We start from the raw sequence: 56,338 nt of genomic DNA on the forward strand, positions 1-56,338 counted from the left end.
GTTGAGGTGGTTATGCCGTCGACGAGACACAGATTACTCCAGACAGAGGACCAAAGACTCCACTACTACTGACTGTGAGTCACGGCCTGCCCCGGGTAATAAATCCCGGAAAACTCTCGGCGTTGCGGGCCTCAAGCGGAAGGAATCCGACCTGATGGCCTCTTACGGTGCTGCCACGGACACCGGTGGGGAGTCCGTCATGCGATCCCACGGAGGCTGAGATGTCGATCACCGAGACCATCGGGAATGGCACCGATCGGGAAACGACCGAGCTGCTGGAGACCCTGGCCGAGCGCCGGCAGTTCTTCCGGCACACGGTGCAGAACCTCTCGCACGAGCAGGTCACGGCACGCCACACCGTCAGCGCCCTCACCCTGGCCGGGCTCGTGAAGCACGTCAGCGCGATGGAGGAGCAGTGGGTGGGCTTCATCGTCGAAGGGCCGTCCCGGATGGCGCTGCCCGAGAACTGGCAGGACGATCCCGGCTTCTGGGAGAACGGCTGGAAGCTGCTCGAAGGGGAGACCCTGGAGAGCGCGCTGGCCCACTACGAGAAGGTCGCCGCCCACACCGAAGAGGTGGTGCGCGGCCTGCCCGACCTCGACCTCTCCCACCCTCTGCCCGAGGCCCCGTGGTTCGCGCCCGGCGCCTCCTGGTCGGCCCGGAGGGTGCTGCTGCACCTGATCGCTGAGACGGCCCAGCACGCCGGACACGCCGACATCATCCGAGAGACCATCGACGGCCAGAGGACCATGGGGTAAAACCCCAGGTCAGACGGGTCCTAGTACCTCTGTCGCATAGCCACTGGAACTCGTCCTCCCCGTCAATGGGTACCAGCGGAAAGAATGGCCACCCAGGAGGACGACATGAAGAAGATGCTGATCATCAGTGGCGCTGCGGCAGCGGCGATCATCCCGGCCGCGCTCGGGCTCGCCGCCAACCCCTCGCTGAGCGCCCAGCGCCCGGTGGACTCCAGCAACGTGCAACTGGTGGAGAGCTCGACACCGCGCACGACCGCCACCTCCAGCCCCTCGGCGTCGGCGGACGACCACGGCCGGCGCCATGGTGGTCGTGGTGCCGACGACAACCGGCGGGCGGTCGGCGCCACCACCACTGCCACCACCACCACTGCCACCACCAGCGCCTCCACCAGCGCCTCCACCAAGAGTTCCAGCAAGGCGAGGAGCACGAGCCGGGCCACGTCCACCCACGACGCCGGCGACGACCACGGCAAGCACAGCACCCACAAGCGTCACAGTGGGGACGACGACGGCAGCCACCAGCACCGCGGCCGGGGCAGTGACGACAAGGGCAGTGACGACAAGGGCAGTGACGACAAGGGTGGACGTCACGGCGGTCACGGCAGCGACGACTAGTGCGGTGGTCGTCCCCTCCTGTTCGTGATCAAGCAGACCTTCCCCGGGCCGGTGGAGGCACCTCCGACCGCAGACCGGGACACCGCATGATCACGAAAGTGAAGACGCCCGACTCCCGGGGTCGCCGCACCAGGCCACCTCGGCGATGAAGGACGCACAGGGCACCCGGGCGGCCGGATCGCCGGTGTGGGGCAAGGGGCCTGCCGGTGGCGGGCCGGATCGTGTGCATCCATGGCGGTCAGGGCGCAAAGAAGGCACACGATCTCACCGAGTGAGCATGTTGAGCCAGGAGTGACGATGCGGGCATGACCGATGCCGGGCCGGGCCGGGGCACCGAGCCGGCCGGTGAGGGTTCAGCTTCTGAGGACCTGGTGAGTTCGGGGCCGCCGACCGGGGGTTCTTCGCCGGAACCCGGCCCCTGGGTGAGCGTCACCGAGGCCGGCGCGGGTCACCCCTCCGAGTCGCCGCTCCACTGGGGCCGGCTGGTCGGAGGGGTGGTCGTGCTGGCCCTGCTGGTGTTCGTCGGGGTCGCGGCGGCCAGCGCGATCACGGCCCGTCGCGCGGCCGAGCGGGAGGCGGTGAACGACGCGCTGGCCATCACCGATGTGCTGGGCGAGTCGGTGATGCAGCCCGCGATCAGCGCCGACCTGTTCGACGCCGACACCGCGACCCGGCAGGCGGCGCTCGCCCAGCTGGACACCACGGTGCGCGAGCGGCTGCTCAGCGACACCATCGTGCGCGTCAAGCTCTGGAAGCCCGACGGCACAATCGTCTACGCCGACGAGCCCCAGCTGATCGGCATGCGGTTCGCGCTCGACGACGAGGAGACGCAGGCGCTGGACGACCAGGTCACCAAGGCCGAGATCAGCGACCTGAGTGCACCGGAGAACCAGTTCGAGCGCGCCAACAACCGCAAGCTGCTCGAGGTCTACCGGCCGGTCTGGGCCGCCGACGGCCAGACCCTGCTGTTCGAGACCTACTCCGCCTACGACGCCGTGACCGCCCGGACCGGTGACCTGACCCGTGGCTTCGGCGGCATCACCCTCACCAGCCTGCTGCTCATGCTGGTTGCCCAGGCCCCGCTGACCTGGGCCCTGGTGGCCCGGGTGCGGCGTTCACAGCGCGACCGGGAGGCCTACCTGGCCCGGGCCGTGCAGGCCTCGGACGACGAGCGCCGCCGGATCGCCGCCACCTTGCACGACGGCGCGGTGCAGGAACTGGTGGGCAGTGCGTTCCTGGTGGCGGGAGCGGCCGACCGGGCCCGGGCCGCGCACGACGACACGACGGCGGGGCAGCTGGATCTGGCGGCGGGATCGGTACGTTCGAGCATCGGTGGGCTCCGCTCGCTGCTGGTCGACATCTACCCGCCGAGCCTGCGCAACGCCGGGCTCCGGTCGGCGCTCACCGATCTCACCGCACCGTTGCGGGCCCAGGGCGTGGCCGTGGAGGTCGAGGTGCCGGACGAGCTGCAACTACCTCCCGAGAAGGAGGAGCTGGTGTTCCGAGTGGCCCAGGAATGCCTGCGCAACACCATGAAACATGCGGACGCGGAGAGTGTGCGGGTCACGCTGGACGATCTCGAGGGAAGAACGGTGCTGGACATGATGGACGACGGGGTCGGGTTCGATCTCGACACGGTGATGAAGCGACCGCAGGAGGGTCACTTCGGGGTCCGGCTGATCGCCGACCAGGCCGCCGCCGGCGGGGCCGAGCTCCTGGTGAGCACCGCTCCGGGGGCCGGAACCCAATGGCGACTGGAGATCTCGCGGTGACCGATGACGTCCTCAAGGTGCGGGTTCTGCTCGTCGACGACCACGCCCTGGTGCGGGCCGGGCTGAGCGCACTGCTCGACGCCCACCCCCAGATCACCGTGGTGGGTGAGGCCTCGGACGGTGAGCAGGCCGTCGAGCTCGCCCAGAACGCCGACCCCGACGTGGTGCTCATGGACCTGTCGATGCCGGGTATGGACGGAGTGACGGCTACCCGCAAACTCCTGGCGCTGCGCCCGGAGATCCAGGTGCTCGTGCTGACCTCGTTCTCCGACCGCAACCGGGTGCGGGACGCGCTCGCCGCCGGCGCGATCGGTTACCTGCTCAAGGATTCCGATCCGCAGGACGTGGTGTCGGGGGTGCTGGCCGCCGCGAAGCAGGGCTCCCCGATCGACCCCCGGGTGGCCCGCACCCTGCTGACCGAGGGCGCGGTCGGCCCGCCGCCACCGCTGTCACCGCGGGAGACCGACGTGCTGCTCCTGGTGGCCAAGGGCATGGCCAACAAACAGATCGGCCGTGCCCTCGGCATCAGTGAGCGCACGGTCAAGGTGCACCTGGGCAACGTGTTCCGCCGCATCGGGGTGCAGGACCGGACCAGCGCCGCGCTCTGGGCGAAGGAGAACCTACAGACCTGAGCGGTCGACGCCCAGGTGCTCGCAGGCCCAGTCCACGGCGGTGCGCACGAACGTCACCCGGTTCTTCGTGTCGAGCAGGTCGTGCCCCTCCCCCGAGAACTTCAGGAACCGGTGCGGCACGCCCTGTTCGGTCAGGGCCGCGACCACCTGCCCGGCCTCCTCCACCGGCACGTTGGTGTCGTCCGCGCCGTGCACCACCAGCAGGGGAGCGGTGAGCCGGCCGATCCGGTGGATCGGCGAGAACTCCCGCAGCACGGCGCTGTCCGTGACCGGGTGGCCGTACTTCGAGACCGCGGCCGTGGCGATCCACGGTTCGGTGTGCTCGTAGAACGTCTCCAGGTCGGCCATGCCGCAGACGTCGATACCGACGCTGAACAGGTCGGGGAACCAGGTCAGGCCGGCCAGCGTGAGGTACCCGCCGTACGACCGGCCCATCAGCCCGATCCGCCCCGGTGCGCAGACGCCCGAGGTGACCAGGTGTTCCACGGCGGCCGCGACGTCTTCGATCGACCCGAGCCGCCGCCCGACGTCGTCGGCCGTCTCGAACGTCCGCCCGTATCCCGACGATCCCCGCACGTTCGGCGCGAAGACCGCGATGCCCTCGGAGACCAGCGACTGGAAGAGCGAGTTGTAGACCGGGCGCTCCTGCGACTCCGGGCCACCGTGCAGGTGCACCATCGTCGGCCAGGGCCCCGGCGAGTCCGGGGCATCGGGCCGGTAGAGCCAGCCGCTGAGTCCGAGCCCGTCCCGGCCCGGGAAGCGGCGCAGGACCGGCCGGGACAGATCGGCGGTGTCCACCGTGGCGTAGCTGGAACCCCGGGAACCGCGCAGCTCACCGTCGGCCCGGCTGGTCAGGGGCAGCGTGGCCCCGGTGGTCAGGTCGATGGTCCAGGCGCCGCGCGGGTCGGACCAGTCCTCGGCCGTGAGCATCAGTGACTTACCGCCCGCGAAGAGCTGGCAGTCGTCCACCACATCGCGGGGAAGCGGCCCGATCTCGTCCTCGTGCAGGGAGACCAGATCGAGCAGGCTCACCGCGTTGGTGCCGCCGAACTCGTTCCACAGCAGCACGGCCGTGGTGCCGTCGGGTGAGAGCGTGACCCGTTGCAGCTCGGCATCTTCGCGTCGGGCCAGGAGCTCGGCCGCACCAGCCGTACCAGTCGCATCACTGAGTAGATCCAGATCCACCCGCACCAGCGCCGCCAGGTCGTGGTCGGCCTCGCTGCGGGCGTACAGGTACCGGCCGTCGGGCGAGAGACAGCCCTGATCGGCGAATCCGCCGCGCTCACCGGTGACCGAGGTGTCCACCGGACGCTCGTGGGAGCCGTCCAGGTCGCACACGGCCAGCGTGCGGTAGCTGCGGGGCCCGCGGCGCAGCAGTGCCCGGCCCGCGGCCACGTCGAGCAGCGAGATCAGTGGTCCGGAAGCGATCACGGTGCGCTCGCCGGCCAGGGGCGAGACGAGAACGGCGGAGGCGACCGCACCGACCGACTCGGTGACCATGAGACGTCCGTCGGGCGTCCACCCGTGCCGTGACCCCGCACCCAGCCACGCCGTCGCGCCCGGTCCGCCCGAGATCATCCGCAGGCCCGAGCCGTCGGGCCGCACCACCCAGATCTCGTCCCGGGAGCTGCCGGCCCCGGCCACCAGACAGGCCAGCCAGACCGCGTCGGGCGACCAGCTGATCGAGAGCACCCGGTCCAGGCTGATGCCCGGATTGACCGCCTGCCCGGTCTGTGAGTCCTTGATCCAGATCGCCGGCGCGCCACCCCGGTCGGAGATGAACGCGATCCGCGTCCCGTCCGGGTCGGGGGTGGGCGACCAGCTGCCGTAGACGTCCTCGGGGACCAGCTCGGACGACTGGTCGCCGGGCTGGACGTTCACAGACCGATCCGCTGCAGCCAGAGCTCGAGCAGGCCGAGCTGCCAGACCACGTTGGCGCCGATCGTGGTACGTGCCGTGTTGGGGTCGGCGAGCAGAGTGTTCACGACTTCCGGACGGTACAGGGCCCGGTCGGTCGCTGTCCTGGACAGCAGCGCGTCGCGCACCCGGTCGAGGATCTGGCCGTCCAGGTGCCGCACCCCGGGGACCGGGAAATAGCCCTTCGTACGGTCGATCACGGCATCCGGGACAACTCCTCGGGCGGCTTCTTTCAAGACCCCCTTGCCGCCGTGGGCGAGTTTCAGTTCCGGCGGGCAGAGGGCGGCGAGTTCGACCAGCTCGTGGTCGAGGAACGGCACGCGGGCCTCGAGGCCCCAGGCCATGGTCATGTTGTCGACGCGTTTCACCGGGTCGTCGACCAGCATCACCCGGCTGTCGATGCGCAGCGCGGCGTCCAGCGTAGTCTGCGCCCCCGGCGCGGCGAAGTGGTCGCGCACGTACGACAGGCTGGGGTCACCGGACACGTGCCACTGCGGGTTCAGCAGGCCGGCCACGAGGTGGCCGGGGCGGTCGAAGAACACATCGGCATAGGCCTGGGCGGCTTTCGAACGGGGGACGCCCGCCAGCGGCGGGTACCAGTCGTACCCGGCGAACACCTCGTCCGCCCCCTGGCCCGACTGCACCACCGTGATGCTCTTGGACACCTCTTCGGAGAGCAGGTAGAAGGCCACGCAGTCGTGACTGACCATCGGCTCGCTCATCGCCCCGATCGCCCCGTCCAGCCCGCTGGCCAGCCGGTCGTCCGGGATCATGATCTTGTGGTGGTCGGTGCCGAACTCCTTGGCCATCAGGTCGGAGTACTCGAACTCGTCACCGCTCTCACCGGCCACCGAGTTGAAACCGATGCTGAACGTGGCCAGCCCGCTCTGCCCGGCCTTCGCCAGCAGCGACACGATGAGGCTGGAGTCCAGCCCGCCCGACAGCAGGACGCCCACCGGCACGTCGGAGACCATGCGCCGGCGCACGGCCGCCTCCAGAGCGGCCAGGGTTCGCTCTCGCCATTCGCCGGGGGACAACGAGAGTTCCCGGGTGGCGGGGGGATTCCAGTAGACCGACTCGGTCGCCGAGCCGTCCGGCTCGATCACGCGCACGGTGGCGGGCGGCAATTTGCGGACGCCGGTCAGCATCGTCCGCGGGGCGGGCACCACGGAGTGCCACGAGAGGTAGTGGTGCAGGGCCACCGCGTCGATGCTCGTGTCCACATCGCCGGCCGCCAGCAGTGCGGGAAGGGTCGACGCGAACCGGATGCGCTGCGGGGTCTCGCTCAGGTAGAGCGGCTTGATACCCAGCCGGTCGCGGGCCATCACCAGGCGGCCGCTGTCGAGCTCGTGGATGACGAACGCGAACATGCCCAGGAAACGGTCCACACAGGCCGTGCCCCAGTGGTGGTAAGCCGCCAGGATCACCTCGGTGTCGGAGGTGGAACGGAACCGGTAGCCGTGCCCCTGGAGCTCGCGCCGCAGCTCGTGATGGTTGTAGATGCAGCCGTTGAACACCAGGGCCAGCCGCAGCTCCTCGTCGACCATCGGCTGCGACCCGGCCTCGGACAGGTCGATGATCTTCAGCCGATGGTGCAGGAACGCGACCGGCCCGTGTGACCAGGTGCCCTTCGAGTCCGGACCCCGGCGCTCCAGACACGGCGACATCCTCGCCACCGCGTCCCGGTCTCCTCGGGCGCCGTCCAGCCGGAACTCGCCACCCAAGCCACACATGCACGAACCTCCCGGACCACGTCACCGAATGCCGTTCTGAGTTGACACGGGCGACGGGGTGGTCCGCAACCCGGGAAGGTCAGGTCAGCAGCCAGGTGTCCTTCGACCCACCACCGCGTGAGCTGTTCACCACCATGCTGCCCGCCGGTGCCACCCGGCTCAGCGCGGTCGGCGCCACCAGCAGCTCCGGGGCGCCCGAGTTCAGCACGAAGGCCCGCAGATCGACGTGATGAGCCGTGAAACCGTCATCGGTGAAGCAGGGCATGCTCGACAGCTGCACCATCTCCTGGGCGATCCACCGGTGCGGCGCGGTGAGCAGCTGCTTGCGGTGTGCCTCGATCTCCTGCTCGCTCGCCATCGGGCCGATCAGCACCCCCTCGCCGCCGTATCCGTCCACCGGCTTGAGCACCAGTTCGCCGAGCCGGTTCAGCACCTGCTCGGCCTGGTCGGGGATGCCGCACAGATAGGTCGGCACACTGTTCAGCAGCGGCTTCTCGGAGAGGTAGTACTCGATCATCTGCGGCACGAACGTGTAGATGGCCTTGTCGTCGCCCACCCCGTTGCCGGGAGCGTTGGCCAGCACCACGCGGGCAGCACCGACGGCCGAGAGCAGGGACGGGCCGAGCGGACGGCCGTCGGCACCCGCCGAGTGCAGCAGGGCCTCCTCGTCCACCCGCAGGTAAAGCACGTCCACCCGCTTACGACCGCCCTCCCGCAGCAGGTAGACGGTGTCGTTCTCGATCAGCAGGTCGCCGATCACGGCCACCGGCACGCCCATCTCGTTGGCCAGCATGCGGTGCTCGAACCAGGCCGAACCCTCCGGGCCCTCGCTCAGCAGCACCACCTGCGGGCTGTCGGGGGCGCTCGGCAGGGCCGCGGCCTCCAGCGTCTCGCGCAGCAGGGCCGGTACCCGGTTCGGGTCGAGCATGCCCGCGGGCCGAGGCAGATCACCCATCACCGCGTCGGTCAGGCGCCGGTTCTGCACCGAGTAGCCCAGGCCGGAGGGCACCCGCAGATTGTCTTCCAGCAAGAACCACTCACCGGTGTGCGAGTCCTTCACCAGGTCCATACCGCTGATGTGGGCACGCACCTTCTGCCGGTGCACCAGCGCCCCGGTGCCCCGCAGCCCGGGCGCCGAGTCGATCACCCAGCTCGGCACCACGCCGTCCTTGACAATGGCGCGATCGCCGTAGACGTCGTGCAGGAAGGCGTCGAGTGCCGTCGCCCGCTGCCGCAGCCCGAGACCGAGGGCGGCCCATTCGTCGGCCTGCACCACGCGGGGCACCAGGTCGACCGGGAACAGCCGGGCACTGGCCCGGCCCGGCACGCCGAACGTCACGCCGTGGGAGCGCTGCTCCTCGTCGCGCCGCCGCTCGCGCTGCCGCATCCCGGCCGGGCCGAGATCTTCCAGCACGGCGAACAGGTCGGCGTAGGGGGCCGTCGGGCCGTCCTGACCGAGCGCCTCGTCGCCTTCGAGCTGATACAGGGGCAGGGCCGCCGGATGCCCGGCCTCGCCCGGCACGGTCGGTGCGGCCTGGTCCGGGTCGGTGCGGCGTACCAGCATGTCGACCACGTCGGCGAAGCGCTCGCGGCGTTCGTAGATCGCGCGCTGCTCGGCCGCCGAGCTGCCACGCACCAGGGCCCGTTCGGTCAGCTCGCTGACCAGCTCCCAGTCACCGGCCTCCTCCAGCTGCGGGCGCAGGTCTTCCAGCAGCGCCTGCACCGCCTGAGCGGCCGGCACCGGCCGTGACGAGCGCGGCAGGTCGAGCAGATCGCCCTCCAGACCGGACCGGGCGGCCCGCCAGATGGCGCTGCGCAGCAGGGGGGAGAGCCAGCGCCGGCTCGGCTCGCCCGCGGTGATCGCGGCGTGCTCCTGGCGCACCATCGCCCGGAACAGCCCGGCCAGCAGCACCACGGTGTCGAGGTCGGGGCAGGCGTCGGTGAGGCGCAGTTCGAGGGTGGGGAGGTGCGACGAGGGCCGCACGTCGAAGTAGATCATCCCGGCGTCGCTGATCGTGCCGGACTCGACCAGGTCGGCGATCAGCTGGTCGTGCTCCACCGCCGTCGCGACCTCACCGCTCAGCCCGGCGGTGGGCCAGCGCGACCACAGCAGAGACCGGTTGCTGGCGTAGCCGGAGTCTTCACCCATCCAGAACGGGGACGACGCCGACAGCGCGAGCAGCACCGGCAGCCGGGGCGTGACCCGTTGCGCGATCTGGACGGCCAGGTCGCGGTCGGTGACCTGCACGTGCACCTGGGCACCGCAGATCAGCTGCTCGCGCACCAGCGTCTGGTACTCGTCGAGCATGCGCTCGTAGCGCTGGTTCGGTGTCACCGACAGCTGCAGCGGGTCGACCAGCGGCACCGTGCCCGCGGCCACCACGCCCAGCCCCATCGGGGTGGCCACCTCGACCAGCTTGCGTCGCGTGTCGATCAGAGCCTGGCGCAGGTCGGCCAGGGTGTTGCAGACCGGGGTGTTGCTCTCCACGACACTGCGCTGCAACTCGTCGGAGTAGGTCTCGGCGGGTAGATGCTCCAGCAGCTTCGGGGCCTGAGCCACCAGCTCACGGGAGAGCAGATCCACTACGTGGAACTCTTCCTCGACACCGAGACTGGTCAATTCACCGGGACCGGTCACGTCTGGTCGCCACCTCGCCTGCCGTTCGAACCCGCCGTGACGGACGACGCGGCGGTGGGGCGGCTGAACGCCTCACGCGTCCGTCTCACCGTCATTGGAGGTTAGGCGAGAAGCATGACCTGCACATTTCGAGCGGGTTGCGCGGTCTACGACATCAGGGTCTTCAGGACCCCGGCCTCCTTCTCCGGATCGAGCCCGGGCTGCGGCCGGTCCGGACGCTGCGGAGCCTGGCCCCCGATGGACTGCAACCAGGCCCAGGTGTCACCGACCGTCTCGGCCACGGGACGGTTGTACAGCCCGGTGGCCAGGGCCTTTGCCGGATTGCCGAGGTGCAGGGCGGCGTGCTCCGGGCCCGGCGGGATCCACACCGGCAGCTCGGTCCAGGGTTCGATGCCCGCCTGATCGATCAGCTCCGGCGGGGCCCAGCGCAGCTCGGCGTCCGAGCCCGTGACCTCGACACAGGTGCGCAGGAATTCACCCATGGAGGTGTGCCCGGGCGGGCTGATCATGTCGAACGCCCCGGACAGTCCCTGCTCCGCCGCCCCGACCGTCCAGATCGCCAGGTCACGCGCGTCCACGTACTGCAGCGGCAGGTCGTCCGGCCCGGGCGCGAGCACGTCCCCTCCGCGTGCCACCCGCCCCAGCCACCAGGGCAGCCGGCCGATGTTCTCCCACGGCCCGAGGATCAGCCCGGCCCGCACGTGCACGTACCGATCGCCGAAACCTCGCTCCACCGCGATCTCCGAGCCCCGTTTCGCCTCGCCGTACGGCACCTCGGCACCGTCCCGCCCGGCCTCGGGGTCACCCGCCAGCAGCGGCGCGGACTCGTCCGCGCCGACCGGTGCCGGGAACTCGTACACCGAGCGGGTGGAAACGAAAAGATACCGTCCGACGCGGTTTTTCAGCGCCTCGACGCTGTCGCTGACCACGTAGGAGTCCGAGCTCCAGGTGTCGATCACGACGTCCCACTCGCCGGTCAGGGCATCGAGCCCGCCGGGCTGCCGTCGATCGCCGTGCCGGGCGGTCACCTGCGGTTGCTCCGGGGTCTTGGTGCCCCGGTTCAGCGTGGTCACCTCATGTCCGCGCCCGACCGCCTCGTCCACGAGGGCCCGCCCCACGAACTCCGTCCCACCCAGCACGAGAATCCTCATGCGCCCACCCTGCCGGTCCGAACCGGTGTGATCCAAGCGTTTCTGCGGTGAAGAGAATCAAATGGAGGACGAGGTCGGTGGGGGTTCGGGGAACGTTTGCATGATCACGAACGAAGTGAGGGGGGCCTTGCCGTGATCATGCAAACGTTCCCCGACGATCTTGAAACTCAGCTCGCCGAGCGCTCGCGATCCCCGGTCGGGCGTCCTTCGTCGTCCAATCCTCGACCCGCAGCCATCAGGGCTTCGGGGGTGAGGGTCTCGCCCTGGGCCAGGCGGGGCAGGGGTGGGACGGGGTCTTCGTGGTCGAGGTGGTCGATGGTGCGCAGCTGGTCCAGGGCCGCGCGGGCGGTGTCGCTGTGCCGCTGCTCCACGGCGCGGTCGGGCCGCACCACCAGCGTCGACTCCCGCATGACCTCCGGCGGCCGGTCGTCGCCGGGCAGACGCAGCCCGAGGTATGACGCCTTGCGCTGGTCGTAGCCATCAGCCAGGGCGAAACCCTGGTACTGCCAGTCCAGTTCGTCGGCGATCGCGGCGACCAGGCCGGCCTCCAGCACCGAGCGGTCGCGCAGGCGGGGCAGGTAGGGCAGCGAGGTGTAGAGCTCCCACAGCTCGCCCACACTCACGTGGCCGGTGCGCCAGCGGGAGGTGAGTGGCCCGTTCAGATCGCTGCGGATGGCGTGGTCGTCGCGGGAGGTGACGAGCTCGCCCTCGGCGCGCAGGGTGAGCGCGGCCCGTTCGGCCAGGGTGCCGCCCGCGCCCTCGGCGGTCAGGACCCGTAGCGTCAGCGGCTCGTCCTCCGACTGCTGGCCCGGAATCAGCAGCCAGAAGTAGGTCTCCGGCAGCAGGTGATCGATATCGTTCTCGGCTGCGTCCTTCCAGATCAGGGCCTCCCGGCCGGCCTCTTCGGGCAGGCCCAGGGCATGGGCCATGGCGGCCACGTGCGACCAGGCGAGGAACTCGCGGACGCCGGCCTCCAGCATCGGGTAGTGGTGGGCGTCGGCAGCCAGCGCGATCACCGCGTTGCGGTGCCGGCGGGGCTGGGCGCCTCGCGTGGAGGTGAGCCGGAGCGTCTGCTCGGCGGCCGCCGAGGTGAGCACCGGGTCGGCCAGCGATCCGTGCACTTCGGCGGGATCGTGCAGGTGGCGCGGATGGAGGATCGCGAGTTGCACCTCGGCCTCGTCCGGGAGCCCATTGGTCGTGTCGACCACGTGCACCGCCTCGAATCCGGTGTCGTCGGCCCCGGTCGTGCAGTGCTGCTCCAGACGGCGCACGATCTCCGCCTGCAGCCGTTCGATGCTCAGGCTGTCCGCGAACTCATGGGCCACGCGGTCGATCTCAGCCGTCGGGTCGTACCCGGACCTTCGCGTGAGGTGGGGCAACGGGCTCATCGTGTGCTCCTTTCCTGCCGCCGTGCCCGACCCATCGACGCGTTGCTCCCCGAGCTTGAGCCACCGCCGGGGTTACCGTGGAACACTGACCGTGCGTCATCGGGGAGGCCGGGTAGCCGGAAAGGGTGGATGTCGATGAGGGCCATCAGGATCACGCTGTCGACGTTCTTGCTGGGTCCGCTGCTGGTCGCCTGCGGGGGCGGAGGGGCCCAGGTGGGTTCGATCGGCTCGACCGAGAATCCGCCCGCCGAACAGGCCGCGGCCACCCGGCAGAGCGAGCGTGACCTCGCCGACCAGCGTGAGCGGGATCGTGAAGACGATCCCCGCACCGCGCAGGAGCAGCGTCGCGAGGAGGCCCGCGACGTGGCGAACAAGGTCAAGGAGGTCGCCGACGACGTCAAGAAGGGCATCACGCAGTCGCACTTCACCATGCCGCAGCTGGTGGGTCGCAACCTCCAGAACGCGCAGGACCTGCTGCAGAAACGGGGCAGCTACCTGCTCGATCAGGTCGATGCCACCAGTCAGCACCGCTTCCAGCTGCTCGACTCCGACTGGAAGGTCTGCCATCAGTCACCGCGGGCCGGATCGAGGGTGCTGAAGACCAAACTGGTGCGACTGGAGGCCGTGCGCCTCGACGAGAACTGCCCCTAGCGCTCCTGAACGGGCGAGGCCGTCCCACCTCGCGGAACGATGGCCGGGGAAAGTTTCTTGCCGTGATCGTGCAGAGTGTCCCCTGGAACGCTGGGGACACTCTGCACGATCACGAAAGGGATGGTGGGGTGGTGGACAGGCGGCCCCGGCCTTCGCGGTCGACCGTCACCGTGACCTCGTCCGGGCCGAAGCGCAGGCCGCTCACCCGCAGGGCCCCGAACGGGGAGTTCTCGGGAGGTAGGCACTCCAGCGTGCCGTTGTCGGCCGAGAGCCCGGCCAGGACCTGCACGAGCGGGCCGATCGCCGCCGCGGACCAGGCCTGGGGGCGGCAGGCGGCGGGATAGGGCACGAGGCTCCTTCCCTCGCCGCTGTGCAGTTCCGGGAGCCGGTAACCGAACTCCGCCGCTGTCCTCAGCAGCCCCTCGACCAGGCCGAACGCCGAAGCGCCGAGCCCACTGCGGTGCAACCCGTGAATCGCGATCGCCGTGTCGTGGGCCCAGACCGAGCCGCAGTGATAACTCAGCGGCCAGTACCCGCCCTCGGTGGAGGCCATGGTCCGCAGTCCGTAGCCACTGGACAGGGCTGGGCCGCTCAACAGCGCCGCGACCTGCTCGGATTCGGCCGCAGAGAGCAGGCCGGTGCCCAGGAGATGCCCGATGTTGCTGGTCAGCGAGTCGACGGGGCGCCCGGAGCCGTCCAGGGCGAGGGCCGGGAAACGCTCGCCGTCGGCGCCGGTCACCCAGAACGATTCGCGGAACCGCGCCGCCAGTCGTTGCGCCCGGTCTCTCCAGAACACGCCACCGGGCCGGCCGAAGTGGTCGAGCAGCTCGGCACCGTGCACGGCCGCCTCGTGCGCGTAACCCTGCACCTCGCACAGCGCCACCGGTCCGTCGGCGATCGTGCCGTCGGCGAAACGGACCGCGTCGGCAGAGTCCTTCCAGCCCTGGTTGGCCAGACCTGTGCCGGAGCCGGTGTACCGGACGAACTCGTCCCCGTGGTCGCCGAGCCACCCCAGGGCTCCCTCCAGTGCCGGAAGCAGCGACCGGACGGTGTCTTCGGGCATTCCCCAGCGCCAGGAGTCGTGCAGCAGGCAGATCCACAGAAGGGTGGCGTCGACCGTGCCGTAGTACAGCGGCGGCAGGCTCATCCCGCCCCCGACGCCGCCCTGGGCGTGCTGCGTGGCCGTCGCGCGCAGTTCGTGCAGGATCTTGCCCGGCTCCTCGCCGGTCGCCGCATCGGTCTTCGTGCCCTGCCGGGCCGCCAGCGCCCGGAGGGTGCCCTCGGCCAGGTCGGTGCCGAAGGGCAGTAGCAGGCGCGCGGCCCACAGGCTGTCCCGGCCGAAAAGAGTGAAGTACCAGGGAGATCCCGCCCCCAGAAACACAGCACCCGGATCGTCGGCCGGTGCCATGCGCAGGGCCTGCAGATCGCTCCAGGAGGTGCCGATCAGGGCCGGGAGGCGCCGGTCGTCGGCCCGGGCCTGCGGTTCTCGGTGCAGAGCAGGGACGTTTCGGTCACCGAGGCCGGTCACCGGCGCCGTGGGGGCCTCGAGGCTCAGCCGCCAGGTCAGGCCCACCGTGCCGCCGACGGGAACCTCGACCGTCCAGTGCAGCCGCACCGCCCGGCCGTCGTCGTCGATACGAGCCCCGGGAGCATCGAGATCGGCCACCACCTCGTCCGCTCCCCAGTGCACGTGCGACCCGTCCACCGACCGTTCCGGCGTGGACGGCGGTTGCGAGCCGGGCGACCGGATGGTCTCGACCCGCTGCCGGGCCGGTGTCACCACGAGCGTCACCGTCGCCGGGACCGGCCGCGGGCGGTGGGAGCTCAGCTCGACCCGTTCCTCGAGCCGACCCGCTCCGACCGTCCGCGTCCGGTCGACCCGCACCGCCGCGTCCGGACCGCCACCCCCGAGCCCCCGGGGTACCGCGACGAACCGGGCCACCCCGGCGCAGACCGGGCCCCCACCGATCGGGGTGGGTTCCTCCCCGTCGATGAGCAGCACGGCCGACGAGAGCACCTGGACGTCGCAGTGCAGCACGCCCTGCACCCCGCTCTCGCGGATCTGCCCGGAGGCCTCGCTCAGCACCGTGGTCGGAGCGCTCAGGGAGGTGACGAGGTCGTGCAGCCACGGGTGCTGGGACACGGGGTCAGGACTGGTCTCGGGCATCGGGACTCCCCTCGGGCACTACGGACGAGGTCCATCGTGCCCCAGGGCGGTGGCCACCGCCCTGGACCTGGACCGTCAGCGGGTCACTGCTCTCGACGTGCGGGCGCCGGTGGTGCTGCTTCCGGCGTAGACGGCGCGCCACTGGTGCTTGCCGAGCTTCTTCGAGACCTTGAAGGTGCCGTTCGCCGTGGTCTTCGTGGTGGTGGCGGTGACCCACCGGCCGCTCGCGGCCCGGTACTGGATCTTCACCGGCCGGCCGGCGAGGGCGGCCCAGGTCGGCTCGACCCGGTGGTCGTAGCGACCGCCCCCGAGGGACCAGCCGAACCTGATGGCCTTGAGCGACCCGGTGAACTTCCGCCCGCCCGAGATCTTCTGGGCCGACAGGGAGATGCGCGAGCCCCGCAGCACCGAGAACGTCGCCCGGCAGTTGGCGGCCCGGTAGGGGTCGGCCTCCCAGAGTCTCACCAGGGTCTCGACGTCACCGGCGATCCAGTTCGGCAGCTCGGAGGCATCCATCTCGCCCTGGGTCATGTCGCTGATGGCAAAGGCACCGGCGTCGAGGATCCGCAGACTCCAGTCGGGGAACGATCTCTCGACGTCGAAGATCACCGACTTCGGCTGCTCGTAGAGGGTCACGGACGACGGGATGATCTTGCACTCGGTCGCGGAGGACTCGGGTGCGGCCGTGGGTACGGCGGCTGCGGTGGCAGCTGACGCGGACGTTCCCGGGGCGAGCAGGGCCAGGGGAGCGAGCAGGGTGGCGGCCGCGAGGCCGACCGCAGATCTACGAAAAATTCTCATGGTCAGTCAATTCCACATCTGCGAGATCAGCCGGTGACGGTCTTCGAGGTGCGGGCGCCGGAGGTCGGCGTGCCTGCGTACACGGCCCGCCAGGTTCGCTTCCCAGACCTGACGGTGGTCTTGAAAGTGCCGTCCTTGCCGGTTTTCACGATCTTGTCGATGATCCACCGGGTACCTGACCGGTGCTCCAGCCGCACCGTCTGCCCGGAGTGGTTCACCCACGGTGGCGAGAGCCAGTACGGCTGGTCGGTCTCGTCGAAATCGACCTGGGTGAGACGGCCGCGGAGTTGACGTCCACCGGTGACCTTCTTGGCGGTCAGGGATATCTTCGAACCTCGGAGCAGCCTGAACGGGGCCCGGCAGACCTCGATCTCACGGAGATCGGCGCTCTGGAGGGAGACCTCCGCCAGGGTCAGCCCCGCGTCGCTGTTCGCGAGTTTCCCGGGATGGAACTCCATCAAAGGAGACCTGGTATCGGGAGCGATCTGGGCCGCGCCGGAAGAGGCATAGTCGATGCCGATGGCCCAGTAGGGGTATTCGGTCTCGACGTCGAACTCGACCACCTTGCTCCGGTCGTAGACGGTGATCGAGCCCGGGGTGATGGAGCACGTCGGGCCGGACGCCTCCGGGGCGGCGCTCGCGGCTGCGGCGGGCCCCAGGAGAGCCATCGTGGCAATGACGAAAGTGGTGGCCAGGCAAGCGAAAGCCCGGCGGGGAATCCTCATGTCGAGAAGGTAAACGCCACTGAACCGGCGGATGTCCAATATGACCGAACTGTAACCTTGGTCTCATCGGACCGATCCGGATGTTGCGGACCAGAAGATCGGCATGTCACTCAACACTGAAAAGTTTTACCGAACAGGCAAAAGCCCGGCGAGGCATGGCAAGGGGCCCCGCCGGGCCATCGGGCTCTACCGTCGTGTCAGCGGGTGACGGCCGCCGAGGTGCGGGCTCCGGTCGTGCTGCTGCCGCCGTAAACCGCACGCCACTGATGTTTCCCGATCTTCTTCGTCACCCGGTACGTGCCGTCGGACGCGGTCCTCGTCGTGGTGGCGGTGACCCAGGTGTTCTTCGTGGTCCGGTACTGGATCTTCACCAGCTGATCCCCCAGTGCCGACCAGGTGGGTTTGCTGGTTTGCCCGAGGTACGAAGGGTCATGGTGCCAGCCGAACGTGATGGCCTTGAGCGATCCGGTGAACTGCCGCCTGCCGGTGACGGTCTTCGCCGCCAGGGAGATCCGGGACCCGCGCAGAATCGTGAAGGTGGTCTTGCAGTTGGCCTTGTCGTACCCATCCGCCGAGGACAGCAGGGCGAAGGCGTCGACCTTTCCGGCGATCCAGCTGAACTGGGTGGAGGAGTCCAGTTCCCTGACCGGGTCGTCACTGGTCGGCGAGATTTCCGCATCGGGAACGTCCAGCATCCAGAACGGAAGGCGGCTATTGACCCTGAACTTCACTTTCTTGGGCTTGTCGTACAGGGTCACGGACGAGGGGGTGACCGTGCACGTGGTGCCAGCGGCCGCCGCGGGGGAGGCCGGGGCCAGCAGTGTGAGAGGGGTGAGGAGGGCAGCCGCGATCAGACCGGCGGCAGCCCGGCGGGGCAACTTCATCCTGGGGAGATCCATCATCTGTGAGGTCAGCCGGTGACGGTCGTGGAGGTGCGGGCGGCGGTGGTGGCACTACCCGCGAACACCGCCCGCCACTGCCGTTTCCCGAGCTTCGTGGTGAACTTGAAGGTGCCGTTCTTCCGGGTCTTCACCGTTGAGGCAGTGATCCACGTACTTCCGGACCGGTACTGGATGCTGACCTTCTGGCCGGCGAAGCTCGCCCAGGGGGCCTTGATCCAGGGGGCCTGGCTGTTCTCGTCGAAGTTGATCCTCTTCAGGGTGCCGGTGAGCCGGCGGCCGCCACTGACCGGAGCGGCGGACAGGGAGATCTTCGAGCCGCGCAGGAGGCGGAACGGTGCCGTGCAGGTCCTCGTCTCGCCGTCGCGGATCTGGTGGAGCTTGACCTTGAACTGCTTCAGGCCGGCGTCCGAGTTCTCGAAGTGGCGGGGATTGAAGATGGTGTTGCGGAAGTCGCTGTACGACGTGACGGCGGCCATCAGGTTGTTCTTCGGGTAGTCGAAGTCGATCCACCAGTAGCGGTAGGTGCTGTCGACGTCGAATTCCACCACCTGGGTCCGGTCACCGAGGGTGAGTGAGCTCGGGACGATGGAGCACGACACCGTGGCGGCGGCGTTCGCCGGGGTGGCCGGTCCCAGGAGTGCCATCGTGGCAACGGTGAAAGCAGTAGCCAGGCAGGCAAAAGCCCGGCGGGGCGTCTTCATGATCATGAAGTTAGCGTCCGCCGGGCCGGCCGGTGCGGGAAACTTCCCAAACGTTATCTTCGGGTCATCGGGTCATCGGGTCATCGGGTCACCGTGGACGAGGTGCGCGCCCCGGTGGTGCCGGTGCCTGCGTAGGTGGCTCGCCAGCGGTGCTTGCTCAGCTTCACCGTGGCCGAGAAAGTGCCTGTCTTGGAGGTTTTCACGGTCTTCGCGGTGACCCAGACGTCGTTGCCGTTGAGGTACTGCACGCGCACCTTCTGACCTGACAGCTTCTGCCACTTCGTTGCCCCGGTGCCGAAGTTCACCCGCTTCAGGGTGCCCGTGACCTTCCGGGACGACGACACCGTCTTCACCGATATCGCGAGATCGGTGCCGCGTTTCAGGCGGAAGGAGGCCGAGCAGCTGTCGATGGCCGTGCCGTTCTGGCGCTGCACCTTGACCGCGTACGCCCCGGCGTCGGCATTGGCGAACCGCGACGGGCTGAAGGTCGCGATCCGGTCGGCCTTGCCGTCCACCTTGTACACGGACAGGTTGATGTCGGCGATCGAGAGGGTCCAGTACTGCGCGGAGGGAACGTTGAACGTGACGTTCTTCGACCGCTGGTAGAGCGTCGTGCTACTGGGGGTGATCGTGCACGAGGCCGCGCTGGCGGGCTGGGCGGACAGCAGGATCACGAGGGGTACCGCGCACGCGGCCAGGCCCGCGACGGTCCGGCGCAGAAGGGTCGTCATACTGCATATGACGGGTGGTGGGCACCGCAGGGTTCACGAACGCCACCACCGACCGACCCACCGGGGCATGCGCCGTCGTGAGGCGCGTCCTCCATCCCGATGCTTAGCAGCTCAGCCGGTGACTTCGGACGAGTAGTCGGATCCGGAGATGTTGGTGCCCTGGAAGTAGGCGCGCCACGTGCGTTCACCGATCTGCTTCGTGAACGTGAACGTGCCGTTCTTCACCGGTACCCGGCCGCCGTACTGCCACTGGCCCCGGGCGTTCACGAACTGGATGTCGACCTCCTGGTTGGAGTAGGTCGTCCAGCGGGTCTTCGGGTTCTTGCCCCAGTTCACCCGCTCCAGGGTGCCGGTGACCTTGCGCCCGTACCTGATCTTCTGCACCTTGGTGATCTCGATCCGGGTGCCGCGCTTCAGGCGCCAGGTGCCGGTGCACGTGTCCGTGGTGCCGTCGCTGCGTTCCCGCTCCACGGTGCCCATGTGCCAGCGGGCGTCGGCGTTATCGAGCTTCTTCGGGTCGACCCGGGCCACGCTGGCGTCGCCGTCCACCGAGGTGTCGTAGATGTACAGGCCGATCTCGGGGAGATCGAAGGTGAAGTGCCGCGCCGAAGGAACATCGAAGTCGATGGTCTTGGGCCGGGTGAGGAAGGTGGTGCCCCGGGGTCGTACGTCGCACGACGGAACCGTCTGGGCGGACGCCGGGGTGGCGACGAGCGCGAGCGGGCCGACGAGAGCAGCGGCGGCCACGATGCCGGCCGCGGACTTCCGCAAGGTGAACATGAAAGCTGAGCCTATGAGCCGCGCACCGGTTCCGGATGTCCCCCGAACATGGGATTCGCGGCCGTCCCGGGGGTTTTCCGGGACGGCCGCGAAGTCTTGCGGATCGGCCGATCAGGCCGAGGGGATGCCCACCCGAACGTCGGGTGCGCCCAGACGCGCGGAGTCGGCGGTCTGGTCGTCGGGCTGCTTCTGCGACTCGATCTCCGCCGCGACCCGCTTGGTGTAGTGCTCGATCTCGCGGGCGGTCTGGCCGGCGTCCCATCCGAGGATCGGGGCCACCAGCGCGGCGACCTCCTGGGCGGCCTCGACCCCGCGGTCCCGCACCTCGATCGAGAGGCGGGTACGACGGGCGAGGATGTCGTCCAGGTGCTGAGCGCCCTCGTGCGAGGCCGCGTAGACGACCTCGGCCTTGAGGTACTCGTCGCCACCGGTCAGCGGTTCACCCAGCTCGGGCCGCTCCTCGATCAGGTCGAGCACCTGCGTGTAGAGGCTGCCGTACCGGTTGAGCAGGTGCTCCAGCACGTGCACCCGCAGGCCGGCCCGCTTGGCGATCGCCTGCCGGTTGTTCCAGGCCGCGAAGTAGCCGTCGGCCCCGATCAGCGGGATGCGCTCGGTGCAGGACGGTGCGACGACCCGGTCCAGACCGTGCACCGCGTTGTCGACGGCGTCCTTGGCCATCACCCGGTAGGTGGTGTACTTCCCACCGGCGATGACGGTCAGGCCCCGCACCGGACTGGCCACCGCGTGCTCCCGGGAGAGCGTGCTGGTGGACTCGCTCTCCCCGGCCAGCAGCGGCCGCAGCCCGGCGTAGACGCCCACCACGTCGTCCCGGGTCAGCGGGTCGGCCAGTAGGGCGTTCGCGTGGTCCAGCAGGTAGTCGATATCGGTCTGGCTGGCGGCGGGATGGGCCTTGTCGAGTTCCCAGTCCGTGTCCGTCGTGCCGATCACCCAGTGACTGCCCCGCGGGATGATGAAGAGCAGGCTCTTCTCGGTGCGGTGGATGATCCCGGTGGCGCTGTTGATCCGGTTGCGCGGGATCACCACGTGCACGCCCTTGGAGGCCCGGACGCGGAACGAGCCGCGTCCGCCGACCATCTCCTGGATCTCGTCGGTCCACACGCCGGCAGCGTTGATCACCTGCTGCGCGCGGATCTCGAACTCCTTGCCCGACTCCAGGTCACGGGCGACGACGCCGACGACCCGGTCGTCCTCACGCAGGAACCGCATCACCCGGGTGCTGTTCGCGATCGCCGCACCGTAATGGGCCGCCGTCCGGGCGATCATCATGGTGTGACGGGCATCGTCGACCTGGCCCTCGTAGAACGAGATGGCACCGGAGATCTCCGAGGCCTTGCCGGAGGGGAACGACTCCTTCGCCTTGGCCCGGCGCATGTACCGCATGTGGTGCGGCACACCCCGGCCCGAGCCCATGACGTCGTACACACCCATGCCCAGTGACACGTAGGCGTGATCGAACGCCTTGGTCAGCGGGTAGATGAATTCCACCGGGTGCACGAGGTGCGGCGCCAGGGTCTCCAGGTTCAGCGACCGCTCCTTCAGCGCCTCGAAGACGAGGGCGAAGTTGAACTGCTCCAGGTAGCGCAGGCCACCGTGGAACAGCTTGGTCGATCGGCTGGAGGTGCCCGCGGCGTAGTCCCGCATCTCGACCAGGCCGGTGCTCAGGCCGCGGGTCACGGCGTCCAGAGCCGCACCGGCCCCGACCACCCCGCCCCCGATCACCAGGACGTCGAGTTCCTCTGATGCCAGTCGGGCCAGTGCTGCCTCACGGCCGGCCGGGCTGAACGGTTCCTGCGTGGTACTCAATCTACGTCCACCCATCCCATCGTTCGGTCCACGGCCTTCTTCCAGCCCGTGTAACCGCTACTGCGCTGCTCGTCGGACCAGTCCGGCGTCCAGCGCTTCGACTCGTTCCAGTTCGCCCGCAGCTCGTCAGTGTTCTGCCAGAACCCGACGGCCAGGCCGGCCGCGTAAGCCGCACCCAGGGCGGTGGTCTCGGCGACCACGGGCCGGCTGACCGGCACGTTGAGGATGTTCGCCTGGAGCTGCATGCACAGCTCGTTGGCAGTCACCCCGCCATCGACCTTCAGCACCTCGACGTGCACCCCGGAGTCGGCCTCCATCGCCTCGGAGACATCCCGGCTCTGATAGCAGATCGATTCCAGGGTGGCACGGGCCAGGTGCGCGTTCGTGTTGTATCGCGACATGCCGACGATCGCCCCTCGGGCGTCACTGCGCCAGTACGGTGCGAAGAGCCCGGAGAAGGCCGGCACGAAGTACATGCCACCGGTGTCCTCCACCGTTCGGGCCAGCGTCTCGATCTCCGAGGCGCCGGAGATGATGCCGAGCTGGTCACGCAGCCACTGAACGGCCGAGCCGGTGACCGCGATCGACCCTTCGAGGGCGTAGACCGGGGCGTCGTCACCGAACTGGTAGCAGACCGTGCTCAGCAGGCCGTTCTTCGAACGGACCAGCTCGGTACCGGTGTTCAGCAGCAGGAAGTTGCCGGTGCCGTAGGTGTTCTTGGCCTCGCCCGGGGCGAAGCAGACCTGGCCGACCATGGCGGCCTGCTGGTCGCCGAGGATGCCCGAGATCGGGATGCCGTGGAAGCCGGAGGGGTCCACGACCTCGCCGTACCAGGACGGCTCGGAGGACGGGCGGATCTGCGGCAGCATCTGACGCGGGATGTTGAAGAACGACAGCAGCTCGTCGTCCCAGTCCAGCGTCTCGAGGTTCATCAGCATGGTGCGGCTGGCATTGGTCACGTCGGTGACGTGCTTGCCGCCGTTGATGCCACCGGTCAGGTTCCAGACCAGCCAGCTGTCGGTGTTGCCGAAGATCGCGTCGCCCTTCTCCGCGTCTTCACGCGCACCGGGGACGTTCTCGAGGATCCACTGGATCTTGCCGGCGGAGAAGTAGGTGGCCGGCGGGATGCCCGCCTTCTGCCGGATCACGTCGCCCTTGCCCTCGCGCTCCAGGGCGGAGGCGATGCGGTCGGTGCGGGTGTCCTGCCAGACGATCGCGTTGTAATAGGGCCGCCCGGTCTTCTTGTTCCAGACCACCGTGGTCTCGCGCTGGTTCGTGATGCCCAGCGCGGCCAGGTCGGAGGGCTGAAGCCCCAGGCCGTTGAGCGTGTTGGTCATGACCGACCGCGTGCGCTCCCAGATCTCCACCGGGCTGTGTTCCACCCAGCCGGCCTGCGGCATGATCTGGCTGTGCTCGAGCTGGTGTTTGCCGCGCTCGTTGCCCTCGTGGTCGAAGAGCATGAAGCGGGTACTGGTCGTGCCCTGGTCGATTGCACCGACGAGATCTGCCATGACTTAGAGCTCCTTTGCGCCAGCGCTGGCGGTTTCCGGGGTTTCGGCCTTGGGGAGGAAGATCTGGAGGCCGTACTTGTAGAGGGCTCCACCGATCAGGGCGCCGATGATCGGGCCGATGATCGGGATCCAGAAGAACAAGTCGCCGTTCTGATCCCGCATCGCTCCGCCGTAACCGGTGAAGAACGAGGCCAGACGCGGCCCGAAGTCACGGGCCGGGTTGATGGCGTAGCCGTCGAGCGTGCCCCAGGCCATACCGATGGCGACGATCAGCAGACCGACGACGACGGGGGCCAGGTTGCCCAGCGGGGCCGAGTTCCGGGCGTCGCCGATGGCGAACAACATGAAGACCAGGATCGCGGTACCGATGATCTGGTCACGCAGTGCGCCACCCTGGCCGATCGGCAGGGTGCCGTTACCCGGCAGCGTACTGAAGATGCCCTGGGTCTTGATCGTGTGCCCGGGGTCGACCATCGCGATCAGGTCGGTGTAGTTCCAGCGCACGATCAGCGCGGCGACGAAGGCGCCGGCGGTCTGGGCCAGGGAGTAAGGCAGAACCTTCTTCCAGGGGAAGCCCTGGTAGGCGGCGAGGGCGATGGTCACTGCGGGGTTGAGGTGGGCCCCGCTGATCCGGCCGGCCGCGTAAACACCCAGCATGACGCCGAAGCCCCAGGCCCAGGTGATGCTGTCGTGGTCACCGATGCCGCCGGCGACCACCTGGGCCACCACGCCGACACCGAAGAGAATCAGGATGGCGGTGCCGAAGAATTCGGCGGCCAGTTCACCGGTCAGGCCCGGGATGCGCCGGGTGGCGGAGGGCAGTTGCCCCTGGGGTGGTTCGGATGCGGTCGTCTGACCGTTTGCGCTTGCCGTCGTTGGCATGGCGTCACCCTCGATCTGATGATTGTTGCCCCGATGTTTCGGGGTCCTTCGACGCTATGAAAACGCTGGCCACAGCGACACGCCTTTCTGTCGACATTGTCGAACATCCGCCGACCGGTCTACGTTGGCCGCATGCCGGGCTCGATTCAGTCCATCGAGCGTGCCGCCGCGATCCTGCGTCTGCTCGCCGCGGCGCCGGGTCCCCTGCGCCTGACGGAGATCAGTTCATCCGTTCAGCTCTCGCGCGGAACGGCCCACGGCATTCTGCGCACGCTGACCGAGGTGGGGTTCGTCGACCAGGACCGGGTGACGGGCAAGTACCTGCTGGGTGCCGGGCTGGTGGCCCTCGGCGGTGGTCTGGTGGATCCGAACGAGCTGCGGGCGCGCAGCATGAACTGGGCCGACCCGCTGGCCGCGCGGACCGGTGAGGCGGTGCGGGTGGTGACGCCCGAGACCGGGGACGCCCGCGTGGTCCACTACGTGTTCCGCCCCGACCACTCAGCCCAGAAGGCCGACGTCGGGGCCGTGCTGCCCGGTCACGCCACCGCTCTGGGCAAGGTGCTGCTGGCCTTTCACCCCGTGGCGGTCCCGGACGTGCTCACCTTCTACACGGCACGCACCCTCATCACCCGCACCACCCTGACCGCCGAGCTGACCCGGATCCGGCGCCAGGGGTGGGCCGTCGAGCGGGGTGAGCACCAGATGGACATGGCCGGCATCGCCGCCCCGCTGACCGGGCTCGGGGGCCTGGTGGTGGGGGCCATCGGTATCCACGGCGCGGTAGATCGCCTTCTCGACCCGGCCGGTGTGCCCCGCCCCCGGCTGCTCGCCCTGGTGCAGGAATGTGCCCGTGCGGTCGGCCGCGAACTGACGACCTTGAGGACGCAGGTGTGAAGCCACGTTTCGTGATGGCCATCGACCAGGGCACGACGAGCACCCGCTCGATCCTGTTCGACCACAGCGGTCAGCTGGTCGCCGTGGCCCAGCTGGAGCATCACCAGTACTTCCCCCGGCCCGGCTGGCTGGAGCACGATGCGGAAGAGATCTGGCGCAACGTGGACAAGGTCGTCAACCGCGTTCTGGGCGACGTCGGCGCCACCGCCACGGATATCGCCGCCGTCGGCATCGCGAACCAGCGCGAGACCATCGTGATCTGGGAGCGGAAGACTGGAAAGCCCGTGCGCCGGGCCATCGTCTGGCAGGACACCCGCACCGACGCGATGGTGGAGGAGATGCTGCGCGCGCCGGGCGCGGAGCAGATCCCGCAACTGTCCGGCCTGCCGCTCTCCTCCTACTTCAGTGCGCCGAAGCTGCGCTGGATGCTGGACGAGACGCCGGGGCTGCGGGAGCGGGCACAGCGGGGCGAGGTGCTGTTCGGCACCATGGAGTCCTGGCTGATCTGGAACCTCACCGGAGGGGTGCACGTCACCGACGTGACCAATGCCAGTCGCACCATGCTGATGAACATCCGTACCCTGGAATGGGATTCACATCTGCTCGACTTCTTCGGCATCCCGGCCGCGATTCTGCCGGAGATCCGGGGTTCGCTGGAGACCTACGGCACCGGGCACGGCCCGTTGCAGGGTGTGCCGATCGCGGCGGCGCTGGGCGACCAGCAGGCGGCGTTGTTCGGGCAGACCTGTTTCTCTGCCGGTGAAGCGAAATGCACCTACGGCACAGGTAGTTTCCTGCTGCTCAACACCGGCACCGAACTGGTCGCCTCGACCCACGGCCTGCTCACCACGGTGGCTTACCAGATCGCGGGGGAGCCGGCCCACTATGCGCTGGAGGGCTCGATCGCGATCACCGGCTCGCTGGTGCAGTGGTTCCGCGACGGGCTGGGCCTGATCGGCAGTGCCGCCGAGATCGAGACCCTGGCCCGCACGGTCGACGACAACGGGGGCTGCTACATCGTCCCCGCGTTCTACGGTCTGTTCGCGCCGCACTGGAGACCCGAGGCCCGTGGGGTCATCGCCGGCCTGACCAGCTACATCACCAAGGGGCACCTGGCCCGGGCGGTGCTGGAGTCGACCGGCTGGCAGACCCGTGAGGTGCTCGACGCGATGAACGCCGACTCCTCGCTGCGGCTGAAAGCGCTGAAGGTCGACGGCGGTATGACCTCTGACAACCTGCTCATGCAGTTCGTCGCCGATGTGCTCGACGTGCCGGTGGTGCGTCCGATGGTGGCCGAGACCGTTTCCCTGGGAGCCGGTTACGCGGCCGGTCTGGCCGTGGGCTACTGGTCCGACCTGGAAGGTCTTCGCCGGAACTGGCACCTGGCCGCGGAATGGCTGCCGGAAATGGATCAAGAGCGCCGGGAGTCGGAATTCCGGAACTGGACATATGCCGTTCAACTCACCCTGGACTGGACCAGCAAAGTGGGCAATGCCACTACTCGTGTGAAGTCCCGATAAAGAGGATATTACGAGCTGCTGTGCGCCTGGTTTCAGGAAACATCAGGGACGGTCAGGGGTGATCTCAGGGTGATGCCTGAGGCGTTTCCGGCCTGCTGAATTGATACTGTTCCGGCGTTCTTGAGCAAGAAAATGCCTGCTGCCTCCGGGTTTCTCCAGGGGTTGGGCAGTAAGGTTAGGTCAGCCTGACTCCGATACTTCGAGTCGGCTGTATGCACCCTGAGCCAAGCAGTCAGCCAGACGTTCGCGGGAGCCGTCCGACCGGATTCCCGTGCGGCGAATATGGAGGCACGACCGGCTATGAGGCAATCATGACCATCATTACTTCGCGGTTCGAGCGGCGTGCGGGCAAGGGCGATACCGCCGATTCTGCCGCTTCCGCCGACTCTGTCGACCGGGAGAGCACACTCGGCGTCACCCGGCGTCTGAGTACCCGGCGCAGTGACCGGCACCGGGGCGAGCCCTGGCGCGACTGGGCCGCCATCGGCCTTCTCAACCACGCGCAGATGCTCGTCATCGCCCTGATCTCCCCGAGTTGGCCCTGGCTCCTGCTGGCTGCGCTGCCTCTCAGCCTGACCTTCGCCACCGGCACCCTGACCATCCTGCACGACGCCGGTCACCGCCGGTTCTCCCGCAAGACCTGGCCCAACGTCTTCGCCACCCAGACGGCCATCCCGCTGGGCTTCTTCGTACAGCACTGGACCCTGAAACACCGTGTGCACCACCGGTCGTCACAGGTGTATCCACTGGACGAGGCCACCCGTAACACCACGGTCCGGATGCATCCGGGCATCGAGCGCAAGCCGATCCACCGCTACCAGCACTTCTATGCGTGGTTCCTCTACGCGTTCGCCTGGGTGGGCGAGCTGGACAGCCAGATCACCTACGTGCGGAAGGGCAACATCATCGGCCTGGAGGTGCCGCCCTTCCGGGTGCGGCTGGGCCAGTGGCTGTTCGAGAAGGCCTTCTGGGCACTGGTGATCGCCCCGTACGTGATCCTGCTGGGGCCGGGCAAGTTCGCGCTGTACTTCATGGTGGCCATGAGCCTGGGTGCGGTCCAGGCCGCGATCGTGCTGGTGGTCGGGCACATCAACGAGGGGCTCTACGCGCCGAGTGAGCAGCCGGCGCCGAAGGACTGGTCCAAGCATCTGGTCGCCACCACGGCCTCGTTCAACACCGGCAGCCTGCCGATGCGCTGGCTGACCGGCGGTATGACCCATCACCTGGCCCATCACCTCAAGCCGGTGGCCCCGCGGCACCAGCTGCCGCAGTTGCACACCACCGTGGTGGCGAAGGTGGTGCAGGCTTCGGGTCTGCCGCACGTGGAGTACCCGACCCTGACCTCCGCCACGATCAGCCACTACCGCAGGCTGAAGGAACTGGGTCACAGCGACGGCGGTCCGCCCGTGGTCACCGGGCCCACCGCCACCTGAGAGAAAGCACGAGAGTCAACGGTGAACGCGCCAGCCATCCTGGTCGCCTTTCTTGATGCGATCGCCTTCGGTGCGTCGACCGCACTGATGCACCACAGCGCCTCCCGTGCCCCGGAAGGGCCGGGAGGCCTGCGGGGGCTGGCGCACCTGCTCCGGCATCTCGCCACCCAGCCGACATGGCTCGCCGGTATCGCGGCCAGCCTCGGCGGTCTGGGGCTGCACGCCGTCGCCCTCAAGCTCGGGTCTCTCGCGGTGGTGCAGCCGATCGTCGTCACCGGGTTGGTCTTCGCGTTCGTCTTCCGCGCGGTGCTCGACCGCCGGTGGCCGCAGCCCCGCATCATGATCTGGGTGGTCGTGGTGGCGGCCGGGATCGCGGTGTTCCTGGTCGGTGCGCGCAGCAGTGAGAGCTCATCCGACGTCAGCACGAGGTCGGCGCTGATCTTCGTCGCCGTGGCCGGTTTCGCCGCGGCCTTCACCTGGTGGCTGGCCACGAGAGTGCCCACCGCCCGGGCCGGGCTGCTCATGGGTATCGCCGGCGGCCTGATCTTCGGCCTGATCGCCTCGATGATCAAGATGGTCACGTCGTCGGCCGGCGTCTGGGAGGCTCTCACGACCTGGCCGATCTACGTGCTCGCGGGGCTCGGCGCCTCCGGGTTCCTCAGTAACCAGTACGCCTACAACCGGGCGCCCCTGTCGCACTCGCTACCGGTGCTCAACGTGGTGAACCCGGTCATCGCCGTCACCTTCGGCATTCTCGTCTTCAGCGAGTCACCCAGTTCCGACCCGGCCCTGCTGAGCCTCGAGGTGGCCGGGCTGATCATGGTGCTGACCGGCGTGGCGTTCCTGGCCCGCGAGGGCGACGAGCACCCCACGTCGTTACCGGACCTGCCCCGGGAAGCCCTCAGAACCCGTTCGTGATCACGAGGGTTTTTGGTCCAGCCGGCCGGCCGCCTCGTGGAGTTCGTCCAGCGCGTCCCGGGCGAGAACGGCCAGATCGGTGGCGTACCCCGGTGAGCGCCACCGCACGAAGGCCTCACGCAGCGCTCGCGCGCCGAGGTCGGCGGCCAGGCCCGCCGTCGCGGCCGGCACTTCCCGCTCGAGCAGCGCCTGCTCGAGGGCCTCGGTCAGGCGGGCGTTCTTGAAGGCCGACCGCTCGCGCAGGTCTTCGTGGGAGGCGACGACGGCGTGGAGGCGGGCGCTGGGCTCACGGCGCTCCGGCGGGAAGAACGCGGCCAGTTCGACGACGGCCGCGGCGACCGTCTCGTACGGGGTCGCCGAGGCCGGCGCGGCGGTGACGGCGTCGTGCAGCATCTTCACCTGTTCCTCCTGCCCGGCGAACAGCACCTCGCGCTTGTCGGGAAAGTGCCGGAAGAAGGTCATTTTGGAGACCCCGACGCGGGCGGCGATCTGGGCGACCGTGGTGGCCTCGTAACCGTTCTCGGCGAACAGCTCGATCGCGGCGTCGATCAGCCGTAGACGCGTGTTCGGTTCCCAGCGAGCCATGTGGGACAGCCTAGTGAGGTGACTGGGTAACGTCATGAGTGCTAGTTTGATGTTACTCAGTCACATCAAGGAGGACGTCATGCGTGTTTTCGTCACCGGAGCCAGCGGTCACATCGGTTCGACGCTCCTGCCGGAGCTCATCGGCGCCGGTCATGAGGTGGTGGGGCTGGCCCGGTCCGATGCCTCCGGGAAGAAGGTGCGCGAGCTGGGGGCCGAGGTGCGTCGTGGGTCGCTGGACGACCTGGACCTGCTGCGTGAGGCCGCGACCGAGGCCGACGCGGTGATCCATCTGGCCTTCAGCAACGAGCTGATGATGAGCGGGGACTTCGCCGGGGCGGTGGCGAAAGACCTGACGCACGTGGGCGCCCTGGGTGATGCGCTGGCCGGCACCGGCAAGGCGCTGTTCGGGATCGGCATGCAGCGCACGGCCGACGCGAAGGTCAACGCCACGATCGACGCCAACCCGCGCTCCCAGGTCACTCAGCTGATCGCAGACTATGCCCAGAAGGGCGTGCGATCAGTGACTTTCGCCATCCCACCGGTGACCCACAGCAATCTCGACCGCCACGGCTTCATCCCGCTGATGATCAGCATCGCCCGCCGCACCGGGATCTCCGGTTACCCGGGCACGGGCGAGAACACCTGGCCGGCGGCGCACACCCGCGACGTCGCCACGCTGTACCGGCTCGCCCTGGAGAAGGCCCCGGCCGGCGCGCAGCTGTACGCGGCCACCGAGCAGGGCGTGCCGCTGAAGGAGATCGCCGAGGTGATCGGCCGGAAGCTGGGCATCCCGACGCAGAGCATCCCGGACGAGAAGGTCGACGAACACTTCGCCGGGTTCCCCTTCGTGCGCATCGATTTCAGCATGCCCAACGACGAGACCCGGGAGCTGCTCGACTGGACGCCGTCGCACCCGGGCCTGCTGGCCGACCTCGAGGAAAGCCACTACTTCCACTGATTCCCTCCGTGATCATGCAAATCCCCCAGCCTTCGGCCGGAAGGTGCCCCACTCCCCGGAGTTCTAGAACTTTCAGATCCACAGTTCTAGAACTCCGGGGAGGTTTTGCATGATCACGGCAAGTTGTCGGGGGTCAGAGGCCTCGGGCCTTCATCATCTCGCCGAACGGGAGTACCTCAGCGAAAGGATCTTTTACAGAGGGCTTTCCAGCAGTGGACGAGGAACTCGTCCTGGTCATCAGTGCCGTGAGCTGGCGGGCCGCCCGCCCGACCCGGCCGGACAGCTCGGTGCTGCCGGCCGACGCCCAGTCCTCGCTCGCCGCGTACACCGCGGTGGGCACGACGACCGCCTTCAGGTAGCTGAACAGCGGCCGCACAGCGTGTTCCAGGGCCAGTGAGTGGCGGGACGAACCACCGGTGGCCGCGATCAGCACCGGCTTCCCCTCGAGCGCTCCCAGCTCCAGCACGTCGAAGAAGGACTTGAACAGTCCGCTGTACGACGCGCTGAAGATCGGGGTCACCGCGATCAGGGCGTCGGCCTCGGTGACCGCCTTGATCGCGGGAACCAGCTCGCCGGTGGGAAACCCGGTCAGCAGGTTGTTCGTGATGTCGTGCGCCAGGTCGCGCAGCTCGATCACGGTGAGCTCGACATCTGTCTCGGCCGCGACGGCCGCGCCGAGCTTGTCGGCCAGCAGCCGGGTGGACGACGGCTGGCTCAGACCGGCGCTGATCACGACCACCGATGACTTACCCATGATTGTTACTCCCCGACCGACGCGACCGAGGCGAGCGACGCGTCCTCAATTTTGGCCTTCGAAGCCGCGAGAAGCGAAGCGTGCGTGGGTGCGTCGGGTGTACCCGGCGCCCGGCGCGCGGCGAACTCGGCCCGCAGCGTGGGCAGGATCTCGCCGAGCAGGTCGAGCTGCTCCAGCACGGTCTTCAGCGGCAGGCCGGCGTGGTCGATCAGGAACGACTGCCGCTGGTAGTCACCCACGTACTCGCGGAAACTCAGGGTGCGGTCGATGACTTCCTGCGGGCTGCCGACGGTCAGCGGAGTCTGCGAGCTGAAGTCCTCCAGCGAGGGCCCGTGTCCGTAGACCGGCGCGTTGTCGAAGTACGGCCGGAACTCCTTGACCGCGTCCTGCGACTTCTTGCGCATGAAGAACTGACCGCCCAGGCCGACGATCGCCTGCTCGGGCGTGCCGTGGCCGTAGTGCGCGAACCGCTGACGGTAGAACTGCACCATCCGCTGGGTGTGCTCCGGCGGCCAGAAGATGTGGTTGTGCAGGAATCCATCACCGTAGTAGGCGGCCTGCTCCGCGATCTCCGGGCTGCGGATCGAGCCGTGCCAGACGAACGGCGGGATGCCGTCGAGCGGGCGCGGCGTCGAGGTGAAGCCCTTGAGTGGGGTGCGGAACTTGCCCTCCCAGTCGACGACGTCCTCACGCCACAGGCGGCGCAGCAGCGCGTAGTTCTCCAGTGCCAGGTCGATGCCGTTGCGGATGTCCTGGCCGAACCACGGGTACACCGGGCCGGTGTTGCCGCGGCCCATCACCAGGTCGACGCGGCCGTCTGCGAGCTGCTGCAGCATCGCGTAGTCCTCGGCGATCTTCACCGGGTCGTTCGTGGTGATCAGCGTGGTCGAGGTCGAGAGAATGATCTTCTCGGTGGTCGCCGCGATGAAGCCGAGCATGGTCGTGGGTGACGACGGCACGAACGGCGGGTTGTGGTGCTCGCCCGTCGCGAAGACATCCAGGCCCACCTCTTCGGCCTTCTGGGCGATACGAACCATCGCCTTGATCCGCTCGCGTTCGCTCGGCTCGTGACCCGTGGTGGGGTCCGGCGTCACGTCGCCGACCGAGAAAATTCCGAACTGCATCACGAACTCCCTGCTCAGGCTGGCTGTCACCGCTATCGGTGACATCCTCTCCAATAGATCGTTGCCTGAGCAACTACTTGGTGGTCCCCGTCATTCCCGCGACCCGCCCGGCGCAGGGCGGGCGCGTCGCGACGGGTCTGTGTAGCGTTCCTCGCCGTGCCCGGGGTCGGTCCGCACAACCGGTCCTCCCCCGGCGCACCGGAACGGATGGACATCCAGATGGTGAACAGGAACCGAGTGCGGAACTCCGATCAAGACACCAGTAGTTATCCAGATATGAACGAGTCACGTACGGCCAGTCCTTCGCGTGCCTGGACCGTTCGTCGTGCACGCCTCGTCGACATCCCCGCGGTGTCCCGCATGCTGCGGGCGCCGTCCCTGGCCGACTGGCCGCTCCCCGGCGGCGTCTCCGACGACGACATCACCTCGGCCACCCGGCTGATGCTCACCCACGTCGGGCTGGAGCACGGTGAGTTCTGGGTCGCCGATGAGGACGGGCAGGTCAGGGCCGCGGTGGTGCTCCTGCCACCGATGGTGCCCACGGGTGCCGGCGACCTTGAGGGCGCCCTGAAACTGGGGCTCGGGCTGGCGCCCGGCCTGCACGACCGAACCGATGTGGCCGAACTCGCCGAACTGGCGGGCGCCCCGGTGATGCACTGGCTGCTGATGCCGCTGCACGCCCCGGGCGATGACGAGGTGCTCGCCGAGCTGCTCGAGGCCGCACTGCCCGCGGTGGACGTGACCGGTATGCCGGTCATGTGTCTGGAGCAGGTCGCTCCCGCCGCCCCGATCCGGGAGGCGGGGTTCGCGCCGCTGGTCGTGCCGCTCGACGTCGCGGTCACGGCGTCACTGCGCCCGGGCATCCAGGCGCCCGACGACGCGGGATCGTTGTTCGCCGACGTTCGGTAGTCAGCCGGTGCGGTGCCCTCGTCGTCCTCGCATGGAGGACGACGAGGGCACCGCGCGTTGGCGGCGCCGGTTGGGTGGGGTGGCCCACCTCTTTTGTTCGTGATCATGCAAATCCCCCAGCCTTCGGCCGGGAGGTGCCCCCACTCCCCAGTGTTATAGAACTCTTATGTCCACAGTTCTATAACTCCGGGGAGGTTTTGCATGATCACGGAGGCTTGTTGGTTGGTTGGTTGGTGGGGTCAGCGCGGGGGCATGCGGATCGCGCCGTCCATGCGCACGGTCTCACCGTTGATGTAGTCGTGGTCGATGAGCATGAGGGCGAGCTTGGCGTACTCGTCGGGGCGGGCCAGGCGCTGGGGGAAGGGGACGGCGGCGGCGAGGCCGGCCAGGTACTCCTGCGTGACCCCGGCCAGCATCGGTGTCTCCACCGTGCCGGGGGCGATGGTGTTGACCCGGATGCCGTACTGGGCCAGGTCACGGGCCGCCGGCAGGCACAGCCCCACCACGCCACCCTTGGACGACGCGTAGGCCGCCTGCCCGACCTGCCCCTCGAACGCGGCCACCGACGCGGTGTTGATGATGACGCCCCGCTGCCCGTTCTCGTCCGCCGCGGTCTCGGCGATCCGCTCGGCGGCATAGGTGAGCACGGTGAACGTGCCGATCAGGTTGATCTGGACGACCTTGGCGTAGAGGGCGATGTCGTGGCGGCCCTTCTTGCCGAGAATTCTTGCCGCTGTACCGATCCCGGCGCAGTTCACCACGCTGCGCAGAGGAGATCCACCCGAGGACGCCTCGGTCACGGCGGTCTCCACCGAGTCCGGATCGGTCACGTCCACACCCAGGTAGGTGACGCCGTCGATCGGCTCGGCCTTCTCGATACCGGCGGGCAGGTCGAACCCGTACACCCGGGCCCCACCGGCCGCCAGCGCCGTCGCCGTGGCCCGGCCCAGGCCGGAGGCCGCGCCGGTGACGATCGCCGCGGTGTTCGAGATCTGCATCAGGATCCTTCCGCTGTCCGGATAATGCCTTTCGTGTCCTTGGCGAGGGACCGGCCGATCACCATCCGCTGGATCTGGTTGGTGCCCTCGAAGATCTGCATCACCTTCGCCTCGCGCATGTAGCGCTCCAGCGGGAAATCGCGGGTGTAGCCGACCCCGCCGAGCACCTGCACGGCGTCGGTGGTCACGCGCATCGCGTTGTCGGTGGCGACCAGTTTGGCGATCGAGGCCTGGCGGGTGAAGGGCAGGCCGAGGTCGCGCCGGCGGGCCGCGGACAGGTAGGCCGCCCGTGAGACCTCGACGGCCGCAGCCATGTCGGCCAGGAGGAAGCTCAGACCCTGGTGGTCGATGATGGCTCGCCCGAAGCTCTCACGCTCTCGCGCGTAGGCCACGGCGGCGTCGAGTGCGGCCTGGGCCAGGCCGGTGGCGACGGCCGCGATGCCGAGACGGCCCGAGTCCAGGCCTTTCAGGGCGATTTTCAGGCCCTCGCCCTCGGGCCCGATGCGGTTTTCGACCGCTACCCGAACGTCGGTGAGCCGGATCGCGGTGGTGTGCGAGGCGGTGAGGCCCATCTTGCGCTCAGGCGGATCTGCGGCCAGGCCGGGTGTTTGCGCGGGCACGAGGAAGCACGAGATGCCGTCGCGACCGTCGCCGGTGCGGGCCATGACCTTGTAGAAGTCGGCCTGCCCGCCGTGGGTGGTCCAGGCCTTGACCCCATTGAGCACGTACTCGTCGTTCTTCAGCACGGCCCGGGTGCGCATCGCGGCCGGGTCGGAACCGGCGTGGGGCTCGGAAAGGCAGTAGGCACCGAGCTGTTCGCCGCCGAGCAGGCCGGGTAGCCAGCGTTCGCGTTGCTCCGGGCTACCGAACTCGGCCGGGCCGAAGCAGGACAGGGCGTGCACGCTGACGCCGACCCCGACGCTGGCCCAGACCGTTGCGATCTCTTCCAGCACCTGGAGGTAGACCTCGTAGGGCTGGTCGCCGCCGCCGTACTCGCCCGGATAGGGCAGGCTCAGCAGTCCGGCCCGCCCGAGCAGGCGAAAGGTGTCGCGGGGGAAGATCTCGTCGGCCTCGTGCCGGTTGACCTGGGGTGCGAGCTCACGGTGCGCGAGTTGCCGGGTCAGCGCGATGAGGTCGGCCGCCTCGGCGGTCGGCATGACACGGTCGGCGGGCAAGCGTCCCTCCTCACTGAGCGGCGGAGTTCAGTATGCCGCTTCAGTGAGGAGTTTGTTACTGCCTGAGCATGGCGAGATCGCGCGTCAGCCGACCTTCTGGAGCTCCGCGTTGTGGACCCGCTGGGTCGACGCCGGGAACTCGGCCAGCTTCGCCGGGGACCGCAGCGGACGGGAGACCAGGTTTCCCGTGTCGTTCGGGCACGCATTGTCAGCAAAGGAGGCTGCGCAGTCGGTGCACCAGGTGCACTCGAACGAGCAGATCCAGACATCGGGGGAATCCGCCGGGAGGTCCACGTCACAGGATTCGCAGTTGGGTCTGAGCTCAAGCATGATCGGACGCTAACACGCTCCGATACAGCGATTTTCGGCCGCGACGACCCTCTCTTTACGTAGTCTCATGATCACTGGGCCGTTCTGCGCGAAACGGGTCAGAACGATGCGGTGAGGCCACGCATCGTGCAGGCGGTGCGGCGGACCGTCGCAGCCGGAACGGAAAGATTTCTGAAGTTACTGAAAGTAGTTTCGGCTTCAGAGGGTGAGCAGATTCCGATATGTCGTGATCATGCAGAACCTCCCCGGGGAGGTTCTGCATGATCACGACCACGAGGGGGATCAGAAGGCCGAGGCCAGGGCCTTCGCGAAGGCCGGGAGGTCGTCCGGCCGGCGGCTGGTGATCAGGGGCCCGGGGCCTTTGAGGTCCACCACGACCTCCTGATCGACCCACTCCGCACCGGCGTTGCGCAGGTCGGTCTTCAGGCTCGGCCACGACGTGAGCGTGCGACCGCTCACCGCCCCGGTCTCCACGAGCGTCCACGGGGCGTGGCAGATGGCAGCGACCGGCTTGCCGGTGTCGAGGAACGACTTCACGAAGGCCACGGCCTCCGGGACGGTCCGGAGGGCATCGGGGTTCGCTACGCCGCCGGGCAGGACCAGGCCGTCGTAGTCTTCCGCGTCGGCCTCGCTGACCGGGAGGTCGACGTCGAAGACGTCGCCCTTGTCGAGGTGGTTGAAGCCCTGAACGGTCTTGCTGTCACTTCCGACGATGAGGACGGGATGTCCGCCCGCCTTCTTCACCGCCTCCCAGGGGTCGGTCAGCTCGACCTGCTCCACCCCTTCGTCCGCAACCAGGAAGGCGATCTTCTTTCCGCTGAGGGGCACGGTGAAACTCCTGACGCCGATCGGTACAACCGTGGCCCGCGGATGTCGGGCCACACCGCCAGAGCCTGGTCCGGGAGCGAGGGTTGCGCAGGCCGAGATGCGCGCGAGGATGGCCACATGACTGACGAGGTGGTGGATCTGCTCGTGATCGGCGGCGGCCCGGCGGGCCTGTCGGCGGTGCGCGCCTACCGGGAAGAAGGAGGCAAGGGCCGGGTGGTCGTGGTCTGTGCCGATCCGGACGCGCCCTACGACCGGCCGCCCCTGTCCAAGGACTTTCTGCGCGGCGACTCCTCCGAAGAGGATCTGGGTCTGCTCGACGAGGGTGAACTGTCGCGGCTCGAGGTGACCTGGGCTCGCGACCGGGTGACCGGCATCGATGTCGGGGCCCGGCGGGTCGACACCCGCGACGGCTCTGGTTTCGCCTACCGGTCATGTGTTCTCGCCACCGGATCGAACCCGGCCGACCTGCCGGTACCCGGCGGGGACGACAGCGCGGTGCTGCGGCTGCGCACCCTGGAGGACTCGCGGCGGCTGAAGCAGGCCGCGTACGGGGCGAAGACGGCCGCGGTGATCGGATCGGGCTTCATCGGCTGTGAGGCGGCGGCGTCGCTGCGCCGACTGGGCCTGGAGGTCATCCTGCTCACCGACGAGAGTTCGCCCCAGGCCAGGCGTCTCGGTGACGAGGCCGGTGCCCGCATCACGGGCTGGCTGCGGGACGAGGGTATTGGGCTGATGGTGGACGCGGATGTCACGGCGATCGAGTCGGCCGGCACGGGCGTCCGGATCGCCCTGGACGGCCAGGACGACATCACCGCGGATCTGGTGCTGACCGCCGTCGGGGTGCACCCGGCGTCCGACCTGGCGGCCGCGGCGGGGCTCGACCTGCACGAGGGACGCATCGTGGTCGACACCCACATGCAGACCTCGGCGCCGGGCGTGCTGGCGGCCGGCGACGTGGCCTACGCGTTCAACACCGCCGCCGGGCGGGCACTCGCGGTGGAGCACTGGTTCGACGCCGAGACGATGGGCAAGGTCGCCGGGAAGACCGCGGCGGGCTCGCCGGACGCGCAGTGGTCCGACCCGCCGGGCTTCTGGAGCCAGATCGGGGACCACTGGCTGAAGTACGCGGCCTGGGGTGACGGATACCAGGAGGCACTGTTCGAGGAGGGTGACGACGGTGCCTTCACCGTCTGGTACCAAGACGAGAACGGTACGTGCGTGGGCGTTCTCACCCATCAGGCCGACGAGAACTACGAGAAGGCGTTCGGCCTTCTGAGCTAGCCCCGTCGCTCTTCTGCCCGTGATCGGGCAAAGCTTCCCGGGGAGATGGGGGATTGCATGATCACGACAAGAGGATGGTCGGCCTCCGTCATCGCCGCGCCGGCGGAACGGGACAAGCCCCGGCGGTGGTCCGCCGGGGCCTGTCCTGGTTGGTTCCTGGGGTGATCAGCCCAGCAGTTCCCGGCTGATCCGGATCATGTCGTCGCGCTCGACGACCTTGACCCGCGCGCGGCTCTCGGCCTCGCCGAGGCTGATCTCGTGCGCGTCCAGAAGGTCCCAGCCCGCCCAGGTGGTGTAGTTGACGCCCTTCAGCTCGAGCTGGGTCGTGATGTCCACGGCGCTCGGTGCCGGGCGGTCGGGCGAGACTTCCTTCAGGATGTGCGAGACCGTCTCGCTGGCATCGCTCTTGGTGTGGCCGATCAGGCCGATCGGGCCGCGCTTGATCCAGCCCGTGCAGTAGAGGCCCTCGACCTGGTTGCCGTCGGCGTCGAGGACGCGGCCGCCGTCGTTGCTGACCACGTGGCGGCTGGGGTCGAACGGGATGCCGGGCAGCGCCGAGCTGCGGTAGCCGACGGCGCGGTAGACGGCCTGCACCGGCCAGTCGGTGAACTCGCCCGTGCCCCGCACGCTTCCGTCGCCGGTGAGCTCCATGTGCTCGGTGCGCAGGTTCTCCACCTGGCCGTCGCCGCTGATCTCCACCGGCGCTTCCAGGAAGTGGATGTGCAGGCGGTGCGGCTTGCCCGTCGGGTCTTTGCCCACCCAGGCATTGAGCGTCTTCATGACCTGCTTGACGTGCTTGTCCTCGTTGGCCGCGCGCATGCTGGCCTCGTCGAACTCGAAGCCCTCGGGGTGCACGACCACGTCGACGTTGGGGGAGTGGGCCAGCTCGCGCAGTTCCAGCGGCGAGAACTTGACCTGCACCGGGCCGCGTCGGGCGAACACGTGCACGTCGGTGGCCTGGTTGAGCTTCAGGCCCGCGTAGACGTTCGGCGGGATCTCGGTGACCAGCATCTCGTCCGCGGTCTTCGAGAGAACCCGGGCCACGTCCAGCGCCACGTTGCCGGCGCCGAGCACGGCCACGCTCTTGGCGGTCAGCGGCCAGTCGCGCGGCACGTCCGGGTGGCCGTCGTACCAGGAGACGAAGTCCGCCGCACCGAAGCTGCCGGGCAGGTCGACGCCCGGGATGTCGAGGTCACGGTCGGCGATGGCACCCGTCGCGAAGATGACAGCGTCGTAGTGGGCGCGCAGATCCTCGAGAGTGAGGTCGGTGCCGTAGTTGACGTTGCCGACGAAGCGGATGTTCTCGTGGTCGAGCACCCGGCGCAGGGCCTTGATGATCTCCTTGATCCGCGGGTGGTCGGGAGCCACCCCGTACCGGACCAGACCGTACGGAGCGGGGAGCCGCTCGATGACGTCGATCTCGACCGGGACCTCGGACTTGGTCAGGATGTCTGCGGCATAGATGCCAGCGGGGCCCGCGCCGATCACCCCGATGCGCAGAGGACGGGGGGCGGTAGTCGATTCAGTCATGGTTAGGTCAGCCTAACCTTGATCCTATATGAAATGGCAACATGAATCTGGTCACGTATTCCGTGTCAGGCGCGTAACGTCCTCTCCCGGTTGCTTTTTGTTGCCGTTCGAGCACGGAGCGCCCGCGTTGACGTTCGCATATCCGACAGATGACGGAAAGTTATCGAACCGGAACACTCTGCTGACAACGTGGGCAAATCGTCCGCTATTCTCATGTGCCCCAGGAGCCCTAGGGCCCTCTTGAGTGCGGCTGGCCCCTGCCCGGGCCGGACCGCTCCCGAGCTCCGTCAGCGCGGCGCCCCTCTCCGCGCCGATGCCGTGCGCCCGGCCTCCGCCCCTCCGCCGAACAGCTGGAGAACACGGACATGGCAAAGACCGTCCTCGTCCGCCGGACCATCCGGGTCACCCTCACCGCGACCGTCGCCGTCGGCGTCCTCACCTCCGCGGCCGCCTGTGGCGGGGGCGGCTCGGACGCGGCCGGCTCCGCGCAGGTGGCCGGTGTGACCAAGGTGCGCTGGATCTACGACTGGACCCCGACGTCCGCTGATCTGCCCGTTCTGAAGGGTCTGGAGGAGGGCTGGTTCCGGCAGGCCGATCTGGACGTCGTGACCACCCCCGGCGGCGAGATCAGCCAGCTGCAGTCGGTCGGCGCGGGAGAGCACGACATGACGGTCGGCGGTGGCGTCGAGCTGCTGATCAACCAGGCGCAGGGCCTGCCGGTGCAGGCGGTCGGGGTGGTGCAGCCGCTGGCCCTGACCGGTCTGATCTGCAACCCGAACTCGAACATCACGGCCGATGACCCGAACACGCTGCTGGGCAAGAAGCTCGCCACGGCGAGCACCGACGCGGACGACGTGGTCTGGCAGGCCTGGCGTAACCACAAAGGACTGAACGGCAAGGTCACCGAGGTGTCGCAGGAGGCCGGACTGCCGCTGCTGTTCCAGGGGGTCGTCGACTGCTACCCCGAGTTCCTCACCCGGGCCCCGCTGGAGGCCGAGCGGGAGTTCGGGCGCAAGCCGGTGAAGATCTGGTACTCCAAGGACGAGAACGTGATCGGCCAGGTGATCGACGTCAACACCGATTTCGCCGAGAAGAACCCGGCTGCGGTCAAGGGTTTCGTCGACGTCTACGCGCGGGGCATGCAGTGGGCCGCGCAGAACCAGGCCGAGGCGGTGGAACTGATGACGAAGGTCTATCCGGACTCCGACCCGTCGGTCACGGCGCAGGAGCTGAAGACCCTCTCCGGGTTCTGGTCGGCCTCCTACCAGGACAAGCACGGCTACCTGGCGATGGACGACGCCACCTGGAAGCCGACTGTGCAGATGCTGAAGCGGGCCGGGCAGATCAAGGAACTGCCGGAGATGGCGAGCGTCTACAGCACGAAGTACCTGCCGAGCACCCCCTACCTGCCCTGAGGATGGGACGGCCCATAACGAAGTGCGGATCTGGCGCGGTTCTCCGAGAGGTGGCAACCCCGCGCCCCGATGTCGTTGTGAGTTTCCACCGAAGACGGCCGATCTGCCGGATTGAAGGTTTCGGACGCCCGGTGACTCCTGGTATCAGTCCTGGTTGTGTCGTAAGAGCAACTGGCGACATGAGTGCCCACTGAGACTTTTGCGTGCTTTGCCCCGCTCACGCGTACCGTGTGAGCAGGCGCAGGAGGCGCGTCGTGCCGAGTCAGGGAACGGACTTCCGTATGCCACATGTCCCGCATGTAGTCGTCATCAACCCGACCAGCTCGGCCGAGATCACCGCGGGCATCCAGGAGACGCTGGACCGGGCGGCCCGGCGCTGGGGTGTTACCGCGACCGCTGTCACCTCTTACGGTGGCCCGAGAACGATCGAGTCGGACGACGACGGACGGGCCGCGATCAGTCCGTTGCTGGCCACCGCGGGGCAGCACCGGGCCGACGCCTACGTGCTGGCCACCTTCTCGGAGGCCGGTCTCGACGAACTGCGCGCGGCCGCGCCGGTGCCGGTGATCGGGATCGCCGAGGCCGCGCTCACCTCGGCGATGGCGCACAGTCGCCGTCTCGGCGTCATCAGCACCGTGCCGATGGCCACGTTCCGGCACGAGCTCTACTGGGCCAAGCTCGGCGTGAGCGGCCGGGTGGTGGCCGATCTGGCCATCGGGCGCAGCGAGTTAGACCTGGGCTCGCGTGACGCGGCGAACGCCGTGCTGGTCGCCGGCCGGGAACTGGTCGACCACCGGGGTGCCGAGGCGGTGATCCTGGGCTGTGTCGGTCTGGGGCACCTGCGGGGTCCGCTGGCCGACGAACTGGGGGTGCCGGTGATCGAGCCGTGTGCGGCCGGGGTGGCGATGGCCGCGATGGCTCTGGTCGACTTCCCACCGGACGTGATGCCGCCCCGCACGCAGCCCGCGCCACCCCCCGCCTCCTACGCACCGGAGCCGGCCTACGACCCGGGGCCCGGCCGGGGATACGCACCCGAACCGCAGTACGGCCGCTACTCCTAGGGCGCTCGCCGGCGCCCCCTGTGCCTCCACCCCTCTGTTCGTGATCATGTGAACCTTCCCCGGGAGGTGGGGTCCTTCCCGACCCAAGAACGTGGGGTCCTTCCCGACCCAAGAACGTGGGATTGCCTGATCACGAACAAGAGGGGAGCCGTCACAGCAGGGCGTTTCTTCGCGACGTCGGTGATTCCCGGACGGGCCCTGGCGACCGGGGGCCGGCGTACTACCGTCAGGGGTCGGACCTCGGCCACCGCCCGGTCGGGCGGGTTAAGGAGAACTGATGAGTGGGTACCTGGTGGCTGCGGCGACCTCCGGCCTGGGGCACGCGATCGCCCGGCAGCTCGTGCTGGCCGGTCACGATGTCTCGATCTGCGGACGCACCGCCGACCGGGTCCAGACCGCGGTGACCGCGCTCAACGAGGGCGCTGTCAACGGCACGGCGACCGGCCGTCCCGTCGACCTGACCGACGGGGACGCGCTGAACGCCTGGGTGCAGGACGCGGCGGCCCGCTTCGGCGGCCTGAACGGCGTGGTGGTGAACACCGGGGGTCCGCCCGCCAAGGGTTTCGACGACACCGTGGACGACGACTGGCAGCTCGGTTTCGAGCTGCTGCTGCGCCCGGCCGTGCGCCTGGTGCGGGCCGCGCGGCCGCATCTGGTGAAGGGCGGGAGCAGCGTCCTGTTCTGTACCTCGAGCCAGGTGCGGGAGCCTTCCGACGACCTGATCCTCTCCAGTGTGTTCCGGTCGGGGGTGGCGGCTCTGGCCAAGTCGCTCAGCCGCAGCTGGGCTCCGGACATCCGGGTCAACCAGCTGATTCCCGGCCGGATCGCCACGGATCGGGTCGCCCAGCTCGACGAGGGCCGTTCTCTGCGGTCGGGTCTCAGTGTGGACGAGATCCAGGAGCAGTGGAGCGGGAAGATCCCGGCGGGCCGCTACGGCGACCCGGACGAGTTCGCCGCCGCCGCGGTGTTCCTGCTCTCACCCGCAGCCTCGTACGTCACAGGCGTCAGCCTTCAGGTGGACGGCGGTCTGATGACGGGAATCTGAACACCGTCGGGTTGCCGGGTTCGCCACGTATGGTGGACGCGGGTTCTCTGACGGAACAAGCAGGGTGGCGATGATCAACTACGTGGTGGACGGCGATCCACAGGCACCCGTGCTCGTGCTCGGCTCCTCGATCGGCACTTCGCACCACCTCTGGGACCCGCAGTTACCCGGACTGGTGCAGGACTTTCGCGTTGTCCGCTTCGACCTGCCCGGCCATGACGGAAAACCCGCTCCGGCGGGCCCCTGCACCGTCCGGTCCCTGGCCGAGGAGGTGCTCCGCGTCGCCGACGCAGTAGGTGTCGAAACCTTTGTCTACTGCGGCCTTTCGATGAGCGGGGCGATCGGGCAGCAGCTCGCGCTCGATCACCCCGACCGGGTGAGGAAACTCGTGCTGGTCTGCACCTCGGCGACCTTCGGCGACGACCCGGCGCCCTGGCTCGAGCGGGCGGCACGGGTGCGGGCCGAGGGCACCGGTTTCCTGGTCGACCTCGCCCGGAACCGCTGGTTCGTGCCGGACGCGCCGGTGCCGCCGCACGGCCGGGAACTGCTCGAGGCCCAGACCGGCATCGACGCGGAGGGCTACGCCGCCTGCTGCGAGGCCCTGGCGACCTTCGACTCCCGCGACACGCTGGGTGGATTGCGGGTACCGACCCGGGTGATCGCCGGTGCCCGCGACATCGCCACGCCGCCGGCCATGGCCCAGGAACTGGCCGACCTCATCCCCGGCGCCGACCTCGTGATGGTGCCTCAGGCCGCCCACCTGGCCAACGTCGAACAGCCCGCGGCGGTGCTGCAGGCCATGCGAGGGCATCTCCGGTAAACGCCACCTGAACGGCACCCGAACCGGATGTGATCCGGACATGTACCCCGGATGAGCAGAACGGGCCGACCCTGGCTACAGTCGTGCGCCGACACGCGGAGGTGCACGGATGCGGCTCAGACTGACGCCGAGGGACACGACCATCATCGACCTGATCGTCCAGGCGGGTAACGCGCTGGTCGAGGGGGTCGATCTGCTGCAGGCCGTGATCCGGGCGCAGGCCGGTGACCGCCCTGACCTGCTGCTGAAGGTGCGTGACGCCGAGCACGCCAGCGACGAGATCGTGCACGCCACGATGCGGAAGCTGAACCGCACCTTCGTCACGCCCTTCGACCGCGAGGACATCTACGCCCTGTCGTCCGCGCTGGACGACTGCATGGACAACATGGAGGCGGCCGCCGACATGGTCGTGCTCGCCAATCCGGCGAAGCTGCCCGACGGTGTCGAGATCCAGCTGTCCGTGCTCCAGCAGCAGGCCGCCGTCACCGCCGCCGCTCTACCGGGCCTTCACACGATGAAGGGCCTGGAGGAGTACTGGGTCGAGATCAACCGCCTGGAGAACGACGCGGACGAGGCCTACCGCGACATGCTCGCGGAGCTCTTCTCCGGCGCCTACCAGCCGCTCGAACTGCTCAAGGTGCGCGAGGTCATCGACGCCCTGGAAGACGCTGCCGATGCCTTCGAACTGGTGTCGCACCATGTCGAGACCATCGCGGTCAAGGAGTCCTGACCCGTGTCCCTGACCCTGACCCTCGTGGTCCTGGTCGTGGCCGTCGCGCTGGTCTTCGACTACACCAACGGTTTTCACGACGCGGCCAACGCCATCGCCACGGCGGTCTCGACCCGGGCCCTGTCCCCGCGGTCCGCCCTGGCCATGGCCGCCGTCTTCAACGTGATCGGTGCCCTGCTGGGCCACGGCGTGGCCGAGACCGTGGGCAGCGGCATCATCAGCCCACCGAACGGGCACGAGGGTCTGCTCATCGTGTTCTCGGGTCTGGCCGGCGCCATCACCTGGAACCTGGTGACCTGGGCGCTCGGACTGCCCTCCTCCTCGTCGCACGCACTGATCGGCGGCCTGGCCGGCGCCGCGGTCGTGGTTTCCTCGCCCGTGCACTGGTCGGTGATCCTGGACAAGGTGGTGATCCCGATGGTGCTCTCACCGCTGGTCGGGTTCGGCCTCGCCTTCCTGGCCATGGTGGGTGTGCTCTGGCTCTTCCGCCGGGCCCGGCCCGGGCCGGTGACCCGCGGGTTCCGCACCGCCCAGATCGTCTCCGCCGCAGCGATGTCCCTCGGGCACGGCCTGCAGGACGCCCAGAAGACGATGGGTGTCATGACCCTCGCCCTGATCGCCGGTGGATATCACCGCAGCGGTGCCGGTATCCCCCTCTGGGTGACGCTCTCGGCCGCTGCGGCGATCAGCCTGGGCACCGCCTCCGGCGGCTGGCGGATCATGCGCACCCTGGGCCGGGGCGTCATCGAGCTGGACCCGGCACGGGGTTTCGTGGCCGAGACGGTTGCCTCGTCCGTGCTCTACACCACGGCCTACGCCTTCCACGCCCCGATCTCGACCACCCACACGATCACTGCGGCGATCATGGGAGTGGGCGCGACCAAGCGCCGCACCGCCGTTCGCTGGGGCGTTGCCGGTGACATCCTCACCGCCTGGGTGCTGACGCTGCCGGCGGCGGCGCTGGTCGCCGGGCTGCTCAGTCTTCTTCTGCACCCTCTGGCTTAGGTTCCTCGCCGAGACGGGCCGTGGTGGCGTCGTCCTCCTGCCCGTCGAAGTACTTCTTCAGCACCTCGCGGAACACCGTGAGCTCCGGTGCGGCGTAGGCGAAAAGCGTCATCGAGGAGCGCAGTTTCGCGGCGTCCACCGAACCCAGCACGGCGGTCGCAGTGGTGTCCCGCAGGCCCAGCAGGATCGACGCGCACTCCTGAAGGCGTGATCCCAGCACGGGATGAGCCAGGTAGGCGCGGGCCTCGGGCAGGCCGTCGATCGCGTACCGCACCGAGGTCGCGCTCAGCCCCAGGCCGGCGACCTGGGGCAGGACGAACCACATCCAGTGGGTGGTCTTGGCCCCGGCCCGGAGCTCGGCCACGGCCCGCTCGTAGGTACCGCCGGAGTTCTGGGCCTCGACGAAACGTTCCAGGCCGAAAGGGTCGTCATTCATGTCGGCCATCATCGGTTCTCACTGATCAGCGTGGCCAGTACGCCGGGCGTCAGGGCCTGGAACATGTGCTCCACGTCGCCCGGATAGACCATGTAGTCGCCCGGTCCCAGCTCGATCGGGTTGCTGGTCGGCCCGACCAGGGCCCGCCCCGAACCGAGCACCACGTGCTCGATCGTGCCCACCCGGTGCGGCTCGGAGATCCGGCCCGGCCCGATCTCGACGTTCAGCCGGTACAGGTCACGCGTGACGCCGGCCGGGCCGGCCGACATCAGATACGCCGCATAGTCACCCTGCCCCGACACCAGCGGCGTGCCCTGACCGTTGCGCACCACACCGATCTTCGGCCGGGGCGGGTCGATCAGCCGGCTCACCGGCAGGTCCAGCGCCGTGGCCAGAGCCCACAGGGTCTCGACGTTCGGGTTGCCGGCCCCCGACTCCAGCTGGGACAGCGTCGACTTGGCCAGCCGCGCCTGCTTGGCCAGCTCGCTCAGGGACATGCCGCTGCGCTCGCGCTCGCTGCGCAGGGCAGCGGCCAGCACGGCCTTGGGGTCGAGCGGGGAATCCTCATCGGGAAGCATGGGCGTTCGCCGTACCGATCACTCGTTTCGTTTGACGAACGCATGATGCCACGTTCATCCTTACGGGCATGCGGTCAGTATGGCGAACGGTAGGCCCGGAACGGGCTCGGGCCATTGCCCTTGTCTGTGTGGCCGACACTCTGGTGGCCGTGTCGTTCGGTGCGATCGCCGTGGGTGGAGGTCTGGACCGCTGGGTGCCGGTGGTGCTCAGCTTGCTGGTCTTCGCCGGTGGGGCACAGTTCGCGGCGGTCGGCACGGTACTCGCCGGTGGCTCCGCGACCGCCGCCGTCGTCACCGGCCTGCTGCTCAATGCCCGGCTGCTGCCCTTCAGTTTCAGCGTCTCCGACGTGATCCGGGGCGGCCTTGCGCGCCGGGCGCTCGGCGCGCAGATCGTCACCGACGAGACGGTGGCCCTGGCCCTGGCCGAGCGTGATCCGACGCGCCGTGCCGCCGTGTTCTGGGCCTGCGGGGTGGCGCTGTTCGTCTGCTGGAACATCGGGGTCGTGGCCGGGGCGGTCGCCGGCACCTGGATCGGCGACACCGACGCACTCGGTCTGGATGCCGCGTTCCCGGCCGTGCTGGTCGCGATCGTGCTGCCGGCCCTGAGCAGCCGTCGCATCCGGGCCAGTGCCGGAATCGGCAGTTTCGTAGCGGTTCTCAGCACGCCCCTGCTACCCGCGGGGCTGCCGGTGCTGGCCTCGCTGGCGGGTCTGGTCGCGCTCGTCCGACGTCCGGGCCGGACCCGCTCCGCGGAACCGACGCGGCAGGCACCAAGGCGTCCCTGATGCCCCTCCTGGCCATTCTCGTCTTCGCCGCAGGAACTTTCGCGTTCCGTGCCGCAGGTCCGGCGCTGGCCGGTCGCTACGAGTTCTCGGAGCGGGCGCAGGCCTGGATGGCTTCGGCCGCCACGACTCTCCTGGCCGCCCTGATCGCCACGAGCACCCTGATTCACGACGGTTCCTTCGCCGGCTGGGCCCGGTTCGCCGGGGTGACGCTGGCCGTGGTGCTGGTGCTGTTCCGGGCCCCGTTCCCGTTGGTGGTGATCGCAGCCGCGGCGGCAACGGCAGTGCTGCGCCAACTAGGCGTCGCCTGACCCCCTCCCTGGTTGGTGGAGCGCATCGCGAACAAGGTGAGCTGGGGGGTGGCCCGGATGCTCGACGACGTGCGGGCGGTCTGTGGACCGGCTGTGCTCTGTACTGCGCTGATGGCCTGGGTCCGGCATTTACCGGAACCCAGTGTGTGAAAGTCATTCCGGAGAGTTCCGACACTGAATGCCGCTTAACCGGGAATGTGAGCATGCTCGCGGCAACCCTGGATGGGACCTGTCCGTGACGAATCTCCGGACCTGGTCCTGACCTGCGGATCAACGCTCTGTGCAGCAACGATGCGACGCCCGGTCATGGTTCGGCGGGTGCTGAATCGGGTTTTTCGGGTTGGGCGCCTGTTTATGACCCCTTGATTTCCTCCTATCGCCCGGCGCAGCACCATTCCGGCGGGCCGCCAGTGGTGGAGGCCCAGAAATTTTCCGAGATGGGCGTGTGATTCACCGGGGAATGACGAATTCCCCCGGTCCGTGCGTCCGCATGTGTACGGCCTCAGGCAGGCCGGAGGGAGAGGAACTTTGGTTTCCCAGGAGCCAACCCCGCTCCCCGTACGTCCCCGGCGGGACTTCGACGCCGGTCCCGTCACGGGAGCCTCCTTGGCGACCGGGCAGATCCCCGTGATCAAGGAGGCCGTCAAGACGGCCCGGCCCGCTCCGGAGGGCTCCGGTGCGGTCATGGTGGACGAAGTGGTCGAGGGCGCCACCGACGACGCGGACACCGAGAAACGCCTGGCCGGGAACCTGCAGGAGGCTGGCTGGGGCTACCCGCAGATTTTCGGCCCGGCGGATCCGCCCTCCCCGATCACCGGCATCGGGCCTCTGAACGGCACCCCGGCGAGCAACACCCCGGCGAGCAACACCCCGGCGAGCACGCCGCGGAAGGATCCGGAGCTGGGCCCGCCCACGGCGCCCACCACCCAACTCCCCTTGCGCCGGGAACTGCGCGAGCAGCACTCCGAACCGGCGCCGCGCCGGTCCCGCCGCGCCGCCGCCCTGCACGTGACCCGGGGGACCCTGCGACGTCGTGACCCTCGTCCTCACCGCCGGGGTGCCGACCCCAAGACACTCGGGACCCGCTTCAGCCCGCGCCACAACCACCTCGGTCTGCTGCGGCTGGTCCTGGCTCTGACGGTCGGCGTCACCCACGCCACCGAGATCGGCTACGGCTGGCAGCCGCAGTTCGCCGGCACGCAGCTCGGTGAGCTCTGCGTGGACGCGTTCTTCGTGCTGAGCGGCTTCCTGCTGGTCGGTAGTTTCCTGCGGCTGGACTCGGTGCGCCGCTACGCCTGGCACCGGTTCCTGCGGATCGTGCCGGGTTTCTGGGTGTGCCTCGTGGTCACCGCCACGCTGATCGCCCCGTTGATCGCCTGGCTGCAGGACGTGCCGATGAGAACGCTGATCAACGGCCAGGACTCGGCGGTCGACTACGTGATCCGCAACGCCGCGCTGCTGATGAGGCAGTGGGGTGTCTCCGGGTTGCCGAGCGATGTTGAGATGACCGGTGTGCTCAACGGTTCGCTCTGGACGCTGTTCTACGAGGCCGCCTGCTACGCGTCGATCATCGCGCTGGGAGTGTTCGGCGGGCTGCGGCGCCGGCCGGTCATGACCCTCGGCGCCGTCGGGGCCCTGTGGGTGGTCACGGTGCTGAACGACTACCAGATCGTGTACCTCGGCCAGGAGCGGATCCTGCGGCTGTCGTTCATGTTCCTGATCGGCTCCGTGCTGTACCTGTACGCCCACCAGGTGCCGATGAGTCGCTGGCTCACCCTCGCGGCCGTGGGCGTGGTCGTCGCCGGGGTCGCGTTCTTCGACGACTACCGGGTGCTGGCCGGCCCGGCGTTCGGCTATCTCTGCCTGGCACTGGCCGTTTCGCGACTGAGGATTCCGGACCCGCGCACCGACATCTCTTACGGGCTGTACGTGTACCACTGGCCTCTGTTGCAGGTGTTCAACCTCCTGGGCCTCGCCACCTACGGCGTCTGGGTCTTCGCGCCGGCCGGGCTGGCCGCGGCGGCAGTGGTCGCCCTGCTCAGCTGGAAACTCGTGGAGAAGCCGGCCCTGGGATTCAAGGACGCGGGCTGGGTCGCCTTCCGGTTGCCGATGGCCCGGTCGGCCCCAGCTCCCTCGAAGGCATAGGAAAGGCCCGGGAATCCACTGATTCCCGGGCCTTTTCAGTAAAGTCAGTTGCCCTTGATGAGCTTCGTGGCCAGGATCGCGGCCTGCGTGCGGCGCTCCACACCCAGCTTGGCCAGCAGCGACGACACGTAGTTCTTCACCGTCTTCTCGGCCAGGAACAACGTCTCACCGATCTGCCGGTTGGTCATGCCCTGGGCGATCAACTCGAGGATGCGGCGTTCCTGAGCGGTGAGGGCGGCCAGCTGGTCGGGCTCGGAAGGCTTCTCACCGTTACGGATACGTTCGAGCACCTTCAGGGTGACCGCCGGGTCGAGCAGGCTCTGGCCCGCGGCCACGGTGCGCACCGCGTCGAGGAGGTCGGTACCGCGCACCTGCTTGAGCACGTACCCTGCGGCACCCGCCATGATCGCGCTGAACAGTGCCTCGTCGTCCTGGTAGGACGTGAGGATCAAGGCCTTGATGTTGGGGTCGGCCGAGCGCACCTCACGGCAGACATCGATGCCGCTGCCGTCGGGAAGCCGGGCGTCGAGGATGGCGACATCGGGGCGTAGCGCGGGAATGCGTCGCTGTGCCTCCTGGGCGGAGCCGGACTCACCGACCACCTCGATGTCCCCGGCCGCCTCCAGAAGGGCGACCAGCCCACGCCGGACGACCTCGTGGTCGTCGAGCAGGAAGACCCTGATCACAGCCCTCTCCTCGCCTTCGTTGCGATGCCTTCCGCCTGTTGCGGAAAAGCCTCTTGGCCCCCACCGTATCCGCGTGTGTCGGGGATGGTCGAAAGTCGTTCGACCCCCAAACGCGGAGTGTGACGGGACCTTGGTCCCGAACCCCCGATGTCCAGCGCCTCTGATCTGCTGTGGTAACGCAGCGGATTCTTATATCGCGGTTCGCATCGGTTCGACAGAGGGGAGAGGGCCATGAACGGTGAACACACACCACGGATCGTTGCCGGATTCGACGGCCGTTGGCAGCACACCCGGCTGCTCGACCGCGCCGCACAGGAAGCCGAGCGACGTCATCTGCCGCTGACACTCATCACCGACCTGCGCCGGCGCTCGTCCGGGGGGCACGATGCGCGGGGGTCGTACCAGGACGACGCCCCCGGCGTGGTCGCGGCCTGGCGCCAGCTGACCGACGCGGTCGAGGCCCTGCGTCTGCGCTATCCCCTGCCCAGCATCAGTGGTTACTGCCTGGACGACGAGGACATCAAGCCCGGTGCTTTCCCGATCAGCGCCGCCCGGCTGCTGGTCATCGGAGCGGCCGGACGGCACCAGGCCCGGGCCTCCGAACCGGGTTCGGTCAGTGCCGGGCTGGTCCGGGCGGCGAGGTGCCCGGTGCTGGTGGTTCCGGAGGACATGCCCACCCGTCTGCCCGGTACCAACCCCTTCATCCTGGCGGCCGTGGGCTCGCACGAGTCCGACGCCCAGGTGGTGAAGACGGCCGCCGAGGAGGCCCGGCGCCGCGGTTACGAACTGCAGGTGCTGCACGTCGAGCCCAGTCACAGAAACGTCGGCTGGAGGGTGCATGACTCGGTGAGCAGCCTGCCCGGCGTGCAGTTCAACGTGGTCCGCACCACCGGTGACCCAGGCGCGGCACTGGCCGAACTCGGTCGCAGCGCCGAACTTCTGGTGGTCGGCAGCCGCCCGGGTGAGCTCTTCCGGCCGATTCGTGAGTCGGTCAGCCGCGATGTGCTGATGCAGCCGCCGTGCCCGGTGCTCGCCGTGCCGCGCGAGCTGCCGGTCTCGTCGTCGATGTCCTGAGAGCTCATGCCCGGCCTGCCCTTGCTGGTGGGGCAGGCCGGGCATGTCCAGCGTGGTGATCACGAACCGGGAAGGGCCGTTCACGCTCGGGTGATCGGCGATACACGCTCCGGAACTGAAGAGCGGGGCCGGTATCACCCGTACGGTCCTCAGTGGATCCACATACGGTGACCTCGGGCTTTCGGCGCGACGATCTTCGCCCACCCGGCTAGCCTCGAGTCGATGTCCGAGCCCGATGCGTCTGCCGAGTCCACCCCGCCGGCCGAGTCCACCGACCCCACCGAGCCCGCTCGGCCGACCTCCGTCCTGAGCCGGGCCCGTCGGCATGCCTCCACCGTGCGCCGGTGGACCGTGCGGCAGATGTTCCGCCGTACGGAGCATCCGGTCCGGGCCGCGGCGCGCTTCACCGCCTCGCTGCTGGCTGCACTGGCGGTGGCCGCCATCGCCGTCTCGGTCTACCCCTACCGGTCCACGGTCGCGAACGTCGACGTGGTGGTGAGCGGTTCGGTCACCCCGGCCCACCGCGGCATCACCGTCGACTCCAGCCTCGGATCGCTGCAGTTCCGCGATGTCACCGCGGTGCCGGTCGGCCTGCACGTGACCCCCCGGATCGACCTGGACGCGGTGCGCGAGGCCACCAACGGGGGCGCTGCCTTCACCGCCGAGTTCCGGTCCCAGCTGGAGGACGAGGTGCCGGCGATGCTGCTGCATTTCGTTCTCGCCGCGATCGTCGGCCTGATCGTGGGGGCGCTGATCGGCGACCTGATCGTCGACGGCGCGATCTCGGTGCTGGCGAACAACGACCCGGTGCGAGCGGGGTCGCGCCGTCATCGCCTGGCCGCCACCGGCACGCTGGTCGGCACCTCGACCCTGGTGGCGGTGGTGGCCCTGAGCGGGACCATCGGGGCCACCTACCGCTCGGACTGGTGGCAGCGGTACGCCGTGACCGGTCTGCTGGCCGACATTGCCGCCACCCCGGACAAACTCGCCGCCCTGGACGCGCGGGACGCCGGCGCCGCCGACAAGGTGCGCGCGGTGCTGCGCCTGCAGGACGCGCTGACCCAGCCGCCGGCCACCTCCCAGGAGAGCCCGGCCACCGCCTACAACGTCATGTTCATCTCCGACGTGCACCGCCGGGACATCTACAACTACCTGCAGGAGTACATCGACGCGAACGACGTGAAGCTGCTGGTCAACAACGGGGACGAGACGCTCGTCGGTAACACCCGGGAGCTGACCGACAGCTACGTCGCCTCGATCCGGCGAATCACCGAGAAGACCCCGATGATCTGGATCAAGGGCAACCACGACTCGGGCCCGGTCGCCCGGCGGATGGCCGAGATCCCCGGCGTCACGGTGCTCGACCAGGAGGTCGTCACCGCGATGGGCCTGCAGGTGTACGGAGTCGGAGACCCGCGCACCTACGGGGCGAGCGGTGACGCGGGCTCCGACAATGTGGACATCGTCACCCGGCTGGAGACCGCGGCGGCCACCACGGCGGTACAGAACCTGAACCGCGACACGTATTTCGACCTGCTACTGGCCCATGAGCCGGTGATGGCAGATGCCATGGCCGCCACCCTCGGGCAGTCGGTGCGGGCCACCTCGTCGGGCCACGTGCACCACCAGAACGACACTGACGACCTGCAGCGCAGCGACCGGGGCCACATCCGGCTGGTCGAGGGCACCACCGGCCTGGGCGGTCTGCTGGCCGATGCCGGTGACCCGATGGAGTTCTCGATCCTCTCGGTGGGCACGAACTGCCAGTACACCCGGATCATCCGCTACCAGCTGGCCGACCCGGCCCTGCCCGACCAGACCCGGGCCGACTCCTACGGCAACAACTCGGCTTTCGACGTTCACTACTTCGAGCCGCAGGCGATCAAAGACGATCGCACCTGCTCCGCCGATGCCGGCGTGGGCGACCCGGTCCCGGCCAGCGCCACGAATTTCGCCACCGTGCAGGACTGGTCGACCGCCAAGCTGACCCAGGAGTCGCTGGCCACACCGGACGAGATCACCCCCGATCCGGTGAGCACGGCCGACGAGGCAGGTGACGCGTCGATCGCCGCCACGGCCGGGGGCACAACGCCGAGCGCGGCCACCAATCCCAGCCCCAGTGAGTCGGCTTCCCCGTAGGCCTTCGTGAATTGAGGACGCGGGTGGGCGCCGATGGTGCCCACCCGCTGGGGGGCCTCCATTTTGTAGTTTGGGCCGATGAAGATCCGCGCTTTCGATGACGCCGACTGGCCGGCCGTGTACGCGATCATCCGGGAGGTGATCGACGGCGGTGAGACCTATGCCTACGATCCCGACTGGACCGAGCCGGAGTGCCGCCAGGTGTGGGTCGGGCCCGCACCGTCGATCACCGTGGTGGCGGTCGCCGACGACGGCACGATCCTCGGCACGGCCCATTCCGGTCCGAACCGACCGGCCCGCGGATCGCACGTCTCCACGGCCAGTTTCATGGTCTCGTCGAAGGCCCGGGGTCAGGGTGTGGGCCGGGCCCTGGGGCTGTACGTGCTCGACTGGGCCCGATCCGCCGGATACCACGGCATGCAGTTCAACGCCGTGGTCGACACCAACACCGTAGCCGTGAAGCTCTGGCACTCACTGGGGTTCGAGACCATCGGGATCGTGCCGGAGGCCTTCGACAGCAGAGCTCACGGTCTGGTCGGCCTGCACGTGATGTACCAGAAGTTCTAGGCCCTAGGGCGGGGCCCGGCGTTCTCGCCGGCCTCGTGGGTCTTGCCGTCGCGGTTCTCGTCGCGGGCGTTCTCCGGCACCGGCCCGACACCGGCCGGCGGCTCGTCGTACTGCTGGTTGCGCTCGCCCTCGACCGGCTCACGTTCCTTCATGCGCAGGAGCAGCACGCTGACGGCCAGCACGATCACCAGCAGCCCGAGCAGGGCGATCTGCAGGGCGAACGCGGTCGGGTCCTTGGTGCCCTCGGTGGTCGGCTTGCCCTCCAGCACGTTCGCCACCTCGACCGAGAGCAGAATGATCTCCTTGATGGAGACGATCATGCCGACGATCAGGAACGGCTCGGCCACGATCTCCCGGCGCGACAGCGTCATCCGCACCGCGAAGATCAGCTCGACCAGGATGAAGACCAGCAGCAGGCGGTCGAGCAGCGACAGCACCGCCGTGTCCGCGCCGTCGCCGATCGTCCCGAGCGCGGTGGCGGCGTCGAAGAGCAGCACCACCGCCCCGACCACGAGCAGCCCGGCCACACACACGTAGACCGCGTCCTCGGCCAGACGCAGGATGCGCTCACCGATGTTCGCGATCCGGTGGCTCGAGCCGTCGACGCCGTTCATGGCGCCGTCCATGGCCTTGTCCACCTGCTGCGTGGTGCTGCGGCCGCGCTGTCCGCGCTGTCCTGGCTGTCCTGTGCTGGGCATGTCCTGAGTCTCGGCGGTGGAGTCGATCTTCGCTACCCGACAGTCACCCCACGGCGCTGACGTGCGGCTTGACGGCCACGACCGGGCACTGGGCATCGAGGAGAACCTGCTGGGAGATGCTGCCGAGCAGCAGCTTGCCCACGGGGGAGCGGCGGCGCAGCCCCAACACCAGCAGGGTCATGCCCTCCACGTAGGAGGCGTCGATGAGCTCGGCGGCCATCCCCGCGTCCGAGGCGTTCCGGGTGGTCACGGTGACCCCGGACGCCTCGGCCGCCTTCGCGTCCTGGTCGCGCGCCGGCGCATCGCCCGGATCACTGATGACCAGCAGGTCGGTCTGGTGGTGCAGGGCCTCGTCCACGCCGTGCCGCAGCGCGGCGCGTCCCTCGGCGGTGGGCCAGTACCCGACGACGATGCTCATCGACGATCTCCCTCTCGGTAGCTCTCAATAGACGGGATTCAGCACGGTTCCGGAGTGCAGGAAGCTGTCGAGGTTGGCGAGGGTGAGGTCTTCCATGGCGCCGCGGGTCTCGACCGTGCCGCTGCCCAGGTGCGGCAGCAGCACCACGTTGTCGAGAGCGAACAGGGCCGACGGCACCTTCGGCTCGTGCTCGAAGACGTCGAGCCCGGCCCCGGCCAGCTTCCCCTCCCGCAACAGCTCGACCAGGGTCTCCTCGTCGACCACGCTGCCCCGGGCGATGTTGACCAGGTATCCCTGGGGGCCCAGCGCGGTCAGTACCTCGCGGCTGACCAGACCGGCCGTGCTCTGGCCACCGGCCGCCGCCACCACCAGAACGTCTACCTCGCGGGCCATCTCGACCAGGTCGGCGCGGTAGGCGTACGGACTGCCCTCCACCGGGCGACGGTTGTGGTAGCTGATCGTGCAGCCGAAAGCGGTCAGCCGGTGGGCGATCGCGCTGCCGATGCGGCCCAGCCCGAGAATGCCGACCCGGCGGTTGCTGGCCTGGTGGGTGAGCGGGAAGTTGCCCTCGGCGGGCCAGCTCCCGGCCCGCACGAACCGGTCGGCGGCGGAGAATCCCCGCATCACGTCCAGGAACAGACCCACGGCGGTGTCGGCCACGCAGTCGGTGAGTACGTCGGGCGTGTTGCTGACCAGAATGCCCCGCTCCCGGGCGGCGTCGACGTCAGTGGTGTCGTACCCGACGCCGAAGTTCACGATCGCGCCCAGGTGCGGCAGCTTCGCCATCAGGTCGGCCGACACCCCGAACCGGCCGGAGGTGACGATCGCCGTGACGGCCTCACCGTGCTCGGCCAGGAAGCCGTCGCGGTCGTGGTCGGGTAGCGGGATCGCCCGGTGACGGCGCTCCAGGGT

At 68.8% G+C, this 56,338-nt stretch carries 53 protein-coding genes (1 of these 53 only partly in view); 24 read left to right on the top strand and 29 right to left on the bottom strand.

The genetic code is table 11. The features are described 5' to 3' along the window. Positions 1-221: 221 nt before the first annotated feature. From QSK05_RS02600 to QSK05_RS02615, 4 genes are all read left to right on the top strand, one after another. Positions 222-758, top strand: a complete 537-nt coding sequence (locus QSK05_RS02600; protein WP_285593479.1) for a DinB family protein — start codon at positions 222-224, stop codon at positions 756-758. A 105-nt stretch (positions 759-863) separates the two neighbouring features. Beyond that, entirely contained in the window at positions 864-1,373 is a 510-nt protein-coding gene (locus QSK05_RS02605; protein ID WP_285593482.1) for a hypothetical protein, read from the top strand. A gap of 305 nt (positions 1,374-1,678) precedes the next feature. Next, entirely contained in the window at positions 1,679-3,145 is a 1,467-nt protein-coding gene (locus tag QSK05_RS02610; protein ID WP_285593483.1) for a sensor histidine kinase, read from the top strand. Next, positions 3,142-3,777: a response regulator gene (locus tag QSK05_RS02615; protein WP_285593485.1), complete on the top strand. Its 636-nt coding sequence runs from the start codon at positions 3,142-3,144 to the stop codon at positions 3,775-3,777. Before QSK05_RS02610 ends, QSK05_RS02615 begins: the two co-directional genes overlap by 4 nt. On the opposite strand, the gene QSK05_RS02620 is transcribed toward QSK05_RS02615, so the two are convergent. The 5 genes from QSK05_RS02620 to QSK05_RS02640 all read right to left on the bottom strand — a co-directional run bounded on the left by QSK05_RS02620 (position 3,766) and on the right by QSK05_RS02640 (position 12,604). Continuing rightward, positions 3,766-5,658, bottom strand: a complete 1,893-nt coding sequence (locus tag QSK05_RS02620) for a prolyl oligopeptidase family serine peptidase (RefSeq protein ID WP_285593487.1) — start codon at positions 5,656-5,658, stop codon at positions 3,766-3,768. The two genes, QSK05_RS02615 and QSK05_RS02620, sit on opposite strands and share 12 nt — an antisense overlap. Next, on the bottom strand, positions 5,655-7,427 hold the full coding sequence (locus QSK05_RS02625) for an N-acetylglutaminylglutamine amidotransferase (RefSeq protein WP_285593489.1): 1,773 nt from the start codon (positions 7,425-7,427) through the stop codon (positions 5,655-5,657). Before QSK05_RS02625 ends, QSK05_RS02620 begins: the two co-directional genes overlap by 4 nt. Before the next feature lie 79 nt (positions 7,428-7,506). Further along, on the bottom strand, positions 7,507-10,065 hold the full coding sequence (locus QSK05_RS02630; RefSeq protein ID WP_285593490.1) for a carboxylate--amine ligase/circularly permuted type 2 ATP-grasp protein: 2,559 nt from the start codon (positions 10,063-10,065) through the stop codon (positions 7,507-7,509). Positions 10,066-10,211: 146 nt separating this feature from the next. Beyond that, positions 10,212-11,216, bottom strand: coding sequence for an NAD-dependent epimerase/dehydratase family protein (locus QSK05_RS02635; RefSeq protein WP_285593494.1), 1,005 nt, complete (start codon positions 11,214-11,216; stop codon positions 10,212-10,214). A 167-nt stretch (positions 11,217-11,383) separates the two neighbouring features. After that, the gene (locus QSK05_RS02640; RefSeq protein ID WP_285593496.1) at positions 11,384-12,604 is read right to left on the bottom strand and encodes a hypothetical protein; all 1,221 of its coding nucleotides are present in this window, start codon (positions 12,602-12,604) and stop codon (positions 11,384-11,386) included. 135 nt (positions 12,605-12,739) lie between these two features. On the opposite strand from QSK05_RS02640, the gene QSK05_RS02645 reads away from it, so the two are divergent. Continuing rightward, positions 12,740-13,255, top strand: a complete 516-nt coding sequence (locus QSK05_RS02645) for a PASTA domain-containing protein (protein WP_285593498.1) — start codon at positions 12,740-12,742, stop codon at positions 13,253-13,255. Between the two features lie 109 nt (positions 13,256-13,364). Here QSK05_RS02645 and QSK05_RS02650 read toward each other — a convergent pair whose 3' ends face one another. The 10 genes from QSK05_RS02650 to QSK05_RS02695 form a co-directional block, all read right to left on the bottom strand. Continuing rightward, positions 13,365-15,422: a glycogen debranching N-terminal domain-containing protein gene (locus tag QSK05_RS02650; protein WP_285593501.1), complete on the bottom strand. Its 2,058-nt coding sequence runs from the start codon at positions 15,420-15,422 to the stop codon at positions 13,365-13,367. 75 nt (positions 15,423-15,497) lie between these two features. Further along, complete coding sequence (locus tag QSK05_RS02655; protein ID WP_285593503.1) at positions 15,498-16,223, bottom strand: hypothetical protein; 726 nt, start codon at positions 16,221-16,223, stop codon at positions 15,498-15,500. A gap of 26 nt (positions 16,224-16,249) precedes the next feature. Further along, positions 16,250-16,948, bottom strand: coding sequence for a hypothetical protein (locus QSK05_RS02660; RefSeq protein ID WP_285593505.1), 699 nt, complete (start codon positions 16,946-16,948; stop codon positions 16,250-16,252). A 197-nt stretch (positions 16,949-17,145) separates the two neighbouring features. Next, entirely contained in the window at positions 17,146-17,832 is a 687-nt protein-coding gene (locus QSK05_RS02665; protein ID WP_285593506.1) for a hypothetical protein, read from the bottom strand. 26 nt (positions 17,833-17,858) lie between these two features. Further along, complete coding sequence (locus QSK05_RS02670) at positions 17,859-18,551, bottom strand: hypothetical protein (RefSeq protein ID WP_285593508.1); 693 nt, start codon at positions 18,549-18,551, stop codon at positions 17,859-17,861. 80 nt (positions 18,552-18,631) lie between these two features. Next, on the bottom strand, positions 18,632-19,282 hold the full coding sequence (locus tag QSK05_RS02675; RefSeq protein WP_285593510.1) for a hypothetical protein: 651 nt from the start codon (positions 19,280-19,282) through the stop codon (positions 18,632-18,634). Between the two features lie 111 nt (positions 19,283-19,393). Next, positions 19,394-20,062 (bottom strand): hypothetical protein, encoded by a 669-nt coding sequence (locus tag QSK05_RS02680; RefSeq protein ID WP_285593512.1) that lies wholly within the window; start codon positions 20,060-20,062, stop codon positions 19,394-19,396. A gap of 111 nt (positions 20,063-20,173) precedes the next feature. Continuing rightward, complete coding sequence (locus QSK05_RS02685; RefSeq protein ID WP_285593516.1) at positions 20,174-21,886, bottom strand: glycerol-3-phosphate dehydrogenase/oxidase; 1,713 nt, start codon at positions 21,884-21,886, stop codon at positions 20,174-20,176. Next, entirely contained in the window at positions 21,883-23,397 is a 1,515-nt protein-coding gene (gene glpK / locus QSK05_RS02690) for a glycerol kinase GlpK (RefSeq protein WP_285593520.1), read from the bottom strand. The genes QSK05_RS02685 and glpK (QSK05_RS02690) overlap by 4 nt, the downstream gene beginning before the upstream one ends. 3 nt (positions 23,398-23,400) lie before the next feature. Further along, entirely contained in the window at positions 23,401-24,279 is an 879-nt protein-coding gene (locus tag QSK05_RS02695; RefSeq protein WP_285593522.1) for an MIP/aquaporin family protein, read from the bottom strand. Positions 24,280-24,411: 132 nt separating this feature from the next. Between QSK05_RS02695 and QSK05_RS02700 the strand changes: the two genes are divergently transcribed. The 4 genes from QSK05_RS02700 to QSK05_RS02715 all read left to right on the top strand — a co-directional run bounded on the left by QSK05_RS02700 (position 24,412) and on the right by QSK05_RS02715 (position 29,044). Next, on the top strand, positions 24,412-25,173 hold the full coding sequence (locus QSK05_RS02700) for an IclR family transcriptional regulator (protein WP_285593523.1): 762 nt from the start codon (positions 24,412-24,414) through the stop codon (positions 25,171-25,173). A gap of 14 nt (positions 25,174-25,187) precedes the next feature. Next, positions 25,188-26,693 (top strand): glycerol kinase GlpK, encoded by a 1,506-nt coding sequence (gene glpK / locus QSK05_RS02705; protein ID WP_502879727.1) that lies wholly within the window; start codon positions 25,188-25,190, stop codon positions 26,691-26,693. A gap of 311 nt (positions 26,694-27,004) precedes the next feature. Then, positions 27,005-28,126, top strand: coding sequence for a fatty acid desaturase family protein (locus QSK05_RS02710; RefSeq protein WP_285593526.1), 1,122 nt, complete (start codon positions 27,005-27,007; stop codon positions 28,124-28,126). 21 nt (positions 28,127-28,147) lie between these two features. Continuing rightward, on the top strand, positions 28,148-29,044 hold the full coding sequence (locus QSK05_RS02715) for a DMT family transporter (protein ID WP_285593528.1): 897 nt from the start codon (positions 28,148-28,150) through the stop codon (positions 29,042-29,044). Here QSK05_RS02715 and QSK05_RS02720 read toward each other — a convergent pair whose 3' ends face one another. Beyond that, entirely contained in the window at positions 29,045-29,629 is a 585-nt protein-coding gene (locus QSK05_RS02720; RefSeq protein WP_285593529.1) for a TetR/AcrR family transcriptional regulator, read from the bottom strand. Positions 29,630-29,708: 79 nt separating this feature from the next. Between QSK05_RS02720 and QSK05_RS02725 the strand changes: the two genes are divergently transcribed. Continuing rightward, the gene (locus tag QSK05_RS02725) at positions 29,709-30,587 is read left to right on the top strand and encodes an SDR family oxidoreductase (RefSeq protein ID WP_285593531.1); all 879 of its coding nucleotides are present in this window, start codon (positions 29,709-29,711) and stop codon (positions 30,585-30,587) included. Positions 30,588-30,720: 133 nt separating this feature from the next. On the opposite strand, the gene QSK05_RS02730 is transcribed toward QSK05_RS02725, so the two are convergent. Together QSK05_RS02730 and QSK05_RS02735 are read right to left on the bottom strand one after the other, a co-directional pair. Beyond that, complete coding sequence (locus QSK05_RS02730; RefSeq protein WP_285593532.1) at positions 30,721-31,341, bottom strand: FMN reductase; 621 nt, start codon at positions 31,339-31,341, stop codon at positions 30,721-30,723. 5 nt (positions 31,342-31,346) lie between these two features. Beyond that, the gene (locus QSK05_RS02735) at positions 31,347-32,465 is read right to left on the bottom strand and encodes an LLM class flavin-dependent oxidoreductase (protein WP_285593534.1); all 1,119 of its coding nucleotides are present in this window, start codon (positions 32,463-32,465) and stop codon (positions 31,347-31,349) included. A gap of 276 nt (positions 32,466-32,741) precedes the next feature. Here QSK05_RS02735 and QSK05_RS02740 point away from each other — a divergent pair, with 276 nt between their 5' ends. Continuing rightward, entirely contained in the window at positions 32,742-33,374 is a 633-nt protein-coding gene (locus tag QSK05_RS02740; RefSeq protein WP_285593535.1) for a hypothetical protein, read from the top strand. A gap of 239 nt (positions 33,375-33,613) precedes the next feature. Here the strand turns inward: QSK05_RS02740 and QSK05_RS02745 are convergent, their stop codons facing one another. From QSK05_RS02745 to QSK05_RS02760, 4 genes are all read right to left on the bottom strand, one after another. After that, positions 33,614-34,372 carry an SDR family oxidoreductase gene (locus tag QSK05_RS02745; RefSeq protein ID WP_285593537.1) on the bottom strand — a complete coding sequence of 253 codons (759 nt, stop codon included), beginning with the start codon at positions 34,370-34,372 and terminating at the stop codon, positions 33,614-33,616. Beyond that, positions 34,372-35,547, bottom strand: a complete 1,176-nt coding sequence (locus QSK05_RS02750; RefSeq protein WP_285593539.1) for an acyl-CoA dehydrogenase family protein — start codon at positions 35,545-35,547, stop codon at positions 34,372-34,374. The genes QSK05_RS02745 and QSK05_RS02750 overlap by 1 nt, the downstream gene beginning before the upstream one ends. Before the next feature lie 84 nt (positions 35,548-35,631). Next, a complete protein-coding gene (locus QSK05_RS02755; RefSeq protein WP_285593540.1) occupies positions 35,632-35,877 on the bottom strand; it encodes a DUF1272 domain-containing protein in 246 nt (81 codons plus the stop codon). 282 nt (positions 35,878-36,159) lie between these two features. Then, positions 36,160-36,705 carry a type 1 glutamine amidotransferase domain-containing protein gene (locus QSK05_RS02760; protein ID WP_285593541.1) on the bottom strand — a complete coding sequence of 182 codons (546 nt, stop codon included), beginning with the start codon at positions 36,703-36,705 and terminating at the stop codon, positions 36,160-36,162. A gap of 117 nt (positions 36,706-36,822) precedes the next feature. Here QSK05_RS02760 and QSK05_RS02765 point away from each other — a divergent pair, with 117 nt between their 5' ends. Continuing rightward, a complete protein-coding gene (locus QSK05_RS02765) occupies positions 36,823-37,986 on the top strand; it encodes an NAD(P)/FAD-dependent oxidoreductase (protein ID WP_285593542.1) in 1,164 nt (387 codons plus the stop codon). A gap of 165 nt (positions 37,987-38,151) precedes the next feature. Here the strand turns inward: QSK05_RS02765 and QSK05_RS02770 are convergent, their stop codons facing one another. Next, positions 38,152-39,516, bottom strand: coding sequence for an FAD-dependent oxidoreductase (locus tag QSK05_RS02770; protein ID WP_285593544.1), 1,365 nt, complete (start codon positions 39,514-39,516; stop codon positions 38,152-38,154). A 365-nt stretch (positions 39,517-39,881) separates the two neighbouring features. Between QSK05_RS02770 and QSK05_RS02775 the strand changes: the two genes are divergently transcribed. The 6 genes from QSK05_RS02775 to QSK05_RS02800 all read left to right on the top strand — a co-directional run bounded on the left by QSK05_RS02775 (position 39,882) and on the right by QSK05_RS02800 (position 45,592). Beyond that, the gene (locus tag QSK05_RS02775; RefSeq protein ID WP_285593545.1) at positions 39,882-40,931 is read left to right on the top strand and encodes an ABC transporter substrate-binding protein; all 1,050 of its coding nucleotides are present in this window, start codon (positions 39,882-39,884) and stop codon (positions 40,929-40,931) included. A 254-nt stretch (positions 40,932-41,185) separates the two neighbouring features. Further along, positions 41,186-41,992, top strand: coding sequence for an aspartate/glutamate racemase family protein (locus tag QSK05_RS02780; RefSeq protein ID WP_285593546.1), 807 nt, complete (start codon positions 41,186-41,188; stop codon positions 41,990-41,992). A 277-nt stretch (positions 41,993-42,269) separates the two neighbouring features. After that, positions 42,270-43,037: an SDR family oxidoreductase gene (locus QSK05_RS02785; protein ID WP_285593547.1), complete on the top strand. Its 768-nt coding sequence runs from the start codon at positions 42,270-42,272 to the stop codon at positions 43,035-43,037. Positions 43,038-43,107: 70 nt separating this feature from the next. Beyond that, positions 43,108-43,857: an alpha/beta fold hydrolase gene (locus QSK05_RS02790; protein ID WP_285593548.1), complete on the top strand. Its 750-nt coding sequence runs from the start codon at positions 43,108-43,110 to the stop codon at positions 43,855-43,857. A gap of 109 nt (positions 43,858-43,966) precedes the next feature. Next, positions 43,967-44,587 carry a DUF47 domain-containing protein gene (locus QSK05_RS02795; RefSeq protein WP_285593549.1) on the top strand — a complete coding sequence of 207 codons (621 nt, stop codon included), beginning with the start codon at positions 43,967-43,969 and terminating at the stop codon, positions 44,585-44,587. A 9-nt stretch (positions 44,588-44,596) separates the two neighbouring features. After that, on the top strand, positions 44,597-45,592 hold the full coding sequence (locus QSK05_RS02800) for an inorganic phosphate transporter (protein ID WP_352300220.1): 996 nt from the start codon (positions 44,597-44,599) through the stop codon (positions 45,590-45,592). Here QSK05_RS02800 and QSK05_RS02805 read toward each other — a convergent pair. Next, a complete protein-coding gene (locus tag QSK05_RS02805) occupies positions 45,564-46,028 on the bottom strand; it encodes a DUF1810 domain-containing protein (protein WP_285593552.1) in 465 nt (154 codons plus the stop codon). The genes QSK05_RS02800 and QSK05_RS02805 overlap by 29 nt on opposite strands. A gap of 8 nt (positions 46,029-46,036) precedes the next feature. Next, on the bottom strand, positions 46,037-46,606 hold the full coding sequence (locus tag QSK05_RS02810) for a helix-turn-helix domain-containing protein (protein ID WP_285593554.1): 570 nt from the start codon (positions 46,604-46,606) through the stop codon (positions 46,037-46,039). Positions 46,607-46,674: 68 nt separating this feature from the next. Here QSK05_RS02810 and QSK05_RS02815 point away from each other — a divergent pair, with 68 nt between their 5' ends. The 3 genes from QSK05_RS02815 (at position 46,675) to QSK05_RS02825 (ending at position 49,844) form a co-directional block, all read left to right on the top strand. Continuing rightward, on the top strand, positions 46,675-47,391 hold the full coding sequence (locus QSK05_RS02815; protein ID WP_352299756.1) for an AzlC family ABC transporter permease: 717 nt from the start codon (positions 46,675-46,677) through the stop codon (positions 47,389-47,391). Continuing rightward, positions 47,391-47,699, top strand: a complete 309-nt coding sequence (locus QSK05_RS02820; RefSeq protein ID WP_285593558.1) for an AzlD domain-containing protein — start codon at positions 47,391-47,393, stop codon at positions 47,697-47,699. Before QSK05_RS02815 ends, QSK05_RS02820 begins: the two co-directional genes overlap by 1 nt. Positions 47,700-48,305: 606 nt before the next feature. Next, positions 48,306-49,844, top strand: a complete 1,539-nt coding sequence (locus tag QSK05_RS02825; protein ID WP_285593560.1) for an acyltransferase family protein — start codon at positions 48,306-48,308, stop codon at positions 49,842-49,844. 44 nt (positions 49,845-49,888) lie between these two features. Here QSK05_RS02825 and QSK05_RS02830 read toward each other — a convergent pair whose 3' ends face one another. Continuing rightward, the gene (locus QSK05_RS02830; protein WP_231483225.1) at positions 49,889-50,530 is read right to left on the bottom strand and encodes a response regulator; all 642 of its coding nucleotides are present in this window, start codon (positions 50,528-50,530) and stop codon (positions 49,889-49,891) included. Positions 50,531-50,761: 231 nt separating this feature from the next. Here QSK05_RS02830 and QSK05_RS02835 point away from each other — a divergent pair, with 231 nt between their 5' ends. The 3 genes from QSK05_RS02835 to QSK05_RS02845 all read left to right on the top strand — a co-directional run bounded on the left by QSK05_RS02835 (position 50,762) and on the right by QSK05_RS02845 (position 54,310). After that, entirely contained in the window at positions 50,762-51,604 is an 843-nt protein-coding gene (locus QSK05_RS02835; RefSeq protein WP_285593565.1) for a universal stress protein, read from the top strand. A gap of 222 nt (positions 51,605-51,826) precedes the next feature. After that, positions 51,827-53,743, top strand: a complete 1,917-nt coding sequence (locus QSK05_RS02840; protein WP_285593568.1) for a metallophosphoesterase — start codon at positions 51,827-51,829, stop codon at positions 53,741-53,743. A gap of 78 nt (positions 53,744-53,821) precedes the next feature. Continuing rightward, a complete protein-coding gene (locus tag QSK05_RS02845; protein ID WP_285593570.1) occupies positions 53,822-54,310 on the top strand; it encodes a GNAT family N-acetyltransferase in 489 nt (162 codons plus the stop codon). Here the strand turns inward: QSK05_RS02845 and QSK05_RS02850 are convergent. The 3 genes in view from QSK05_RS02850 to QSK05_RS02860 are tightly spaced (at most 43 nt apart) and all read right to left on the bottom strand, a layout consistent with a single transcriptional unit that may run on beyond the window. Then, positions 54,307-55,008 carry a phosphate-starvation-inducible PsiE family protein gene (locus QSK05_RS02850; RefSeq protein ID WP_285593572.1) on the bottom strand — a complete coding sequence of 234 codons (702 nt, stop codon included), beginning with the start codon at positions 55,006-55,008 and terminating at the stop codon, positions 54,307-54,309. The genes QSK05_RS02845 and QSK05_RS02850 overlap by 4 nt on opposite strands. 43 nt (positions 55,009-55,051) lie before the next feature. Further along, the gene (locus tag QSK05_RS02855; protein WP_285593574.1) at positions 55,052-55,426 is read right to left on the bottom strand and encodes a universal stress protein; all 375 of its coding nucleotides are present in this window, start codon (positions 55,424-55,426) and stop codon (positions 55,052-55,054) included. A gap of 24 nt (positions 55,427-55,450) precedes the next feature. Further along, positions 55,451-56,338, bottom strand: the 3' portion of a protein-coding gene (locus QSK05_RS02860) for a 2-hydroxyacid dehydrogenase (protein WP_285593577.1). The gene runs 45 nt beyond the window's last position; the window shows 888 of its 933 coding nt (coding positions 46-933); its start codon lies beyond the right edge, outside the window; its stop codon occupies positions 55,451-55,453.

This window comes from Kineosporia sp. NBRC 101731, assembly GCF_030269305.1.
GTDB lineage: Bacteria > Actinomycetota > Actinomycetes > Actinomycetales > Kineosporiaceae > Kineosporia.

Excerpts from the sequence above, each read along its gene's own strand:
- QSK05_RS02835 (WP_285593565.1), top strand. The coding sequence starts at position 50,762 with ATGAACGGTGAACACACACCACGGATCGTTGCCGGATTCGACGGCCGT.
- QSK05_RS02845 (WP_285593570.1), top strand. The coding sequence starts at position 53,822 with ATGAAGATCCGCGCTTTCGATGACGCCGACTGGCCGGCCGTGTACGCG.
- QSK05_RS02655 (WP_285593503.1), bottom strand. The coding sequence starts at position 16,223 with ATGAGAATTTTTCGTAGATCTGCGGTCGGCCTCGCGGCCGCCACCCTG.
- QSK05_RS02720 (WP_285593529.1), bottom strand. The coding sequence starts at position 29,629 with ATGGCTCGCTGGGAACCGAACACGCGTCTACGGCTGATCGACGCCGCG.
- QSK05_RS02745 (WP_285593537.1), bottom strand. The coding sequence starts at position 34,372 with ATGCAGATCTCGAACACCGCGGCGATCGTCACCGGCGCGGCCTCCGGC.
- QSK05_RS02805 (WP_285593552.1), bottom strand. The coding sequence starts at position 46,028 with ATGAATGACGACCCTTTCGGCCTGGAACGTTTCGTCGAGGCCCAGAAC.
- QSK05_RS02650 (WP_285593501.1), bottom strand. The coding sequence starts at position 15,422 with ATGCCCGAGACCAGTCCTGACCCCGTGTCCCAGCACCCGTGGCTGCAC.
- QSK05_RS02725 (WP_285593531.1), top strand. The coding sequence starts at position 29,709 with ATGCGTGTTTTCGTCACCGGAGCCAGCGGTCACATCGGTTCGACGCTC.
- QSK05_RS02790 (WP_285593548.1), top strand. The coding sequence starts at position 43,108 with ATGATCAACTACGTGGTGGACGGCGATCCACAGGCACCCGTGCTCGTG.
- glpK (WP_502879727.1), top strand. The coding sequence starts at position 25,188 with ATGGCCATCGACCAGGGCACGACGAGCACCCGCTCGATCCTGTTCGAC.
- QSK05_RS02675 (WP_285593510.1), bottom strand. The coding sequence starts at position 19,282 with ATGACGACCCTTCTGCGCCGGACCGTCGCGGGCCTGGCCGCGTGCGCG.
- QSK05_RS02810 (WP_285593554.1), bottom strand. The coding sequence starts at position 46,606 with ATGCTTCCCGATGAGGATTCCCCGCTCGACCCCAAGGCCGTGCTGGCC.
- QSK05_RS02605 (WP_285593482.1), top strand. The coding sequence starts at position 864 with ATGAAGAAGATGCTGATCATCAGTGGCGCTGCGGCAGCGGCGATCATC.
- QSK05_RS02660 (WP_285593505.1), bottom strand. The coding sequence starts at position 16,948 with ATGAGGATTCCCCGCCGGGCTTTCGCTTGCCTGGCCACCACTTTCGTC.
- QSK05_RS02730 (WP_285593532.1), bottom strand. The coding sequence starts at position 31,341 with ATGGGTAAGTCATCGGTGGTCGTGATCAGCGCCGGTCTGAGCCAGCCG.
- QSK05_RS02670 (WP_285593508.1), bottom strand. The coding sequence starts at position 18,551 with ATGAAGACGCCCCGCCGGGCTTTTGCCTGCCTGGCTACTGCTTTCACC.
- QSK05_RS02785 (WP_285593547.1), top strand. The coding sequence starts at position 42,270 with ATGAGTGGGTACCTGGTGGCTGCGGCGACCTCCGGCCTGGGGCACGCG.
- QSK05_RS02795 (WP_285593549.1), top strand. The coding sequence starts at position 43,967 with ATGCGGCTCAGACTGACGCCGAGGGACACGACCATCATCGACCTGATC.
- QSK05_RS02855 (WP_285593574.1), bottom strand. The coding sequence starts at position 55,426 with ATGAGCATCGTCGTCGGGTACTGGCCCACCGCCGAGGGACGCGCCGCG.
- QSK05_RS02610 (WP_285593483.1), top strand. The coding sequence starts at position 1,679 with ATGACCGATGCCGGGCCGGGCCGGGGCACCGAGCCGGCCGGTGAGGGT.
- QSK05_RS02625 (WP_285593489.1), bottom strand. The coding sequence starts at position 7,427 with ATGTGTGGCTTGGGTGGCGAGTTCCGGCTGGACGGCGCCCGAGGAGAC.
- QSK05_RS02640 (WP_285593496.1), bottom strand. The coding sequence starts at position 12,604 with ATGAGCCCGTTGCCCCACCTCACGCGAAGGTCCGGGTACGACCCGACG.
- QSK05_RS02770 (WP_285593544.1), bottom strand. The coding sequence starts at position 39,516 with ATGACTGAATCGACTACCGCCCCCCGTCCTCTGCGCATCGGGGTGATC.
- QSK05_RS02680 (WP_285593512.1), bottom strand. The coding sequence starts at position 20,062 with ATGTTCACCTTGCGGAAGTCCGCGGCCGGCATCGTGGCCGCCGCTGCT.
- QSK05_RS02765 (WP_285593542.1), top strand. The coding sequence starts at position 36,823 with ATGACTGACGAGGTGGTGGATCTGCTCGTGATCGGCGGCGGCCCGGCG.
- QSK05_RS02695 (WP_285593522.1), bottom strand. The coding sequence starts at position 24,279 with ATGCCAACGACGGCAAGCGCAAACGGTCAGACGACCGCATCCGAACCA.
- QSK05_RS02635 (WP_285593494.1), bottom strand. The coding sequence starts at position 11,216 with ATGAGGATTCTCGTGCTGGGTGGGACGGAGTTCGTGGGGCGGGCCCTC.
- QSK05_RS02850 (WP_285593572.1), bottom strand. The coding sequence starts at position 55,008 with ATGCCCAGCACAGGACAGCCAGGACAGCGCGGACAGCGCGGCCGCAGC.
- QSK05_RS02645 (WP_285593498.1), top strand. The coding sequence starts at position 12,740 with ATGAGGGCCATCAGGATCACGCTGTCGACGTTCTTGCTGGGTCCGCTG.
- QSK05_RS02700 (WP_285593523.1), top strand. The coding sequence starts at position 24,412 with ATGCCGGGCTCGATTCAGTCCATCGAGCGTGCCGCCGCGATCCTGCGT.
- QSK05_RS02735 (WP_285593534.1), bottom strand. The coding sequence starts at position 32,465 with ATGCAGTTCGGAATTTTCTCGGTCGGCGACGTGACGCCGGACCCCACC.
- QSK05_RS02775 (WP_285593545.1), top strand. The coding sequence starts at position 39,882 with ATGGCAAAGACCGTCCTCGTCCGCCGGACCATCCGGGTCACCCTCACC.
- QSK05_RS02740 (WP_285593535.1), top strand. The coding sequence starts at position 32,742 with ATGAACGAGTCACGTACGGCCAGTCCTTCGCGTGCCTGGACCGTTCGT.
- QSK05_RS02755 (WP_285593540.1), bottom strand. The coding sequence starts at position 35,877 with ATGCTTGAGCTCAGACCCAACTGCGAATCCTGTGACGTGGACCTCCCG.
- QSK05_RS02600 (WP_285593479.1), top strand. The coding sequence starts at position 222 with ATGTCGATCACCGAGACCATCGGGAATGGCACCGATCGGGAAACGACC.
- QSK05_RS02820 (WP_285593558.1), top strand. The coding sequence starts at position 47,391 with ATGCCCCTCCTGGCCATTCTCGTCTTCGCCGCAGGAACTTTCGCGTTC.
- QSK05_RS02665 (WP_285593506.1), bottom strand. The coding sequence starts at position 17,832 with ATGAAGTTGCCCCGCCGGGCTGCCGCCGGTCTGATCGCGGCTGCCCTC.
- glpK (WP_285593520.1), bottom strand. The coding sequence starts at position 23,397 with ATGGCAGATCTCGTCGGTGCAATCGACCAGGGCACGACCAGTACCCGC.
- QSK05_RS02840 (WP_285593568.1), top strand. The coding sequence starts at position 51,827 with ATGTCCGAGCCCGATGCGTCTGCCGAGTCCACCCCGCCGGCCGAGTCC.
- QSK05_RS02815 (WP_352299756.1), top strand. The coding sequence starts at position 46,675 with ATGCGGTCAGTATGGCGAACGGTAGGCCCGGAACGGGCTCGGGCCATT.
- QSK05_RS02710 (WP_285593526.1), top strand. The coding sequence starts at position 27,005 with ATGACCATCATTACTTCGCGGTTCGAGCGGCGTGCGGGCAAGGGCGAT.